The sequence below is a fragment of the Bacillus sp. PS196 genome (genome assembly GCF_037963555.1).
GTDB classification, from domain to species: Bacteria; Bacillota; Bacilli; order Bacillales; family Bacillaceae; genus Bacillus; species Bacillus subtilis.
The window spans coordinates 3,796,819-3,854,489 of sequence record NZ_CP150159.1 but is presented as its reverse complement, the minus strand read 5'-3'; the positions used below and the strand labels follow the sequence as shown (position 1 = coordinate 3,854,489).

General features: G+C 45.3%; 59 protein-coding genes (2 of these 59 only partly in view). 49 read left to right on the top strand and 10 right to left on the bottom strand.

The window, feature by feature from the left end:
• Together efeB and NST79_RS19965 are read left to right on the top strand one after the other, a co-directional pair.
• Positions 1 to 237, top strand: partial view of an iron uptake transporter deferrochelatase/peroxidase subunit gene (efeB, locus tag NST79_RS19970; RefSeq protein WP_063334857.1) — the 3' portion only. Its footprint begins 1,014 nt before the window's first position; only the last 237 of its 1,251 coding nucleotides appear in the window; the start codon falls outside the window, past its left edge; the stop codon is at positions 235 to 237.
• Positions 238 to 326: 89 nt separating this feature from the next.
• Positions 327 to 947, top strand: a complete 621-nt coding sequence (locus NST79_RS19965; RefSeq protein WP_212060235.1) for a DsbA family protein — start codon at positions 327 to 329, stop codon at positions 945 to 947.
• 12 nt (positions 948 to 959) lie between these two features.
• Here the strand turns inward: NST79_RS19965 and NST79_RS19960 are convergent, their stop codons facing one another.
• From NST79_RS19960 to slrA, 3 genes are all read right to left on the bottom strand, one after another.
• On the bottom strand, positions 960 to 2,501 hold the full coding sequence (locus tag NST79_RS19960) for a cation acetate symporter (RefSeq protein ID WP_212060237.1): 1,542 nt from the start codon (positions 2,499 to 2,501) through the stop codon (positions 960 to 962).
• Complete coding sequence (locus NST79_RS19955) at positions 2,498 to 2,806, bottom strand: DUF485 domain-containing protein (protein ID WP_212060239.1); 309 nt, start codon at positions 2,804 to 2,806, stop codon at positions 2,498 to 2,500. Before NST79_RS19955 ends, NST79_RS19960 begins: the two co-directional genes overlap by 4 nt.
• Positions 2,807 to 3,248: 442 nt before the next feature.
• Positions 3,249 to 3,407, bottom strand: coding sequence for a transcriptional regulator SlrA (gene slrA / locus NST79_RS19950; protein ID WP_003243648.1), 159 nt, complete (start codon positions 3,405 to 3,407; stop codon positions 3,249 to 3,251).
• Between the two features lie 354 nt (positions 3,408 to 3,761).
• Between slrA and slrC the strand changes: the two genes are divergently transcribed.
• From slrC to galT, 4 genes are all read left to right on the top strand, one after another.
• Positions 3,762 to 4,433, top strand: a complete 672-nt coding sequence (slrC, locus tag NST79_RS19945; RefSeq protein WP_014478350.1) for a transcriptional regulator SlrC — start codon at positions 3,762 to 3,764, stop codon at positions 4,431 to 4,433.
• A gap of 17 nt (positions 4,434 to 4,450) precedes the next feature.
• The gene (locus NST79_RS19940) at positions 4,451 to 4,834 is read left to right on the top strand and encodes a GtrA family protein (protein ID WP_046160979.1); all 384 of its coding nucleotides are present in this window, start codon (positions 4,451 to 4,453) and stop codon (positions 4,832 to 4,834) included.
• Positions 4,835 to 4,914: 80 nt separating this feature from the next.
• Positions 4,915 to 6,087, top strand: coding sequence for a galactokinase (locus NST79_RS19935; protein ID WP_015250940.1), 1,173 nt, complete (start codon positions 4,915 to 4,917; stop codon positions 6,085 to 6,087).
• 3 nt (positions 6,088 to 6,090) lie between these two features.
• Positions 6,091 to 7,632: a UDP-glucose--hexose-1-phosphate uridylyltransferase gene (galT, locus tag NST79_RS19930; protein WP_212060240.1), complete on the top strand. Its 1,542-nt coding sequence runs from the start codon at positions 6,091 to 6,093 to the stop codon at positions 7,630 to 7,632.
• A 70-nt stretch (positions 7,633 to 7,702) separates the two neighbouring features.
• Here the strand turns inward: galT and NST79_RS19925 are convergent, their stop codons facing one another.
• Positions 7,703 to 7,948, bottom strand: coding sequence for a GlsB/YeaQ/YmgE family stress response membrane protein (locus NST79_RS19925; protein ID WP_009968363.1), 246 nt, complete (start codon positions 7,946 to 7,948; stop codon positions 7,703 to 7,705).
• A gap of 515 nt (positions 7,949 to 8,463) precedes the next feature.
• On the opposite strand from NST79_RS19925, the gene qoxA reads away from it, so the two are divergent.
• Genes qoxA through qoxD form a run of 4 tightly spaced genes read left to right on the top strand, consistent with a single transcriptional unit; the run spans position 8,464 to position 12,410 of the window.
• Entirely contained in the window at positions 8,464 to 9,429 is a 966-nt protein-coding gene (gene qoxA, locus NST79_RS19920; protein ID WP_010886637.1) for a cytochrome aa3 quinol oxidase subunit II, read from the top strand.
• Between the two features lie 27 nt (positions 9,430 to 9,456).
• On the top strand, positions 9,457 to 11,406 hold the full coding sequence (gene qoxB / locus NST79_RS19915) for a cytochrome aa3 quinol oxidase subunit I (protein ID WP_003227407.1): 1,950 nt from the start codon (positions 9,457 to 9,459) through the stop codon (positions 11,404 to 11,406).
• A 13-nt stretch (positions 11,407 to 11,419) separates the two neighbouring features.
• Entirely contained in the window at positions 11,420 to 12,034 is a 615-nt protein-coding gene (gene qoxC, locus NST79_RS19910; protein ID WP_003227409.1) for a cytochrome aa3 quinol oxidase subunit III, read from the top strand.
• A gap of 1 nt (position 12,035) precedes the next feature.
• A complete protein-coding gene (qoxD, locus tag NST79_RS19905; RefSeq protein WP_003227410.1) occupies positions 12,036 to 12,410 on the top strand; it encodes a cytochrome aa3 quinol oxidase subunit IV in 375 nt (124 codons plus the stop codon).
• A 41-nt stretch (positions 12,411 to 12,451) separates the two neighbouring features.
• On the opposite strand, the gene ywcE is transcribed toward qoxD, so the two are convergent.
• Positions 12,452 to 12,715: a spore morphogenesis/germination protein YwcE gene (gene ywcE, locus NST79_RS19900; protein WP_003227411.1), complete on the bottom strand. Its 264-nt coding sequence runs from the start codon at positions 12,713 to 12,715 to the stop codon at positions 12,452 to 12,454.
• A gap of 495 nt (positions 12,716 to 13,210) precedes the next feature.
• Between ywcE and rodA the strand changes: the two genes are divergently transcribed.
• From rodA to NST79_RS19885, 3 genes are all read left to right on the top strand, one after another.
• On the top strand, positions 13,211 to 14,392 hold the full coding sequence (gene rodA, locus NST79_RS19895) for a cell shape-determining peptidoglycan glycosyltransferase RodA (protein ID WP_003227413.1): 1,182 nt from the start codon (positions 13,211 to 13,213) through the stop codon (positions 14,390 to 14,392).
• Between the two features lie 105 nt (positions 14,393 to 14,497).
• The gene (nfsA, locus tag NST79_RS19890; RefSeq protein ID WP_017696211.1) at positions 14,498 to 15,247 is read left to right on the top strand and encodes an oxygen-insensitive NADPH nitroreductase; all 750 of its coding nucleotides are present in this window, start codon (positions 14,498 to 14,500) and stop codon (positions 15,245 to 15,247) included.
• Positions 15,248 to 15,420: 173 nt separating this feature from the next.
• Entirely contained in the window at positions 15,421 to 16,422 is a 1,002-nt protein-coding gene (locus NST79_RS19885) for an LLM class flavin-dependent oxidoreductase (protein WP_032722719.1), read from the top strand.
• 37 nt (positions 16,423 to 16,459) lie between these two features.
• On the opposite strand, the gene vpr is transcribed toward NST79_RS19885, so the two are convergent.
• On the bottom strand, positions 16,460 to 18,880 hold the full coding sequence (gene vpr, locus NST79_RS19880; RefSeq protein ID WP_212060248.1) for a S8 family serine peptidase: 2,421 nt from the start codon (positions 18,878 to 18,880) through the stop codon (positions 16,460 to 16,462).
• Between the two features lie 528 nt (positions 18,881 to 19,408).
• On the opposite strand from vpr, the gene NST79_RS19875 reads away from it, so the two are divergent.
• Together NST79_RS19875 and sacT are read left to right on the top strand one after the other, a co-directional pair.
• Positions 19,409 to 19,711 carry a hypothetical protein gene (locus tag NST79_RS19875; protein WP_003222155.1) on the top strand — a complete coding sequence of 101 codons (303 nt, stop codon included), beginning with the start codon at positions 19,409 to 19,411 and terminating at the stop codon, positions 19,709 to 19,711.
• A 39-nt stretch (positions 19,712 to 19,750) separates the two neighbouring features.
• Complete coding sequence (sacT, locus tag NST79_RS19870) at positions 19,751 to 20,581, top strand: sac operon transcriptional antiterminator SacT (protein ID WP_003227423.1); 831 nt, start codon at positions 19,751 to 19,753, stop codon at positions 20,579 to 20,581.
• Between the two features lie 38 nt (positions 20,582 to 20,619).
• Here sacT and NST79_RS19865 read toward each other — a convergent pair whose 3' ends face one another.
• Positions 20,620 to 21,390 (bottom strand): formate/nitrite transporter family protein, encoded by a 771-nt coding sequence (locus NST79_RS19865; RefSeq protein ID WP_212060250.1) that lies wholly within the window; start codon positions 21,388 to 21,390, stop codon positions 20,620 to 20,622.
• Between the two features lie 301 nt (positions 21,391 to 21,691).
• Between NST79_RS19865 and scrA the strand changes: the two genes are divergently transcribed.
• The 3 genes from scrA to NST79_RS19850 all read left to right on the top strand — a co-directional run bounded on the left by scrA (position 21,692) and on the right by NST79_RS19850 (position 24,855).
• A complete protein-coding gene (gene scrA / locus NST79_RS19860) occupies positions 21,692 to 23,077 on the top strand; it encodes a sucrose-specific PTS transporter subunit IIBC (RefSeq protein ID WP_212060252.1) in 1,386 nt (461 codons plus the stop codon).
• Complete coding sequence (gene sacA / locus NST79_RS19855) at positions 23,074 to 24,513, top strand: sucrose-6-phosphate hydrolase (protein WP_015250950.1); 1,440 nt, start codon at positions 23,074 to 23,076, stop codon at positions 24,511 to 24,513. Before scrA ends, sacA begins: the two co-directional genes overlap by 4 nt.
• Before the next feature lie 93 nt (positions 24,514 to 24,606).
• A complete protein-coding gene (locus NST79_RS19850; RefSeq protein WP_003243437.1) occupies positions 24,607 to 24,855 on the top strand; it encodes a hypothetical protein in 249 nt (82 codons plus the stop codon).
• 90 nt (positions 24,856 to 24,945) lie between these two features.
• Here the strand turns inward: NST79_RS19850 and NST79_RS19845 are convergent, their stop codons facing one another.
• Complete coding sequence (locus tag NST79_RS19845) at positions 24,946 to 25,761, bottom strand: bifunctional hydroxymethylpyrimidine kinase/phosphomethylpyrimidine kinase (RefSeq protein WP_212060254.1); 816 nt, start codon at positions 25,759 to 25,761, stop codon at positions 24,946 to 24,948.
• A gap of 143 nt (positions 25,762 to 25,904) precedes the next feature.
• Between NST79_RS19845 and NST79_RS19840 the strand changes: the two genes are divergently transcribed.
• The 5 genes from NST79_RS19840 (at position 25,905) to NST79_RS19820 (ending at position 29,039) form a co-directional block, all read left to right on the top strand.
• Complete coding sequence (locus NST79_RS19840) at positions 25,905 to 26,243, top strand: PadR family transcriptional regulator (RefSeq protein ID WP_003227432.1); 339 nt, start codon at positions 25,905 to 25,907, stop codon at positions 26,241 to 26,243.
• On the top strand, positions 26,236 to 26,871 hold the full coding sequence (locus NST79_RS19835; protein ID WP_048654800.1) for a permease prefix domain 1-containing protein: 636 nt from the start codon (positions 26,236 to 26,238) through the stop codon (positions 26,869 to 26,871). The genes NST79_RS19840 and NST79_RS19835 overlap by 8 nt, the downstream gene beginning before the upstream one ends.
• Positions 26,872 to 26,918: 47 nt before the next feature.
• The gene (locus tag NST79_RS19830; protein WP_048654799.1) at positions 26,919 to 27,452 is read left to right on the top strand and encodes a hypothetical protein; all 534 of its coding nucleotides are present in this window, start codon (positions 26,919 to 26,921) and stop codon (positions 27,450 to 27,452) included.
• 89 nt (positions 27,453 to 27,541) lie between these two features.
• Positions 27,542 to 28,348, top strand: coding sequence for a glycosyltransferase family 2 protein (locus tag NST79_RS19825; protein WP_015250953.1), 807 nt, complete (start codon positions 27,542 to 27,544; stop codon positions 28,346 to 28,348).
• A gap of 13 nt (positions 28,349 to 28,361) precedes the next feature.
• Entirely contained in the window at positions 28,362 to 29,039 is a 678-nt protein-coding gene (locus tag NST79_RS19820; protein ID WP_014478341.1) for a uracil-DNA glycosylase, read from the top strand.
• 24 nt (positions 29,040 to 29,063) lie between these two features.
• On the opposite strand, the gene NST79_RS19815 is transcribed toward NST79_RS19820, so the two are convergent.
• Positions 29,064 to 30,434 (bottom strand): aldehyde dehydrogenase, encoded by a 1,371-nt coding sequence (locus tag NST79_RS19815; protein ID WP_212060256.1) that lies wholly within the window; start codon positions 30,432 to 30,434, stop codon positions 29,064 to 29,066.
• A 167-nt stretch (positions 30,435 to 30,601) separates the two neighbouring features.
• Between NST79_RS19815 and NST79_RS19810 the strand changes: the two genes are divergently transcribed.
• The 3 genes from NST79_RS19810 (at position 30,602) to NST79_RS19800 (ending at position 32,694) form a co-directional block, all read left to right on the top strand.
• Entirely contained in the window at positions 30,602 to 30,919 is a 318-nt protein-coding gene (locus NST79_RS19810; RefSeq protein WP_041351304.1) for a YwdI family protein, read from the top strand.
• 19 nt (positions 30,920 to 30,938) lie between these two features.
• Positions 30,939 to 32,261: a purine/pyrimidine permease gene (locus tag NST79_RS19805; protein WP_153952158.1), complete on the top strand. Its 1,323-nt coding sequence runs from the start codon at positions 30,939 to 30,941 to the stop codon at positions 32,259 to 32,261.
• A 61-nt stretch (positions 32,262 to 32,322) separates the two neighbouring features.
• Positions 32,323 to 32,694 (top strand): DUF423 domain-containing protein, encoded by a 372-nt coding sequence (locus tag NST79_RS19800; RefSeq protein WP_003227446.1) that lies wholly within the window; start codon positions 32,323 to 32,325, stop codon positions 32,692 to 32,694.
• A gap of 43 nt (positions 32,695 to 32,737) precedes the next feature.
• Here NST79_RS19800 and gerQ read toward each other — a convergent pair whose 3' ends face one another.
• Positions 32,738 to 33,283 (bottom strand): spore coat protein GerQ, encoded by a 546-nt coding sequence (gerQ, locus tag NST79_RS19795; RefSeq protein ID WP_014478336.1) that lies wholly within the window; start codon positions 33,281 to 33,283, stop codon positions 32,738 to 32,740.
• Between the two features lie 317 nt (positions 33,284 to 33,600).
• Here gerQ and spsA point away from each other — a divergent pair, with 317 nt between their 5' ends.
• The 23 genes from spsA to bacF form a co-directional block, all read left to right on the top strand.
• Positions 33,601 to 34,371, top strand: a complete 771-nt coding sequence (gene spsA, locus NST79_RS19790; RefSeq protein WP_101169660.1) for a spore coat dTDP-glycosyltransferase SpsA — start codon at positions 33,601 to 33,603, stop codon at positions 34,369 to 34,371.
• A 4-nt stretch (positions 34,372 to 34,375) separates the two neighbouring features.
• Positions 34,376 to 35,800: a CDP-glycerol glycerophosphotransferase family protein gene (locus tag NST79_RS19785; protein WP_033883411.1), complete on the top strand. Its 1,425-nt coding sequence runs from the start codon at positions 34,376 to 34,378 to the stop codon at positions 35,798 to 35,800.
• A 20-nt stretch (positions 35,801 to 35,820) separates the two neighbouring features.
• Positions 35,821 to 36,990, top strand: coding sequence for a DegT/DnrJ/EryC1/StrS family aminotransferase (locus tag NST79_RS19780; RefSeq protein ID WP_181217529.1), 1,170 nt, complete (start codon positions 35,821 to 35,823; stop codon positions 36,988 to 36,990).
• Entirely contained in the window at positions 36,991 to 37,860 is an 870-nt protein-coding gene (locus NST79_RS19775) for a GNAT family N-acetyltransferase (protein WP_181217528.1), read from the top strand.
• Positions 37,860 to 38,981, top strand: coding sequence for an N-acetylneuraminate synthase family protein (locus NST79_RS19770; RefSeq protein ID WP_212060258.1), 1,122 nt, complete (start codon positions 37,860 to 37,862; stop codon positions 38,979 to 38,981). Before NST79_RS19775 ends, NST79_RS19770 begins: the two co-directional genes overlap by 1 nt.
• Entirely contained in the window at positions 38,974 to 39,696 is a 723-nt protein-coding gene (locus NST79_RS19765; protein WP_212060260.1) for a spore coat protein, read from the top strand. The genes NST79_RS19770 and NST79_RS19765 overlap by 8 nt, the downstream gene beginning before the upstream one ends.
• Positions 39,697 to 39,698: 2 nt before the next feature.
• Entirely contained in the window at positions 39,699 to 40,718 is a 1,020-nt protein-coding gene (locus NST79_RS19760) for a PseG/SpsG family protein (protein WP_212060261.1), read from the top strand.
• Between the two features lie 24 nt (positions 40,719 to 40,742).
• A complete protein-coding gene (locus NST79_RS19755; protein ID WP_014478328.1) occupies positions 40,743 to 41,483 on the top strand; it encodes a sugar phosphate nucleotidyltransferase in 741 nt (246 codons plus the stop codon).
• Positions 41,483 to 42,430, top strand: coding sequence for a dTDP-glucose 4,6-dehydratase (gene rfbB, locus NST79_RS19750; RefSeq protein WP_015250964.1), 948 nt, complete (start codon positions 41,483 to 41,485; stop codon positions 42,428 to 42,430). The genes NST79_RS19755 and rfbB overlap by 1 nt, the downstream gene beginning before the upstream one ends.
• Before the next feature lie 13 nt (positions 42,431 to 42,443).
• A complete protein-coding gene (gene rfbD / locus NST79_RS19745; RefSeq protein WP_015250965.1) occupies positions 42,444 to 43,295 on the top strand; it encodes a dTDP-4-dehydrorhamnose reductase in 852 nt (283 codons plus the stop codon).
• Entirely contained in the window at positions 43,288 to 43,743 is a 456-nt protein-coding gene (locus NST79_RS19740) for a dTDP-4-dehydrorhamnose 3,5-epimerase family protein (protein WP_014481242.1), read from the top strand. The genes rfbD and NST79_RS19740 overlap by 8 nt, the downstream gene beginning before the upstream one ends.
• A gap of 323 nt (positions 43,744 to 44,066) precedes the next feature.
• Positions 44,067 to 44,531, top strand: a complete 465-nt coding sequence (bslB, locus tag NST79_RS19735) for a biofilm surface layer hydrophobin BslB (protein ID WP_003227472.1) — start codon at positions 44,067 to 44,069, stop codon at positions 44,529 to 44,531.
• Positions 44,532 to 44,708: 177 nt separating this feature from the next.
• A complete protein-coding gene (rocG, locus tag NST79_RS19730) occupies positions 44,709 to 45,983 on the top strand; it encodes a glutamate dehydrogenase (RefSeq protein WP_015250966.1) in 1,275 nt (424 codons plus the stop codon).
• Positions 45,984 to 46,209: 226 nt separating this feature from the next.
• Positions 46,210 to 47,757, top strand: coding sequence for an L-glutamate gamma-semialdehyde dehydrogenase (pruA, locus tag NST79_RS19725; protein ID WP_212060263.1), 1,548 nt, complete (start codon positions 46,210 to 46,212; stop codon positions 47,755 to 47,757).
• A 73-nt stretch (positions 47,758 to 47,830) separates the two neighbouring features.
• On the top strand, positions 47,831 to 49,531 hold the full coding sequence (locus tag NST79_RS19720; protein ID WP_212060265.1) for a M20/M25/M40 family metallo-hydrolase: 1,701 nt from the start codon (positions 47,831 to 47,833) through the stop codon (positions 49,529 to 49,531).
• Entirely contained in the window at positions 49,531 to 50,943 is a 1,413-nt protein-coding gene (locus NST79_RS19715; protein WP_015250969.1) for an amino acid permease, read from the top strand. Before NST79_RS19720 ends, NST79_RS19715 begins: the two co-directional genes overlap by 1 nt.
• A gap of 209 nt (positions 50,944 to 51,152) precedes the next feature.
• On the top strand, positions 51,153 to 52,391 hold the full coding sequence (locus NST79_RS19710; protein ID WP_212060267.1) for an MFS transporter: 1,239 nt from the start codon (positions 51,153 to 51,155) through the stop codon (positions 52,389 to 52,391).
• A 151-nt stretch (positions 52,392 to 52,542) separates the two neighbouring features.
• A complete protein-coding gene (gene bacA, locus NST79_RS19705; RefSeq protein ID WP_009968341.1) occupies positions 52,543 to 53,157 on the top strand; it encodes a prephenate decarboxylase in 615 nt (204 codons plus the stop codon).
• Positions 53,147 to 53,854, top strand: coding sequence for a 3-((4R)-4-hydroxycyclohexa-1,5-dien-1-yl)-2-oxopropanoate isomerase (bacB, locus tag NST79_RS19700; protein WP_003244300.1), 708 nt, complete (start codon positions 53,147 to 53,149; stop codon positions 53,852 to 53,854). Before bacA ends, bacB begins: the two co-directional genes overlap by 11 nt.
• A 2-nt stretch (positions 53,855 to 53,856) precedes the next feature.
• Entirely contained in the window at positions 53,857 to 54,618 is a 762-nt protein-coding gene (gene bacC, locus NST79_RS19695) for a dihydroanticapsin 7-dehydrogenase (RefSeq protein WP_033883424.1), read from the top strand.
• An 18-nt stretch (positions 54,619 to 54,636) separates the two neighbouring features.
• Positions 54,637 to 56,055: an alanine--anticapsin ligase gene (gene bacD / locus NST79_RS19690; protein ID WP_015250972.1), complete on the top strand. Its 1,419-nt coding sequence runs from the start codon at positions 54,637 to 54,639 to the stop codon at positions 56,053 to 56,055.
• Positions 56,052 to 57,236: an MFS transporter gene (gene bacE / locus NST79_RS19685; RefSeq protein WP_212060269.1), complete on the top strand. Its 1,185-nt coding sequence runs from the start codon at positions 56,052 to 56,054 to the stop codon at positions 57,234 to 57,236. Before bacD ends, bacE begins: the two co-directional genes overlap by 4 nt.
• Positions 57,237 to 57,671: the 5' portion of a transaminase BacF gene (gene bacF, locus NST79_RS19680; protein WP_095010538.1), read on the top strand. Its footprint extends 765 nt past the window's final position; 435 of the gene's 1,200 nt are visible here — the first part of the coding sequence; its start codon is at positions 57,237 to 57,239; its stop codon lies beyond the right edge, outside the window.

The window sequence follows — 57,671 nt, the reverse complement described above, 5'->3', positions numbered from 1 at the left end:
AGAAGAGCTTTCTCTTACACAGAAGGGCTTGATCCGAAAACCGGCTATATGGATGCAGGTCTTCTGTTTATCAGTTTTCAAAAAAATCCCGACAATCAGTTTATCCCGATGCTGAAGGCTCTTTCAGCAAAGGATGCGTTAAACGAATATACACAAACAATCGGTTCTGCTTTATACGCATGCCCAGGCGGCTGCAAAAAAGGAGAATATATTGCCCAGCGTTTGCTGGAATCATAAAAGAAGCCTAAATCGGCTTCTTTATTTAAAAAACAGTTGTAACTTTAATTGTTACAGTTTAAAATCAATTTATACGAAAGGAGATTATCATGACAGTACACATTAAAGTTTATTCAGATTACGTCTGCCCATTTTGTTTTGTTGGAAAAGCCGCTTTTGAAGAAGCGATAAAAGGAAAGGATGTTGAAGTCGAGTGGATGCCGTTTGAACTGCGCCCAAGTCCATCTCCTCAGCTTGATCCGGTCAATGATCCTTCCAAACAGTACATGTGGCAGACATCAATTCAGCCAATGGCGGAGAAATTAGGAGTTGAGATCAATTTTCCAAACGTCTCGCCCCATCCGTATACAGACCTCGCGTTTGAAGGCTTCCATTTTGCGAAGAAATACAATAAAGGACATGAATACAACACCCGTGTCTTTCAGGCGTTTTTCCAGGAGGGCCAAAATATCGGCGACATTGACATCTTGACGAAGCTCGCTGAGGAAGTGGGATTAGACGGTGCAGCATTCAAATCAGCACTGGAAACAAGAACATATCAGGACGTGCAGCGCCAAGCCTTGAAGCACGCTTATGAAGAGGCTGACATCACAGCCGTTCCAACCTTTATTATTGGCGACACTGTAATTCCAGGTGCTGCCGGCAAGGATGTATTTGAAAAAGCGATTTCTGAAGAACAGAAGAAAAGACAAGGAAAAAGCTCTCTATAAAGAGAGCTTTTTTTATTCCTGTTCCATATGGACGCCAGTATGCGCCTTCACCTGTATTTCTGCAAACGTATCTTCATCAATTGTTTTATCAGACGACAGCACCGTTCCGAGCCACGCGCCGAGAAAGCCGAGCGGGATGGAAATAATTCCTGGATTAGACAGCGGAATGAGCGGATCACCGGTAAAAATAGCACCTCCGGCCGGGTCCCACACACTAGGGCTCATCGATACCAGCACAAGCGCGCTGATCAGGCCTGTCAGGCTGCCCCATAAAGCGCCTGAGGCATTGAATCGTTTCCAGAAGACTGTAAACACAATCAGCGGAAGGTTTGCGCTGGCGGCTACCGCAAACGCGAGTGCAACAAGGAACGCCACATTTAAGGATTGTGCAAAAATCGCAAGGAGTATCGAGAGTACTGACACGGCGACAGAAGCCCATCTGGCCGCTTTCATTTGTTCTTTTTCAGTTGCTTCTCCCTTTCTGATGATCTGGCTGTAAATATCATGGGCAAATGCTGAGGCGGCAGACAGCACCAACCCTGTCACGACAGCCAAAATGGTGGCAAAGGCGATGGCTGATACAAACGCGAACAGAAAGTCTCCTCCGAGCGCTTTTGCTAAAAGCGGAGCCGCCATATTTCCCGCTTGATCAGCCGCTGTAATCGCGTCAAAACCGACAAATGCCGCGGCACCAAAGCCGAGAAACACCGTCATAATGTAAAACACACCGATAATCCATGTCGCTGACACAACGGATGTACGGGCCGTCTTGGCATCCTTAACGGTATAAAACCGGATCAATATATGCGGAAGCCCGGCGGTTCCCAGCACGAGTGCCAAGTTTAACGACAAGGTCTCAAGCGGCACCTTGTATTTATTTCCTGGATTCATAAAATCAGCGCCAAGCGGAGTAGCCGTTTTCATCTGTTCAAACATGGTATTAAGGCTAAAGCCGAATTTCGAAAACACGATAATCGAAATCACGAGTGTGCCGGCCATCAGCAAAACGGCTTTAATAATTTGAACCCAGCTTGTCGCGATCATGCCGCCAAACACGACATAAATGGTCATCAGCACTCCGACGATGAGGACAGCCATAGTATAATCCAGCCCTAGAAGCAGTTTGATCAGCGCACCCGCCCCCACGAGCTGGGCGATCATATAAAAAGTAGAGATGGCAATGGTATTGAGAGCCGCGACACCGCGGATTTTCTTTTCTTTAAAGCGAGCGGCAATCATGTCTGCCATCGTGTACTTTCCAAGATTCCGAAGCGGCTCCGCCACGATGTACAAGACAACGAGATAAGCCACCAGAAAACCGATGCTGTAAAAGAAGCCATCAAATCCATATAACGCAATCATTCCGGCAATCCCGAGAAACGAGGCGGCAGACATGTAGTCACCGGCAATTGCCAGTCCATTCTGAACGCCGGTGAGCCCGCCGCCCGCCGTATAAAACTCACTCGTCGTTTTCGTCCGCTTCGCGGCAAAATACGTGATAATAAGCGTCAGGCCAACAATCGCCAAAAACAATAAAAAAGCAGTCATATTCATGTCTGTTCACCCTTCAGATTCTCTTTTAAAGCGCTTACATACCGATCGAAATGAGCGGCTCTCCGGGAATACACAGTACTCAGTATCCAGGTCATAGCGAATTGGGCGATGGCGAACAGCCAAGCCCATGAAACAGCTCCAATGGCCGGTGCATTCAAAAAGGTGAAATAAGATGTCAAAACAGGGAGTGAAAAATAAAAAACAAAAAAGAAAATCGCAGAAGGAACAATAAAAGCGCGTTTCTGCTTTAAAAAAGCTTGAAAAGACGGCGTTGCAGCAATCTGTTTATAATCAGCTTTGTACATGGATTTCCTCCTTTTATTCGCTAAACGTAAGCAAAAAGGTACACCAATAGGTATGTACTGAAAGTCCGATTTATGCGTTGAACAATATCTGGAGGATGAAAAAAGAAGGAAGTCGTGAAGAGGTGAACACAGTGGTCTAAAGACAGGCGAAGGTTTTCAAGCTCGGCCGTGTATAAACGAGTTTGCTTTCAAAACCTCACCGAATGCAGCTTGTTCTCAGCAAAGCTGCTGTTTACCAGAGCACGGTTATCATGTTCGCATCACCTCTTTATGACAATGCATGTGCCAAGAGGTGATCGCATCACCGGCTGTCTGTCGTAGTTAGCTGACACACCGTTTGTCCTCAAGCTCAGCGCAGCGATTTGCTTTTGAATAGAGGATATGGTGAAAACTCAGATCAGGTGATAGAAAAGCCAGAGGTAAATAGATCCGCCTGTTCGGACTAGTCTTGCCGGACGGTTTTTTTGTGGTTTTTCTTTCTCGATGCTGTCTCAGATTCTAAAAACTGCCTCACATCATGAATGCCTAATCCAATGGATCTAGCTTCTTGAATTAACATATGCCAACCTTTGTCCAAATCTTTTTTAACATGAGTTTTCATAGTAACCTCCAATTGTATAAAATGTTTTCCTGCAACATGCGGGCAATAAAAGACAAGCCAGCGCGATGATGAGGCGAGTACAACAAATTTCACACATAGTTGCTCGGTGTTCACAAACTGAAGGAAAAACCACCTACCTATTCCCTAAAAAAATGACTAATATAACCAATGGACCTTATTTATAATAATAAACAATTAAATACTGACTGGATAGTATGTAAATGAAAATAAATCATTTAGCCTATTAAAAATGACCCCTGGGAAACCGAATAGCATAACCGTTCAAAGAAATAAATACCGCTAAAGATTGATCCGGTGTAAGATAAGGGTAATCATTACCGCCAGGAGAAAAATATGAAAAAAAACAAATTTCAAATTAAAAGAGAAGCAACATTTGAAAGTTTTATAGACGCTGGCGTGAATTTGTTGATTGACCGAGCGTATGATCCGGTTTCTGTAGAAGATATCAGCAGAGCCGCCGGGTACAGCAAAGGAGCATTTTATGTTCATTTTGTCAGCAAGGACGATTTTCTGCTGTACCTTCTCGAAAAACGTCAGATGAAAAAAAAGATCATTATAGGGTATCTTGATCAAATGGAGCGGGAGTCAGTGAAATCGCTGACATTGGACGAGGCTGCAAAACACGCTGCAGAACTGCTTTATTCCTATTACATAAATAAGCCGTCGTGGGACATCACCTCGTTTGCCATGAACATGCCGACATATAAAGTCTTAAAGAAATGCAAGGCCTATGTCCGGCTGTACGAATTGTGGGTGGAAGAAAATGTGTTATATATTAAGTGGCTGAAGGAGAGAAAGCTGATTGACGCCTGTATTGATCCTGAATATACGGCTAAAATAATATGTGCAGTCCTCGACGGAATCATCAAACAATCATATGTATTGGGCCAGCCAGCCACCTTCCGCAGCTTTTTAGACGCACTCTCGGTATTTTTTACTTTAGACAGAGAGCACGAGACGCCAAGAATTTTGAAAAGTTTTTCGGAAAGCGAGGAACATCAGTGAAGTATAGAGAAATAATTATGTATATCATTATGGGGGTTTTCACAACCATTGTGAATATCGCCAGCTTTTATATATTGGTAGAGATCATGAATGTGGATTACAAAGCCGCCACTGTTGCCGCTTGGATTTTGTCCGTGCTGTTTGCTTACATAACAAATAAATTATATGTGTTTCAGCAAAAAACACATGATCTGCAGAGCCTGCTGAAAGAGCTCACTGCTTTTTTCAGCGTTCGGGTCCTGTCTCTCGGCATAGATTTAGGCATGATGATCATTCTTGTCAGCCAGTTCAATACAAATGAAACCTTGGCCAAAATACTCGACAACGCGGTCATTGTTGTCGTCAACTATGTTGCGAGCAAATGGCTCGTCTTTAAAAAAACAAAAGAAGAAGGGGTATGAGAGGACTGCAGCATATGATCTGCCGTTTTCTATGAAGAAATAAGGGGAATAAAAAATAAAAACCAGAAAGGTGATTGCACATGCGGGAAGAGCTAAAGGGGATATTTGCAAGTGTATTCGGAGAAAAAGAGGGGTTACGGTTTTTTTTCGCACCTGGAAGAGTGAATCTGATTGGAGAACATACAGACTATAACGGCGGGCATGTCTTTCCGTGCGCGCTGACAATGGGTACATATGCTGCTGTTGCAGAAAGAAACGACGGGCTTGTCCGGATGTATTCAGATAACTTTAGAAACGCAGGCATCAAGGAATGCAGCCTTGACGACATTCGCTATCAAAAAGAAGACGACTGGGCGAACTACCCAAAAGGCGTGATTTATGAATTTCAACAGAGGGGATATGCAGTTCCCCATGGCTTTGACATTGTATTTTCAGGGAATATTCCAAACGGGGCGGGGCTGTCGTCTTCCGCTTCTATTGAACTGCTGATGGGGGTCGTGCTCCGAAGCTATTTTCATCCTGAAGTAGATGCGCTTGAGCTTGTGAAAATGGCGCAGCATGCGGAAAACCATTTTATCGGCGTCAATTGCGGAATTATGGACCAATTTGCAATTGGAATGGGGAAAAAACATCATGCGATGCTGCTGAACTGCGACACGCTTGACTATGAATATAGCAAACTCAATGTCTCAGGCCTCGCGCTGGTCATCGCGAACACGAACAAAAAAAGGACATTGGCTGACTCAAGCTATAATACGAGACGCCAAGAATGCAATGATGCATTGCTTGATTTGAAAAAAGGCCTCGATATTGCCGCACTGGGCGACATCAAGCCTTCTGATTTCGATGCGCATTCCAGCCTGATCCAAAATGAAACGAACAGACGCCGGGCAAAGCACGCTGTATACGAAAATCATCGTGCTATTAAGACGGCCCATATGTTCAAAGAGAACAATATAGATGAAATCGGGCAGTTAATGAAGGAATCCCACCTTTCATTGAAGGATGACTATGAAGTAACATGCCCTGAACTTGATGAGCTTGTGTTTGCGGCATGGGATCACGAAGGTGTAATTGGATCAAGAATGACGGGAGCAGGCTTTGGCGGATGCACCATCAGCATTGTAAAAGATGAGTTCGTTGATGATTTTATTCAGAAGGTTGGAGACAGATATCAAGAAAAAACAGGGCTCCGAGCGGACTTTTATGTCGCGGATATCGGAGAGGGAGCGAGAGAACTAAAGGGGGAGTGACATATGAGTATTATTGAACATCTGGAACAGCTGCTTGAGTATGGTCTGGAACGAAAATTGATTTCGATCTGGGATCGGGAATATACGAGAAACCGTCTTTATGAAGCGCTGGGCATCACACATCCCGAGCCGATCTCCAGCACCAGCATCAAGCAGTCACAAAGCCTGCCGGACTTGCTAGCTCCCATCTATAAATGGGCTGCCGAAACCGGCCGAATGGAAGCGGATACAGATACGTACCGTGACCTGCTCAGCGCAAAGCTGATGGGCTGTTTTGTGCCTGCCCCGTCCGAGGTCATTCGCAAATTTGAAGAGACAAAAGCATTATACGGCCCAAAACAGGCGACAAAGGAATTCTATCAATATTCAGAGGATGTCTATTATATACGGACTGACAGAATCGCCAAAAATGTTCATTGGACGGTGCCGACCGAATATGGCGAGCTGGAAATGACTATTAACCTATCAAAGCCTGAAAAGGACCCGAAAGCGATTGCGGCTGCAAAAGAGCAGGAACAGACAAATTATCCGATGTGTTTGCTGTGTAAAGAAAATGTCGGCTTCGAGGGAAGCGTGAATCATCCAGCCCGGCAAAATCACAGAATCATTCCGGTCATCCTTGAGGACGAACAATGGTTCCTGCAATTCTCGCCATATGTCTATTATCCGGAGCACTGCATTGTCTTAAAAGGTGAACATGAACCGATGGAGATCAGCAAAAAAACATTTGAAAGGCTGCTGTCATTTCTTGGCCAATATCCGCATTATTTTATCGGTTCAAACGCGGATCTGCCGATTGTCGGCGGCAGCATCCTAAGCCATGATCATTTCCAAGGCGGCGCGCATGATTTTCCAATGGCACGTGCAGAAGCGGAAGACGTTTATGAATTAAATGATTATCCCGGCGTGTCGCTGGGCTTAGTGAAGTGGCCGATGTCTGTGCTCAGGCTCCAAGGAGACGAACCGGGTCATGTCGCCGAAGCTGCTGATCATATCTTCCGCACGTGGCAGACGTATTCCGATGAAAAAGCCGGCATTGCCGCCTATACAGGCGATACGCCCCATAATACGGTCACACCGATTGCGCGGCGCAGGGGAGACTTGTACGAACTCGATATCGTACTGAGGAACAACCGGACGGATGAGGAGCATCCATTAGGAATATTTCATCCTCATCAAGAAGTCCACCATATTAAAAAAGAAAATATCGGCCTGATTGAGGTCATGGGATTGGCGATATTGCCGGGCCGCTTACAGGAGGAAATGAAAGAAACGGCAGCGGCGCTATGTTCTGCTGATCCGAAAACAGCTTTAGAACAAAATCCGCTCACGGCAAAGCATAGTGAATGGGCTCTTCGAATGATGGAAAAAAGAACCATAACAAAAGAGAACGTAGATCTAGTCATAAAAGAAGAGCTGGGACATGTATTCGCGCGCATCCTTGAACACGCCGGTGTATTTAAGCAGACAGCAGAGGGAAAACAGGCCTTCAGAAGGTTCATCGATCAGTTGGGCGCCAAACCAGTCAAAAGCCTCAACCGCTAGGGTTGAGGCTTTTTCGATTTTTATGGCAAAACAAACACCCAAAGCGCTGACGCTTCGGGTGCTGCTGCTTTTATCCTCTTTTTCTGGTTAACAGGCTTACTAGAAAGACAACAATGGCTGCGCCGATTACCGCTGGAATAATGGCAAATCCGGCTAGGTGCGGCCCCCATGTTCCAAGCAGCCCGTGTCCGATCCAGGCGCCTATAAGACCTGCGATCATAGACCCGATAATTCCTCCGGGCATATCTCCTTTTACAAACAGGCTTCCAAGCCATCCGATAATAATAGCGACGATAAGTGAAATAAGAAAACTCATCATGCAACACATCCTATTTTTTATTTATTTGCTTATATCATTCCTCTTTTTTGTATAAGATAAACAACTGGATGCTCTCATAAAAAAATGCGGACAATTCAGAGCATATTGGCTCTTCATTGCGCCTTTTCTTTCAATATTTGATGCGTTAAAATGGTAACCGTGTGAAAAGATGCTAGGCAAGGAAAAAATAATTCCTATCTAGAAAGTTTAACAAAATGAAATTTTTGATTGACCTAAGTTTTTTATTGTGGTAAACCTTAATTTGTCAGAATTAGTTCTTCATCATCTTTCTTTACTTTATATGCGGAAATAACTAGAAACTTTTCATCTTAAGCGATAGATGTGAATAAAGTTGGAGCAATTTTTGTCGATTTTATGACATTTAAGCGAAAATGGGATGAAGTTTATAAAAAAATAAAGCTAATAAGTGAAGTTTTTGATAGCATAACAAAGTAGAGAAAAGATTTTGAGGAAGTATGCACTTCAGATTTATTACATCAATAGGAAGGATGGTGATCTTCTTGTTCAGAGCATTAAAACCGTTGCTTGTATTAGCGCTGTTAACTGTGGTTTTCGTCCTTGGGGGATGCAGCAATGCTTCAGTACTAGATCCGAAAGGACCTGTAGCTGAACAGCAAAGTGATTTAATCCTGTTATCTATCGGATTTATGCTGTTTATCGTCGGGGTCGTCTTTGTTCTATTTACCATTATTTTAGTAAAATACCGCGACCGTAAAGGCAAAGATAATGGATCTTATAACCCAGAAATTCACGGTAACACGTTTTTAGAAGTAGTCTGGACAGTGATCCCAATTTTAATCGTCATTGCACTTTCTGTGCCAACAGTACAGACGATATATTCGTTAGAAAAAGCTCCTGAAGCAACAAAAGACAAAGAGCCTCTTGTTGTTTATGCTACTTCGGTAGACTGGAAATGGGTATTTAGCTACCCTGAACAGGATATTGAAACGGTCAACTACTTAAACATTCCTGTCGACCGCCCGATCTTGTTCAAAATCTCATCTGCAGATTCAATGGCTTCGCTATGGATTCCTCAGCTTGGAGGGCAAAAATATGCGATGGCAGGAATGCTGATGGATCAATACTTACAGGCTGACAAAGTGGGTACTTACGAAGGCCGCAACGCGAACTTCACAGGTGAACATTTTGCAGACCAAGAGTTTGATGTGAATGCAGTCACAGAAAAAGACTTTAACAGTTGGGTGAAAAAGACTCAGAACGAGGCTCCTAAGCTGACAAAAGAGAAGTATGATGAATTGATGCTTCCTGAAAATGTGGACGAATTAACGTTCTCTTCTACTCACTTGAAATACGTTGATCACGGACAAGACGCTGAGTACGCGATGGAGGCGCGCAAACGCCTTGGCTATCAAGCCGTTTCACCGCACTCTAAAACAGATCCGTTTGAAAACGTAAAGAAAAACGAATTTAAGAAGTCTGATGATACAGAAGAATGATATTGATCAGGAAAGGAGGAAGCCTGCATGAAATTCAAATGGGACGAATTTTTCGTAACTGGTGACCCATTAATTCTGGGCGCACAAGTTTCCATTGCGCTTTCAACCATTGCCATTATTTTTGTACTGACTTACTTCAAAAAGTGGAAATGGCTGTGGTCTGAATGGATAACTACTGTTGACCATAAAAAACTCGGAATCATGTACATTATATCTGCTGTAATAATGTTATTCCGCGGCGGTGTCGACGGTCTGATGATGCGTGCCCAGCTAGCGCTTCCGAATAACAGTTTTTTAGACTCAAACCACTATAATGAAATTTTTACAACTCACGGTACAATCATGATCATCTTCATGGCGATGCCGTTCTTAATCGGTCTTATTAACGTTGTTGTGCCTCTTCAAATCGGTGCCCGCGACGTTGCGTTCCCTTACTTGAACAACCTGAGCTTCTGGACGTTCTTTGTAGGGGCGATGCTTTTCAATATTTCTTTCGTTATCGGAGGTTCTCCGAACGCAGGCTGGACGAGTTATATGCCGCTTGCAAGTAACGACATGAGCCCTGGGCCGGGTGAGAACTACTACCTCCTCGGACTTCAGATTGCCGGTATCGGTACCCTGATGACAGGGATCAACTTTATGGTAACAATCTTAAAAATGAGAACAAAAGGCATGACATTAATGCGTATGCCAATGTTCACATGGACAACACTGATCACAATGGTTATTATCGTGTTTGCTTTCCCTGTACTTACAGTAGCATTAGCACTTTTATCATTTGATCGTTTGTTCGGCGCTCACTTTTTCACATTGGAAGCAGGCGGTATGCCGATGCTTTGGGCTAACTTGTTCTGGATTTGGGGACATCCTGAAGTATATATCGTTATTCTTCCGGCGTTTGGTATTTTCTCAGAAATCATCTCAAGCTTTGCAAGAAAACAATTGTTTGGTTACAAAGCGATGGTTGGTTCTATTATCGCCATCTCTGTATTGAGTTTCTTAGTTTGGACTCACCACTTCTTCACAATGGGGAACAGTGCGTCCGTTAACTCATTCTTCTCAATTACGACAATGGCAATCTCAATCCCAACCGGGGTTAAAATCTTTAACTGGCTCTTTACAATGTATAAAGGCCGAATCAGCTTTACAACACCTATGCTGTGGGCGCTTGCGTTCATTCCTAACTTCGTTATCGGCGGGGTTACAGGGGTTATGCTTGCGATGGCAGCAGCGGATTATCAATACCATAATACGTACTTCCTTGTATCTCACTTCCACTATGTGCTGATCGCGGGTACTGTATTTGCTTGTTTCGCCGGATTTATTTTCTGGTATCCAAAAATGTTCGGCCACAAGCTGAACGAAAGAATCGGAAAATGGTTCTTCTGGATCTTTATGATCGGGTTCAATATTTGTTTCTTCCCGCAATATTTCTTGGGGCTTCAAGGCATGCCTCGCCGTATTTACACATACGGACCGAATGACGGCTGGACAACATTGAACTTTATCTCAACAGTCGGAGCTTTCATGATGGGTGTAGGATTCTTAATCCTTTGCTATAACATCTACTACAGCTTCCGTTACTCTACTCGTGAAATCAGCGGAGATTCATGGGGTGTGGGACGTACGCTTGATTGGGCGACTTCTTCTGCGATTCCGCCGCATTACAACTTTGCGGTGCTTCCTGAAGTCAAATCTCAAGATGCATTCCTGCATATGAAAGAAGAAAAAACTGAATTATACCCTGAAAGTAAATTCAAGAAAATCCATATGCCAAGCAACTCAGGCAGACCGTTCTTTATGTCTGTTGCCTTCGGTCTTGCAGGCTTTGGACTTGTCTTTGAATGGTACTGGATGGGCGTAGTCGGATTGATCGGAGTCCTGCTCTGCATGGTTCTGCGTTCATTCGAATACGACAACGGCTACTACATTAGTGTTGATGAAATAAAAGAGACGGAAAGAAAGATTTCCGAATAAGGAGGCGTGAGTTATGGAACATGCAGAACACGGCAATTCTAACGCGCCTATGGAATATCAATCTGAAACCGGCAGACTTAATATTCTCGGGTTTTGGATCTTTTTAGGGGCAGAAATTGTGTTGTTCTCAACACTATTTGCAACCTTCTTCGTTCTTAAAAACAGAACAGCTGGAGGTGTCTTGCCAGACGAACTATTTGAAGTCAATCTGGTAATGATTATGACGTTCTTGCTGCTGATCAGCAGCTTTACCTGCGGGATCGCTGTTCATGAAATGCGCCGCGGAAGTTTAAAAGGCGTAGTCATTTGGACAATTATCACTCTTCTTCTCGGGGCCGGCTTCGTCGGATGCGAGATCAACGAGTTTGTTCACTATGTACATGAAGGAGCGGCTCTCAGTACAAGTGCGTTCTGGTCTGGATTCTTTGTTTTACTTGGAACTCACGGAACTCACGTAACAATCGGGATTTTCTGGATCACAGGAATTCTGATTCAGTTGAAGAAACGCGGCTTAACCCCGCAAACTTCATCTAAAATCTTTATCTCAAGCTTGTACTGGCACTTCTTAGATGTTGTATGGATTTTCATCTTTACAGGTGTCTATCTCATGGGATTGGGGGGTCTGTAAAATGGCAAACAAATCTGCTGAACACAGTCACTTTCCATGGAAACACATTGTAGGTTTTATCCTGTCTATCGTTTTGACCCTGCTGGCTCTATGGGTTGCAGTGTATACTGACCTGAGCTCATCAGCAAAACTTTGGATAATCTTCGGCTTCGCCTTCATTCAGGCGGCGCTGCAGCTTCTCATGTTCATGCATATGACAGAGAGCGAAAACGGCACGATCCAAGTCGGAAACACGCTGTTCGGATTCTTTGGCGCGATCGTTATCGTACTTGGATCCATCTGGATTTTCGCGGCTCACTATCACCATGGTGACCATATGGACGGAAATCCTCCTGGAGGCGCTGAACACTCAGAGCATTCAGGCCATAACGAATAATACAAAAACCCTCTTCATTGGAAGAGGGTTTTTTGCTGTCTTCAGCTGCTTCGCTTTCTGCGAAGATACGGAAGGCCGTAAATGATAAATGCGGCGATATGAGCGACAATGACGTTAACGGCAAACAAGATAATCATGAGAGTGTGTCCAAGTGGAGAAAGGCTTTCTGTTGCGTAAAAGAAGAAGAATACCCACATTAAAATGATTGGCGGAATAGCTGAGAGTGCGACTTTTTTGTTATCAAGCCAAATAAAGAGAGGCGTTGCGCTGGCAACCAATAAGTAAGCAAAAAACATGTCCATCATACCCGTCTCCTTTCATTTTGTGATAACGTTTACAAAAATGAAATAGAGGAACTGAGTTGTGTCTGTTTTGTGATTGTTTTTTGAACATTCTGTTACAATTATTATACCATGTTTTCCAGAAATTGATACGTGTTTTTGCAGAAATGGACTGGATCTATCGTCTTATTTTTTTCGTTTAATGTGCTAGGAGAATGTATGGGCATGGGGCTCTGAATTTTTAGCTGTTTCTTATGAGGTATCACATTATTTGGGAACATAACACATTATCGCATTCGTTTTTTAACAAATTCTTTTGGTATGGCGTTTTTTTCATTTGAAAAGTTTTGTGTCAATCGAAACATTTCGGTTTATGATACGTCATATTTCGTGTAGCTGAAAAAGTGCCGCAAATGCTGAAAAAACATAAAAGGAAGCGAGCTTCACGTGTCATCTTGAACGTGGTTCATGTATAATAAACATTAGTGATTTTCCGATGAAAATGTAAGGCGGGATAGAATGAGTCGATATAAGAAACAGCAAAGCCCCTTTTATCAGGGGGATTTGATTTTTATATTTGGTGTGTTTTTTATTATAAGCGTAGTATCAATTTATGCTGCCGGTCAGTTTGGGCAGTATGGGAACACGGATTGGATTCAGCAAATTGTGTTTTATCTTTTGGGGGCTGTTGCCATTACAGTTCTTTTGTACTTTGATTTAGAACAGCTTGAAAAGTTAAGTTTATATATTTTTATCATTGGTATTTTATCTTTGATTATTCTTAAAATCAGTCCCGAGTCTATTGCACCTGTTATTAAAGGGGCAAAAAGTTGGTTTAGGATCGGTAGAATAACAATACAGCCGTCAGAGTTTATGAAGGTTGGTTTGATTATGATGCTTGCTTCAGTTATTGGAAAAGCTAATCCTAAAGGAGTTCGGACGCTTAGGGATGATATCCACTTGTTATTAAAGATTGCGGGTGTCGCAGTTATTCCTGTAGGTCTTATCTTGATGCAGGATGCTGGGACTGCGGGAATATGTATGTTTATCGTTCTTGTAATGGTTTTTATGTCAGGTATAAATTGGAAATTAATTGCGATCATAGCTGGTTCAGGTATCTTACTCATTTCATTAATTTTATTAGTAATGATAAACTTTCCTGACGTTGCTAAATCAGTTGGAATACAGGATTATCAAATTAAGCGGGTCACTTCTTGGGTGTCTGCTTCAAATGAGACACAGGAAGATTCAAATGACAGCTGGCAAGTTGACCAGGCCATCATGGCAATAGGATCTGGTGGTATTTTAGGTAATGGTATTTCTAATTTGAAGGTTTATGTTCCAGAGAGTACGACTGACTTTATCTTTTCTATAATAGGTGAGTCATTTGGCTTTATAGGCTGTGCAATTGTTGTCATCATGTTCTTCTTTTTAATCTACAGGCTTGTCGTTCTGATAGACAAAATACATCCGTTTAACCGTTTCGCTTCTTTCTTTTGCGTTGGCTATACGGCGTTAATTGTGATCCACACATTCCAGAATATCGGAATGAACATCGGCATTATGCCTGTTACCGGGATTCCGCTGCTGTTTGTCAGCTATGGGGGAAGCTCGACACTTTCCACGTTAATCGGATTTGGAATTGTATATAATGCAAGTGTGCAGCTGACGAAATACAGAAGTTATCTTTTTAATTCTTAATATGCAGACAGCCTTTACAGAGGCTGTCTTTTTTTGTGCAGAGCATTTCGCTTTTGAGATCACTTTTTTTCGGATATGATAAAAAGTGATAAGGAGGTTTTTGTGATGAATAACACAATCGAAACCATTTTGAATCATCGGTCAATCCGGTCTTTTACTGATCAGCTTTTGACAGCTGAAGAAATTGATACATTAGTGAAAAGTGCGCAGGCTGCGTCTACATCCAGCTATGTGCAGGCATATTCGATTATCGGGGTTTCTGATCCTGAGAAAAAACGTGAGCTGTCCGTGCTTGCTGGGAATCAGCCTTACGTTGAGAAGAACGGACACTTTTTTGTATTTTGTGCGGATTTGTACCGCCATCAAAAACTGGCTGAGGAAAAAGGTGAACATATTTCTGAGCTGCTCGAGAATACAGAAATGTTTATGGTTAGCTTAATTGATGCGGCGCTGGCAGCGCAAAATATGAGCATTGCCGCTGAATCCATGGGGCTTGGCATTTGCTATATCGGCGGCATTCGGAATGAACTGGACAAGGTGACAGAGGTGCTGCAAACGCCTGACCATGTGCTCCCGCTTTTCGGACTGGCAGTAGGCCATCCTGCGAACCTTTCCGGCAAAAAACCGAGATTGCCAAAGCAGGCCGTTTATCATGAGAATACGTATAATGTGAACACAGACGATTTCCGTCATACTATGAATACGTATGACAAAACCATTTCTGATTACTATAGAGAAAGAACAAACGGGCAGCGGGAAGAAACGTGGTCCGATCAAATACTGAACTTTATGAAGCAAAAGCCGCGTACGTATTTAAATGACTACGTGAAAGAAAAGGGCTTTAATAAAAACTAAAGCAAACCTCTCCGTCTGGAGGGGTTTTTATGTTTCACGTGTAACATATTCCGACAAATAGGGACAGGCTTTCACAAATAAATGGCGAATGATAGGGGACACTGATAAGCAGTGTGAGCGGCTTTGGAGAAAAAATAGAAGATCAGTGATACGATGAGGATGAGGTGGTAGGGATGGTTTCATTAAGTATATTAGATCAATCTCCAGTATCAGAGGGCAGCAATGCTGAAACGGCCTTACAGCAAACCGTTGCGCTTGCCCAAGCTGCTGAGGACCTTGGATATAAGAGATTTTGGGTTTCTGAGCATCACTTTTCAAAACGGCTGGCAGGGTCCAGTCCTGAGGTGCTAATCAGTCATATAGCGGCGAAAACAAAGCGAATCCGTGTTGGATCAGGAGGAGTTATGCTGCCGCATTACAGTGCTTATAAAGTAGCTGAAAACTTTCGTGTTCTGGAGGGGCTGACACCAGGAAGAATTGACCTGGGGCTTGGCAGAGCACCGGGGGGAATGCCAATTGCATCATGGGCGCTGAATGACGGCGGTAAGCGCAATGCTGATCAGTATCCGCAGCAAATCAAGGAGCTGACCATGTATTTGCATGATTTGGCGGATGATAAACACCGTTTTCCGAATCTGACCGCTGCGCCGCATATTTCAACGGCTCCGGATGTGTGGCTGCTCGGCTCATCTGGAGAAAGCGCGCTGCTCGCAGCTGAATCTGGCGCTGGCTATATGTTTGCCCATTTTATCAATGGAGAGGGCGGAGAGGGTACTGTCAGACAGTATAAGAGGAGATTCAAACCATCTGTGTTAGGAGATACGCCTCGAGCGGCAGTTGCTGTTTTTGTTCTTTGTGCTGACACGGAGGAGAAGGCAGAGGAGCTTGGGGCTGTGCTTGATTTTACACTTTTGGCGGGAGAGCAGGGTATTCCTTTAGAGGGAGTTCCTTCGTATGAAGCTGTTCGGAAAAATACGTATTCTCCTTATGAACAGAGACGAATTGCTGATAATCGAAATCGAATGATTGTCGGTACGAAAGAACAGGTTAAGGAGCGGCTGCTAGCTTTGAGTAAAGCGTATGAAACAGAGGAAATCATGGTGGTGACCATCACACATCATTTTGAAGATAAGCTCCGATCGTATCGATTATTGCAGGAGGCGTTTGCTGACTGATCTTTAAAAAGCCCTGCCGATTCGGCAGGGCTTTTTCTTATTCAACAGTGAAAGGTTCTTCGGTCAAAACCTGGCTTGACTTGCCTTTGTTCGCGGCATATGCGAGCAAGTAATACTCTCCGGCCGGAAGTTTGGTTACGCCATTAATCGTGCCGTCCCAGTCAAAGTACTGGTAACCTTTATCTTGGTTTTTATAAATGCCGGCTTGGCCTGCGAAATCAAGGTTGCTGTCATAGACGAGGAACGCCAACTCTTCCGCTCCCGCAGGAAGGTAGGTTTCAATTTGATAGGTACCTTGTACAGACCCTTCGCTGACAGAGACAGATGTGACTCTCGGATAATCGGGCTCTTTCACAATCAGCAATGTAGGTACCTTAGCGACCGTTTTTCCGCCTTCTCTGACGATAACCGTTCCTTCATAGGTGCCAGCTTTTGTTTTCTTCGTATTGACCTTTACTTTTGCAGTGGCTTTCCCGGTTTGATGTGCCGGAATCACAACACGGCTTGTGCCGGATGTGGAGATGCCGCTGCCATTAAATGAGTATTCCAGTGTGTATGATTTTCTAATGGAAGATTGATTTTCAATCGTAAACGTTTCTTTTTTCGTTTCGTTTCCGTTTTCCTTCAAGAACGTGCCGTATGAATAGCTTCCAGGTGAGACGAGCGAATCGGCTTTGATTGCGTTCATGATTCTTGCGCTGCCTGCGCCTTGAGCGTTATGCGGATATACTTCCCCATCGCTATCCTTTAAAGTGACAGCGGTATTCATGATGGCGGCTTTAATCTGTTCAACGCTCCACTTTGGTTTGGCTTGTTTAATAACGGCAACCGCTCCGGCAATATGAGGCGATGCCATGCTTGTTCCTTGTTTTGATCCGTAGCCGTATGGATGGTCAGGATCGTGTGTTGGGATCGTGCTCACGATATTGACCCCTGGCGCCGAAATATCAGGCTTAATCATCCACGTATCCATAACAGGGCCGCGTGATGAGAAATCAGCCACTTGTTCACCGAGCGCTTTTGAGACCGTCAACTTGAATGTTGTTTTTGTCTCACCAGCTTTCAGGGCGCTGACGAGTTTTTCGCCGTCTTCTAATGAAAGCTTAATCGTTGGGACAGACATGCCTGGCACATTGGCTTCAATTTCTCCAGAGAGGTTGTTATACACAACCATGCCGATTGCACCGGCTTTTTTAGCGTTATCCGCTTTATCCACAAATGCAATGCTGCCTCGTTTGACAACGGCGACTTTGCCTGTCAGGTCTTTCCCTTCAAAATCCTTTGCTTCGCCGATTCCCGCTTCGACAAGCTCAACTTCTTTGTTATTGAGCGCTTTGACTTCGTCCTCCTTGTTATAGCCCATCACTTTTGCTGAAGAGTAGGAGCCGAATGTGACGGCGTATTCATTGAGCGGCAGCTGAGTCGCACCGACAGAAATCGCTTCTCTTGATGTGCCCGGCGATCCGACTGTCCAGCCGTTCGGTCCGCTGTTGCCGTTTGAGGTAACAGCGACAACGCCTTCTGACATGGCCCAGTCAAGCGCTGTGCTTGTCGCCCAGTCCGGGTTGTTTAAAGAGTTTCCGAGAGACAGGTTCATCACATCTGCTCCGTCCTGCACTGCACGTTCCACGCCCGCGATGACGTTTTCCGTTGTGCCGCTTCCGCCAGGCCCTAACACACGATAAGCAAGAAGTGTTGCATCAGGCGCTACGCCTTTAATTGTTCCGTTTGCAGCCACAGTTCCGGCTACGTGTGTGCCGTGGTCAGTCGCTCCGCCCCTCGGATCGCCTGTTGGTGTTTCTTTTGGATCGTAATCATTGTCCACAAAATCGTATCCTTTATATTGTCCAAAGTTTTTCTTCAGATCTGGGTGATTGTATTCAACCCCAGTGTCAATAATCGCCACCTTGATGCCTTTTCCTGTGTAGCCTATATCCCATGCATCGTTTGCTCCGATATAAGGCGCACTGTCATCCATTTGCGGAGATACGGCGTCTTCGGAGATTGTGACGTCTTTATCCTTCATATTGTCTGTTTTATATGTGACGTTCGGGTACACTGCCTTAACGTCTTTTACCGCGAGAAGTTTTGGAATCTCATTAGCTGGAAGCTTCATAGAGAAGCCTGAGAATACCTGCTCATATTCCCGGTTTACTTTTCCGTTTTTCACCGCTTTGATTGCTTTGTTTTTTGCTTTTGTGCGAGCGGTTTTCAGCTTGCTTTTCGATTGGCTTTCTCCCGCTTCCTTCGCTTCTGCCAAGGATTTTTCTTTTAATTCCACTATAACGGTTGTTTTTTTGCTTGTCGTCATGTCGATATCACCGAATACCTCGGCTTTTTCCAGATCAGCCGACGTTTTTGAAGAAGCCGGAGCTGCCTTGATTCCCGTAATACCTGTGGATAACGCAAAAAGTAAGACGAAACTTACAAGCAGAAAGCGAATGATCCCCTTTTTCAATGTGTTTCCCCCTTTGTATTTAGAAAAAATGTGAAAGATCTAGTATATATTTCTTGAAAATTCAAAAAAATCCTTGTGTCATTTGGACCATTTATTGGATTTTGTTTGTGTATAACGAAGGAGTTATACACAGAACCCTGTGTATAAGTGAATAAACCTGTGTATATATATAGTTAGGAATATACGTTCGTATACAAAATATAGATAGAGTTTGTGGACATGTGGACATCTCTTGTGATTAAGTTGTTCTTATCTTTGGGATAACTTGTGTATAAAGTTTTCAAACCGTTCTCCAATTTTCATTTCAATTCTTTCAGCTTTCAACAAAACTTCTAAAAACTAGTTGGTTTTTTCACTCATATTGTGACAAAGAATTCTCTTTCCACGGTCTATCATAGAGTCATGAGTTTTGCTAGAGCCGCTAGTTTGCGAGAAAAGAAATCGGCCGTCTTTTCTTGCGGGCTGCGGCTGAGAAAACGGGCTGCTAAAAAGGCTGCCTGCCAAAAAGAAGCGGAGGGATGTTTTTCTATGAAACGTTTGCTTGTATCTTTACGGGTGTGGATGGTCTTTTTGATGAACTGGGTGACGCCGGACAGAAAAACTGCGGCTGCCGCGGTCTATTCGGCTCAGCGTACATACCAAAGAAAGGCGGCTGTGCAGGCCGCAGGACTCGTTTCGTTTTATGAGTGGCGGATGGCTGTGAATGAGGAAGAAAAGCAGAAAGCGAAAGCCGCCGCGCTTTATAAAAGAAGATGTTTGCAAGCCTTCAAGGAATCGCCAAAGCAGGAGAGAGCGGGCCCGCATCTTTACATGGCGGTCAAAAGGAGGTAAAATCCCAGTCAAAAGCAAATTGGCGGGAGAGATAACCTCTTGAAAATCTATAAAGTATTAAACAACAATGCGGCTTTAATAAAAGAGGATGATCAGGAAAAAATCGTGATGGGACCGGGAATCGCTTTTCAAAAAAAGAAAAATGATCTCATCCCTATGAATAAAGTGGAAAAGATCTTTGTCGTGCGCGACGAGAATGAAAAGTTCAAACAAATCCTGCAAACACTGCCGGAGGAGCATATAGAAATAGCTGAGGATATCATCAGCTATGCGGAAGGAGAGCTCGCGGCGCCGCTGAGCGATCACATTCATATCGCGCTTTCTGACCATTTGTCCTTTGCGATCGAAAGGATTCAAAATGGGCTGCTTGTGCAGAATAAATTGCTGCATGAGATAAAGGCGCTCTATAAAAAAGAATATGAGATCGGCCTGTGGGCGATCGGACATGTAAAAGAGACATTGGGCGTGTCTCTGCCTGAAGATGAAGCGGGTTATATTGCCCTTCACATCCATACGGCCAAGATGGATGCGGAGAGCATGTATTCGGCGCTGAAGCATACGACCATGATCAAAGAAATGATAGAGAAAATAGAACAATACTTTAATCGAAAGGTGGATGAAAACAGCATTTCCTATCAACGCCTTGTCACGCATTTGCGATACGCGGTCAGCCGGTTGGAATCAAATGAAGCGCTCCATCGTATGGACGAGGAGATGCTTTATTTCATCCAAAAAAAGTATTCATTCGCCTATCAATGTGCGCTGGAGCTGGCGGAGTTTTTGAAAAATGAATATCAATTACATTTGCCGGAATCCGAGGCCGGCTATATCACGCTGCATGTCCAGCGTCTTCAAGATCTCTCGGAATAACCGCTTTGACTTGCAGGGAGTGATCTCTGGAAGTTTTTTTATTGATCAGGATTCAGTGTGTAGTACATCCAGCCCATCATAACTATTCCCGCGGTCAGATTGCCGAGCGTAACGGGGATTAAGTTTCTGACTGCTCCCATCAGTGTCACTGTATCAGGGTGCTCGATCAAAAGCGAGATGGCGAATGTGCACATATTGGCAATGCTGTGTTCAAAGCCGGAAATAAAGAAGCAGAAAACGAAAAGCATCATGGTAAAAAGCTTTGCTCCTTCCCCTTTGAGAGACATTGGAATGAAAAAGGCGAGGCACACAAGCCAATTGCACAGCATTCCTCTGAAAAACAATTCGGAAGCCGGCGGCTCCATTTTGTGCTCTGCCAAATGAATCAAAAAGGAATGAACAGAAGGCTCCTCAAAAAGTCCCGTCGCGCTGATCAGGATGGCAAACAGAATGGCGCCGATTAAATTGCCGGCATAGCTTGACATCCACAAGTGCAGGGTGTCGCGCCAGCTGATTTTTTTCCGGAGCGCGGTATAGGTGAAATAAAAGGTGTTGCCGGTAAATAAATCTCCGCCTCCGTAAGCAATCATCAGAATAGCGGCCCCGAAAGTGACAGCGGCAGCCGGAAAGGCAAACGGAGAATCAGCCATAAAGAAATAGCTGCCTGTTTTGCTTGCGGCTGTAATGCCAAAACCAATAAACATACTGGCCAAAATGGACCGAAGCACATAACGGATTTTGCTTGAAGTGAATATGTTTTGTTTTTTCAAAGCATACTGTTCAACCTTTTGTAATGCTTGAGTTTCCATTGTCTTTTCCTGCTTTCTTTCATGATTGAGCATAGTATAGCACGATATTGTGAAGTATTTCACAATTAATTTTTACGAATTTTTGTCTACATGTTTTATCAAACTATTTAACTAAAAAAATAGTTGACGAAAACGCTGTCATGATTTATGATGAAAGCGTATTCTTGATCTGAATAAGCGGGATTGTGACTGGTAAAGCAGGCAAGACCTAAAATTTGCGTAAATGAAAAAGGATCGCTGTGTCCTTTATTCGTTGGCGAATTTTAGGTCTTTTTTGTTTAAATAAAAGGGGGAGAAATAGATGGATTACAAAGAGACTGCAAAACGCCTCATTGAGCTTCTCGGAGGGAAAGAAAATATTATCAGCGCGGCTCATTGTGCAACAAGACTGCGTTTAGTGATGAAAGATGAATCAAAGATAGATCAAGCACAAGTAGAAGAGCTTGATGGCGTCAAAGGGGCTTTCAGCAGCTCTGGCCAGTACCAGATCATTTTCGGAACAGGCCTTGTGAATAAAGTATTCGATGCCTTTGCTAAAGAAGCTGATATCGAGCGTGAAGAACACGTAAATCATCAGGATGCGGCAAAAGAAAAGCTGAATCCCGCTGCGAGATTTGCGAAAACGCTTTCTAATATTTTTGTTCCAATCATCCCGGCTATTGTAGCCAGCGGCCTATTAATGGGATTGCTGGGTATGATCAATGCGTTTCATTGGATGAGCAAGGATTCTGCAGTTTTTCAGCTGCTTGATATGTTTTCAAGTGCAGCATTCATTTTCTTGCCGATTCTAATCGGAGTAAGCGCTTCAAAAGAATTTGGCAGCAACCCGTACTTGGGAGCGGTCATTGGGGGAATCATGATTCATCCAAACCTTTTGAATCCATGGGGTTTGGCTGAAGCGACACCTGATTATATGCATCTTTTCGGATTTGATATCGCGCTTCTAGGCTATCAGGGAACTGTCATCCCTGTTCTGCTGGCGGTTTATGTAATGAGCAAGGTAGAGAAATGGACAAGAAAAGTGGTTCCGCATGCGGTAGACTTGCTTGTTACACCTTTTGTTACTGTAATTGTCACCGGGTTTGTTGCTTTTATCGCGATTGGCCCTCTGGGCAGAGCGCTTGGCTCCGGCATTACGGTTGCTTTAACTTATGTATATGACCATGCCGGTTTTGTGGCAGGTTTGATTTTCGGGGGCACGTATTCACTCATCGTGCTGACAGGTGTTCATCACAGCTTCCATGCGATTGAGGCGGGGCTTATTGCAGATATAGGCAAAAACTACTTGCTGCCGATCTGGTCAATGGCGAATGTCGCACAGGGCGGGGCAGGTCTTGCCGTCTTCTTTATGGCGAAAAAGGCAAAGACAAAAGAAATCGCGCTTCCGGCAGCATTTTCCGCTTTTCTCGGCATTACTGAGCCCGTCATATTCGGAGTCAATCTTCGCTACCGAAAACCGTTTATCGCCGCGATGATCGGAGGCGCATTGGGTGGAGCATATGTCGTCTTTACACATGTAGCTGCAAACGCTTACGGGTTAACGGGAATTCCGATGATCGCCATTGCTGCGCCGTTTGGCATGGGCAACTTGATCAACTATCTGATTGGCATGGCGATTGCGGCAGTGTCAGCGTTCATTGCAGCATTTGTCATGAAGATTAATGAGGATGAGGAGAGGAAAAAATGACAGCACATGACCAGGAGCTTCGTCGCCGGGCTTATGAAGAAGTGGAGAAAAAAGAGCCCATCGCTAACAGCGATCCGCACCGCCAGCATTTTCACATCATGCCGCCGGTTGGGCTGCTGAATGACCCGAATGGCGTGATTTATTGGAAGGGCAGCTATCATGTATTCTTTCAGTGGCAGCCGTTTCAGACGGGGCACGGCGCAAAATTTTGGGGGCATTATACGACACAGGATGTTGTGAATTGGAAGCGGGAAGAGATTGCGCTGGCTCCGAGTGATTGGTTTGATAAAAACGGCTGCTACTCGGGCAGCGCTGTCACGAAAGACGATCGGCTCTATCTGTTTTACACAGGAAATGTCAGGGATCAGGATGGAAATCGGGAAACGTATCAATGCCTTGCTGTTTCTGACGACGGGCTGTCCTTTGAGAAAAAGGGTGTCGTCGCCCGCCTTCCGGAAGGATATACGGCGCATTTTCGCGATCCGAAGGTATGGGAGCATGAAGGCACATGGTATATGGTGATTGGTGCGCAAACAGAGAATTTGAAAGGGCAGGCTGTATTGTTTGCTTCTGATAACCTGATAGAGTGGAGATTTCTTGGCCCGATAACCGGCGCAGGCTTCAACGGGCTGGACGATTTTGGATACATGTGGGAATGCCCTGATTTGTTTTCCCTTCAAGGATCGGACGTGCTGATTGTTTCGCCTCAAGGGCTTGAGGCTGACGGTTTCCTTTATCAGAACGTATACCAGTCAGGTTATTTTGTCGGGCGTCTCGATTATAACAAGCCTGAACTGAAGCATGGTGATTTTAGGGAACTTGATCAAGGTTTTGATTTTTACGCGCCGCAAACACTTGAAGATGATCAGGGCAGACGGATTTTGTTTGCATGGATGGCTGTGCCTGACCAGGATGAAGGATCTCATCCGACGATTGACTATCACTGGATTCACTGCATGACGCTGCCGAGACAGCTGACGCTTTCAGGCCAGAAGCTGATTCAGCAGCCGCTGCCTGAGCTAAAAGCCATGCGCAGAAATGAGAAAAAAATACACATCAACATGCATGGATCATCTGGTACACTTCCAGTGGAAAAACCTGAAAGAGCTGAGATTCTGCTGGAAGACATTCATACGGAGTCTGGCTTTTCAATCAGTATCCGCGGAACGGCTACGTTTTCCTTCCATAAAGACGAGGGGATTGTTACGCTGGAACGAACGAGCTTTGACGGAAAAAGAACAGAAGCGAGACATTGCCGCATCAAGGACTTGCATACCGTACACATGTTTTTCGACGCGTCATCTGTGGAAATCTTTATCAATAACGGAGAAGAGGTCTTTAGTGCGAGATATTTTCCTTTCCCGGGAAATCATGAAGTAACAGCCAGTTCGACCGGGAAATCTGAAATGAATGTCGGAATTTGGACACTTATGTAGAAAATCCTTCTATTTTCTTATGTGAAATCTGAGCCATCTGTGCTATTCTTCAACGATAACCTACTATTTTTTTCTGTAAAAGGAGTTGTTTTCTTGAATATACATGAACAGAAGATAACACCGGAATGTTTGGAAAAGGCTGCTAACCAAGTTGAAGATAAGCGGGAAGAATATAAGGATGTGCTGCTTCAGCTGAAAAAAATGCTTGGCGGAACAACGCCGCACAGTGAAACGGCGGAAATTCTCACGCGGGCATATGAACAAATGAAGGAATATGCACTTTTTGTTCAGTCGATAGAAACATTTTTGAGGAAATCTGCAAACAATTTAAAAATCAAATAAACAGGCTGCCGATGGGATCGGCAGTTTTTTCTGTGAAAAGTCTTCGGTGATTTAAAAAGGGCTGCCTCTTTGTAAGGCAGCCCCTTTTGTTTATGATTGTTGATTCAGGCGCAGTGCAGAATGCTTCGTAGGACCAACATACTGGTTTAGCGGGAAGGATTCTTTAATGGCCGCTGTGATGAATTCTTTCGCTGCGTAAATGGCTTCTTTGACTTCCGCACCTTTGGCGAGCTCCGCTGTCACGGCTGCTGAGAACGTACAGCCTGCGCCATGTGTATAAGGCGTATCGATCATTTCGCTTTCAAGGACTTCCGCTGTTTCTCCGTCATAGAGAACATCAACGGCTTTCACATGTTTGAGTTTGCCTCCGCCTGTAATGACGACATATTGAGCGCCGAGTGCGTGAATTTTTTTCGCGGCTTCGATCATATCGTCAACTGTTTTTAGTTCATCCATGCCGCTGAGCTGGCTGGCTTCAAACAAGTTTGGCGTAATGACAGTGGCTAGCGGAGCCAATTGCTCACGCAGGGCTTGGGCGTGCTCCGGATAAAGGACTTCATTAGCACCTTTGCAAACCATAACCGGGTCAATTACCACATTTTTTAATTGTTTTTCTTTGATCGTTTTTGCTGCAAGCTCGATAATATCAACGGTTGGCAGCATTCCTGTTTTCATGGCGTCCACACCGATGCCGTCCGTAATTGTTGCAAGCTGGGCGCGGATTGTATCAGTATCGATCGGGAATACCTGATGGTCCCAGCTGTTGTTTGGGTCCATCGCAACGATCACCGTTAAGGCGGTCATCCCGTATACGTTTTTTTCTTGAAATGTTTTTAAATCAGCTTGAATCCCAGCACCGCCGCTGGAATCTGAGCCGGCAATGGTGAGTGCTTTGTGCATAGACATGTCTTGAACCTCCATCATGTTTTGTCTTTCATTATAGTTAGATTTTCTCTGTATCACAATATAGAAGATCTATAGGAATCATTTGACAATCTCAACGGGCTTTCGTAAAATGCTACATAAGAAAACTAGGTAGGGGTTTTGAGATGTTAAATCGTGAGCTGGTTAAGGGAAGCACGGTTATATTGGTATTGACGCTTCTGAACGAGCGGCCGATGTACGGCTATGAGCTTGTAAAAGAAATGGGAAGCCGCAGCGGAAACGAGCTGCAGATGAAAGAAGGGACCTTGTATCCTTCTCTTCACAAGCTTGAACGCCAAGGATATATTTCTTCCTACTGGGAGAAGCAGGAGAAAGGACCGGACCGCAAATATTACCGGATTACAGACGAAGGCAAAGAAGTGCTGGCGGAACGCACGAAGGAATGGAGCGTATTTTCAGCCATGATGGACCGAATACTGAAGTGGAGCGGACAAAATGGATAAAGAAACATATGTATCCGAAATCAAAAGCGGGCTTAAAGGGCTTCCTGAAGGCGAGGCAATGATAGAAGAGATTGAGAGCCATATTGAACATCATCTGTTTTGCTCTTTTCAGGAAGGAAAGAGTGAGGAGGAAGCTATGCAGACTTTATTGCAGGCGTTTGGAACACCAACTGACATTGTTTCTTCGTTTAAGAAAATACAGCCAGTAACGTTCCGTGCGTTTTTGATGTTCCATCTTTTCTGTAACAGTGCCCTATTCGCTGTCGGCATTGCGATTACAATAATGCATGTATGGCTTGAATCACCGTTTGTTCAAGCAGTATGGAAAGGCATTTCTGTTTCTGTTTGGCTGATCTTAGCTGCATATATGATCTACTGGGTGCTGATTGGGTATCAAGGCGTGAAGGAGTTTGGAAAACGCGGAGAAAAGCTTGTTCTACATACGATTCTGATCTCAATGGTGCCAAACGTCATTTTTATGCTTGTTTTTCTATTCAATGTAATTCCTGCTGCGCTGTTTCAATCCTTGTTGACACCTTGGTTTGTTGGAACTTGTGCTATTGCAACGCTGTTATTTCCGTTATTTGGCCGAATGGGCTGTTATATTGGCAGGCGTCAGCTTGCCTGATTTTTTAGGTATATACATAGAATTTCTATGTAAAGGATGTGTATGTCGTGAGGATTAGCTCTTGTTTATATGGTTTTGTAGCTCATGGGGCAGTATTTTTGTTTACTGGTGGCTGCATGCTCTTGGCTATGGCAGCCAGCTTGCCTTTTGTTTTTCTGCTTGATTGGCTGCCTGATGTCGTCTTTACAGCAGGTGCCATTCTTACGCTGTTATGTTCATATGCTTATGTCTGGTTTTGGGCGGTCCGATTTGCATATAACCAGAAAATGCGCCTGTTTGAGGTTCAATTGGGGTCCTTTGTGGTGCTGGCCCTCATGATATCTTTGATTTTATTGGATGGATCTAGTATGAAAGACATCATGATGAATTGGGACGATACAGGCTGTGCTTTTGTTCCGCCGGCTTTTACATTTTTGTGTCTTTCTTATGCACTGGTGCTGCTGCCGGTCTATCAATCTAAGCTGTGGCGTCTTATCCTTCCGAATGGCGTCCGCCTGAAAGATCTCTTTCATGTCTTTGGAAATCTGATGCTGATCATGGTGCTTCTGATCGGAGCCACTTTGCTGTTTCTATCATTGTAGTATGCCGTTTCAGTAGGATATTCCCACTGATCTCCCGTCCAATATATGTTTTAATAGTACATGACTATGAAAATGAGAAGGAGAGCATCATGAAGATTTCTATCGTAATTGTGACCTATAATCGGATTCCGGCTTTGTGTGAGCTTCTGGAGTCGATTTCCCGCCAGACCTTGAAGCCGTATGAAATTATTATTGTGAATGATGCCGGGGAATCGGTCGTGCCAGTCAAAGCACTGTATCCGGAGCTGCCGATTGCTGTCATCAATTTAGAAAAGAACTCGGGGCATGTGGCTGCGAGAAATGCCGGTGTAAAAGAGGCGTCTGGCGATTGCATTATGCTGTGTGATGACGATGATTTCTTTACGCCAGGGCATATCGAGAAAATGGCAAAGGAAATAGAAACGGCAGACTTCGTTCATTCTGATGCGGAAATAGTTTCGTTTGAAGAGAAAAACGGAACAAGGTATCCAGTGTCACGGAAATTGTTTGCTTATACCGCTGACTATGAGGATATGAGAGTGTTCTCTACATACGTGCCGTCGGGCAGCATGTACAGACGTTTTCTGCATGATGAAATCGGGTATTTCGATGCTGATGTGCACAATTACTGGGATTGGGATTTTTATCTGCGCGCAGCCAAGGATTACCGGGTGAAGCGTGTCCCTTGCGCCAGTGTGATTTATGCCTTCAGTGACGCGGGAGACAATCAGTCTGCGGACCTTGGCGCCAAGCGGAAGCAATATTTGGATCGTTTAAGTGAAAAGCACGGACTCGGGGAGCTGCCGACGAAAAACTTTGCCGTCCTGCTTGAAGAGCCTGAGATGAAGAGGCGGGAAGCAAAAAGTGAAATGGTTTGGGATGGCGAGCCTGTCTATTCCAGACTTCATCGTTCGTAAGGGGGCCTGAATCTTGAAACAGCTTTTACAAGACAGCTGGTGGAATCAGCTAAAGGAAGAGTTTGAGAAACCGTATTATCAAGAGCTCAGAGAAATGCTGAAGCGGGAATACGCGGAGCAAACGATTTATCCGGACAGCCGGGATATTTTCAATGCGCTGCATTATACATCATATGATGATGTCAAGGTCGTCATTCTGGGACAAGATCCGTATCACGGGCCGGGACAGGCTCAAGGTTTAAGCTTCTCTGTAAAGCCCGGTGTAAAGCAGCCGCCTTCGTTAAAAAATATTTTTCTTGAACTGCAGCAGGACATCGGGTGCAGCATCCCGAATCACGGGTCGCTTGTCAGCTGGGCAAAGCAAGGCGTTCTTTTGCTGAATACTGTGCTGACAGTAAGGCGCGGACAGGCGAATTCCCATAAGGGGAAAGGCTGGGAGCGACTGACAGACCGGATTATCGACGTGCTGAATGAAAGGGAGCGGCCGGTTATTTTTATTTTGTGGGGACGGCATGCCCAAATGAAAAAAGAACGGATCGACACGTCCAAGCATTTTATCATTGAATCGACGCATCCCAGCCCGTTTTCTGCGAGAAACGGATTTTTCGGGAGCAGACCGTTTTCCCGGGCGAATGCCTATTTGGAGAAAATGGGAGAGGCGCCGATTGATTGGTGTATTAAGGATTTGTAAAAAGCGCAGGTGATCTGCGCTTTTTTATTTGAGTATTTTTCGAATCATTCGCAGCCCGTTTTTGGAGGAAGGATAACGAAATGCGAAGTCGAAGCGGTTCGTTTGTTTGACGACGCTTTTTTTGTGCGTGAATGTGTTAAAACTGTCAAACCCGTGATAGCTGCCGATGCCGCTTTCCCCGACGCCGCCGAATGGCAAATACGGCGTCGCAACATGCATTAACGTATCATTGACACAGCCCCCGCCAAACGACAGATTTCCTAAAACAGCGCGCTCAATTTCTTTGTTTGTGGTGAAGAGATATAGGGCGAGCGGCTTAGGGCGCGATTGGACTTTCTCAATGACTTCCCCAATATTGCGGTATGTAAAGAGCGGAAGAATCGGCCCGAAAATCTCCTCCTGCATCACTGGAGAGTCATCCCTCACTTGTTCGAGAATGGTCGGCGCAATTTTGTGATGATCAGGATCAGATTGTCCGCCTGTGAGTGGGATGCCGTCATTCAGAAAGCTGAGCAGCCGCTGATAGTGCCGTTCACTGACGATTTTGCCGTACTGCGGATTCCGTTCCGGCTGAGGGCCGTAAAATTCTCTGATCGCACGCTTCATTTCTTCTGTCAGCTTCGTTTTGATGTCCTCGTGGACAAATAAATAATCCGGTGCGATGCAGGTTTGTCCCGCATTTGTAAATTTCCCGAAGACGATGCGTTTGGCGGCAAGCTGAATGTCAGCATCTTTATGGACGATGCAGGGGCTTTTGCCGCCGAGCTCCAAGGTTACGGGAATTAATTGTTTGGCGGCGGCCTCCATGACGATTTTTCCTACAGCTACACTGCCTGTAAAGAAAATGTAGTCAAAGGGCTGCTGTAATAATGCTGTGCTGACATCGGGCCCGCCTTCTGCCATAGCGACATAATCAGTTGGAAAAACGCTGCTGATGAGTTTGGAAAGAATAGCAGAAACAGCCGGCGTATATTCTGATGGCTTGAGAACGACCGTGTTCCCCGCCGCAATGGCTCCAATCAACGGAGAAAGCGCCAGCTGCAAGGGATAGTTCCAAGGCGCAATCACCAAAACGGTTCCATACGGCTCAGGAATGATGATGCTTTTGGAGCCTAGATGAGTCAACGGCGTTTTGACTCGTTTCGGCTTGGACCATTTTCTCAGCCGTTTCATGACAAAGCTGATTTCCTCCAAGACGATTCCGATTTCTGTTGAGTATGCTTCTTGCTCGGATTTGTGGAGATCCTGGTAGAGAGCGGCTATGAGATCGGCTTCATGAGTTCTGACGGCTTGTTTCAGCTTTCGCAAAATGTTCAGTCTCGATTCAAGCGGTCTCGTATGTCCCGCCGCAAAATAGGCTTTATGCTTGCTGATGATAGAGGGGATGCTGTTCATTCCGTTTCTCCTTTTTGTAAGGTATGGTGATTTATTATGTGAAAAATCTCTTCTGCTTGTCAATCGCGCAAGGTTTGTCAGAAAAAATAACAAACTCATATCTGCGTTTTCAGCAGGAATTTGATAAAATGCAGGAAGACAACATTTATTTTTTTGGAGGGTGCTTCATGAACATTCATATATCTGCTTTGATCCAAAAGATGGAAGAAGAGCTAAAAAAAGCAAAAACGGCTGAACGGGATGAGGAGCTGAAGCGTTATGTAGCGGTTGTCCGTTCTCTGTGTGATGTCGTGCTTGATCAGCCGGAGAACGTGAGCGCGCCCCGCATACAGCCGAGCGTTACGCCAAGTCCTGCCGCGCCGCCATCGACAGACCAGCTGATGATGGAAAAAATGATGGGGAGCGCGGGATTAAACAAATATCGAAAGCAAGAAAAAGAAAAGCAGGAAGAGGATGGAAATGGAGAGTCTTTATTTGATTTTTAAAGAGAGAGGTTGAGCTTACGTGAAATTGGTTCTTGGCGCGCTGCAATGGACAGCGTTTATCATTGCTGCGGCGATAGTTGTTCCGGTGGCGGTTGCCCAGTCGTTTCATCTGGATCACTCAGATTCTGCAAGATTGATTCAAAGCACTTTTTTTGTACTGGGAATTGCCGCCGTCATTCAGTGTTTGAAAGGCCACAGACTGCCGATTAATGAAAGCCCAGCCGGCTTGTGGTGGGGAGTGTATACGATCTACGCAGGGCTGACGGGAACTGTGTTTGCGACATATGGAGACACACTGCGGGGTTTGCAGGGAGCTCTTCTTGTAAGCGCTGTATGTTTCTTTTTGTTAAGTGTTTTCAAGGTCATTGACAGACTTGCAAAATTGTTTACTCCGGTTGTAACGGGCGTCTATTTATTGCTTCTTGTCATGCAGCTGAGTCAGCCCATTATAAAAGGAATTCTCGGAATCGGTTATCGACAGGACGGGGTGGACGGTCTTGTATTTGGCCTGGCGCTTGTTGTGATCGCTGCCGCTTTTATAATGACAAATTCGAACATCATGTTTTTTAAGCAATATTCTATTTTATTAGCCTTGTTCGGCGGGTGGGTGCTGTTTGCGGCTGCCGGAGCCGCAAAGCCGATTGAAATGCCGGACCGGCTGTTTCAGCTGCCTTCCCTGTTTCCTTTTGGGACCCCGTTATTTAACAGCGGCCTGATCACCACTTCTATTTTTATTACCATCTTGCTGATCGTGAATATGCTGGCGAGCATGAAGGTCGTGGACATCGCCGTGAAAAAATTCAGCAAACAGCCTGATGGAAAGCATCATGAACGCCATGCCGGTTTTGCCGCTTCATTCAGCCATCTGCTTAGCGGTTTGACGGGAGCTATTGCGCCTGTTCCGATTTCGGGAGCCGCGGGTTTTATTGAAACGACCAAAATGCCTTCTAAAAAACCGTTTATGCTCGGCAGTATTCTGGTTATCGTGATCAGCGTAATCCCGTTTTTTATGAATACGTTTGCGAGCCTGCCGTCACCCGTTGGATTTGCGGTGAATTTTGTTGTGTTCTCCGCAATGGGCGGTCTGGCCTTTGCCGAATTTGATTCGTATGAGAAAGAAGAATCAAAAAGGGTGAGGTCTATCATCGGTATCTCACTGCTGACAGGGGTCGGTATCATGTTTGTTCCTGAAACTGCGTTAAAGGGATTGCATCCGGTATTTATTTCTCTATTAAGCAACGGGCTCGTATTAGGGACGCTTGCTGCAATAGCAGCTGACCAGTTCCAGCTTTGGCGCAGGAGAAAATCCGACAATCTCGTGTCAACGGAGAACAAACATTGAATTTTGGTGCAGGTGCGATAAGATAAATGATATGAGTTTAACGAAAAGGCGGGAGAGATAGATGAAAGTTTTTATCATATTAGGGGCCATTAACGCCCTGCTTGCCGTGGGACTCGGAGCATTCGGCGCTCACGGATTAGAAGGGAAAATACCTGATAAATATCTTCAGGTTTGGCACACAGGCGTGCAGTATCATATGTATCACGCCCTTGGGCTTTTCGTTGTCGCGTTTCTGGCTGATAAATTATCCGGCATAGGCAGTGTCACGACAGCCGGCTGGCTGATGTTTGCGGGAATTGTGCTGTTTTCCGGAAGCTTATATATTCTAAGTGTGACGCAAATCTCCATTCTTGGAGCGATCACCCCGCTCGGCGGTGTGGCGTTTATTATTTCTTGGATTATGATCGTTGTCGCAGCCGTCAAATATCTATAAACAAAAAAGCCAATCCTCATCATATGAGTGATTGGCTTTTTTCTTATCTTGGCGAATAGGACGCCATGGAATATGGATACGTATAAGCAATTTCTTCATCAAATGTAATGTAATCGAGGTAGATTGTCAGGAGCAGGTAGCGTGTTCCTGATTTTGGGTCGCTGATAATAATATGATCCCGGCCCGCAGCTTCGATGACGCCGCGAAAAATCTTCGAGCCCCATTCCTTGCTGTTTTCAAATGTCATATAAATGGTGGCCGTTTTCCCCCGATTCAGGCGCAAAATATTCTCGATGTAAGATTCCTCAACAGGCAGCATGCCGGGAACGCTTTGGCCCGGTCCTGACGGTGTAGGCCCCGATGGGATTTGAAAACCGCCGCCCTGCTGCTGGCCCGGGAATCCAAATCCCTGCTGTCCTTGTTGTCCTTGCTGCCCCTGCTGCATTGGCATCATTGGCTGCATCCCCATTGTCTGCATTTGTGAGCCTTGGCCTTGCTGCGGGTACGGGTTGGCGCCAAACTGAGGCTGATACCCCTGCATATTATCAAATCCCTGCATTTGCTGATATTGATTTTTTTTCGGTTTCATATCGTTCCTCCTTTTTATGAAAACCATTCAACATGTTCTGGATGTATAGGTGAACGCTCCGCGATGACTCACCTCCGATGGAAAACGATCATAGTCGCTAGTGCGATTTTTATCTCTTTCACCTTATGAGGCTGATGCTTGGATTATGCTGAAAAAGAACAGCGGACGAATCAGATTTCGCTATGGGCAGCCGCTGTTTTTCATAGACATACACAAACTTTTCGCATATTGGTTTGTATCCCTAGCGCAACTTGAGCATAAGCAACATAAGATAACGATAGTTTCAGGTGTGAAGTTCCAAGAAGGAGGTGTAGGATTTGCCGAAAGTATCAGTCATTATGACGAGCTATAACAAAAGCGATTATGTGGCAAAGTCCATTTCTAGCATACTCTCACAAACGTTTTCAGATTTTGAATTGTTTATTATGGATGACAACTCCAATGAAGAGACGCTGAATGTAATCCGTCCTTTTTTGAATGATAACCGAGTGCGTTTTTATCAAAGCGATGTATCTGGAGTGAAGGAAAGAACAGAAAAAACGAGATACGCGGCACTGATCAATCAGGCGATTGAGATGGCGGAGGGTGAATATATCACCTATGCGACGGATGACAACATCTATATGCCGGACCGCCTCCTGAAAATGGTGCGGGAGCTCGATACCCATTCTGAAAAGGCTGTGATTTACTCAGCCTCCAAAACCTATCATTTAAACGAGAATCGCGACATTGTAAAAGAAACTGTCAGGCCTGCCGCTCAAGTGACATGGAACGCGCCGTGCGCAATTGATCATTGCTCGGTGATGCACAGGTATTCGGTGCTTGAGAAGGTAAAGGAGAAGTTTGGCTCCTATTGGGATGAAAGCCCGGCGTTTTACCGTATAGGAGATGCCCGGTTCTTTTGGAGAGTCAATCATTTTTATCCGTTTTACCCACTGGATGAGGAGCTGGACCTGAATTATATTACCGACCAATCGATTCACTTTCAGCTGTTTGAATCAGAAAAAAATGAATTTGTCAGGAACCTTCCTCCGCAGCGAAATTGCCGAGAGCTGCGTGAATCATTAAAAAAGCTTGGAATGGGGTGAGAGCTTGTCGGCCTATTTAAGCAATTATTGGGTGCTGTACCGGAAGTACGTGGAGCTTTTTGACAAACTTCGCTACAAAGGGATTCCGCTTGGGCTTATCAGTAATTTTTATCAATACATCAGCCCTGAGCTGAGGGTGATGATGGAAGAAGAACCGGAATTATTCGGATCGGTGGATCAGCATATCGATGAGGGACAGATTCAGCCGTTTTTTGAAGAAAGAATCCAAAAAATCGTTAAAACAAATGACAAACCTGTTAAAGGGAAAGTCATTTTGCACTTTGATTACCTGCGTTTTTCAAACGGAAATTACTATCAATTTGATCCTGAAAAAACGGCTGTTTTGGCCAGATGGAGTTTGCCGCATTATTGTGATCTGCCTGTAATTAGCAAGCGGGAGATAGCGGATTCATGCCAAAAAGGCGATTCGAAGCAGTATCTCGAAACAGCCTGTTCGCTTCTCGCCCCTTATGATGATCACCCGGCATTTGGTGATCAAGCGTTTCGCGACCGGCTTTTCAAAGATATTCCTTTATTTATAGAGGCCATTGATACAGTTGATGCGCTGTTTGAACAGGAAAAGATTTCAGCTGTTATTGTCGGAACGGCAGAAGACATTTACAGCAGGGTGCTCGCTCTCATGTGTCAAAGAAAAGGGGCCGTCAGCATTTGTCTTCAGCATGGCGCATTGATGGGAGATGAAGCCTTCATTCCTGTTTTTACAACCTATCAAGCTGTTTTTGGTGCGTATGAAGCAGAGTGGTTCATACGAAAAGGCTGTAAACCCGAGCAGATTCTCGTAACGGGACATCCCCGGTTCGATCAGATTTTTAACAGAACGCCTATGGATATGTCCATATTCTATCGAAAACTTGCTTTTCAGCCGACTAAAAAAATTGTGCTCATTGCCACTCAGCCCTTTTCAGAAGACTTTTATTCCGGTGTGCTGCAGGGGCTTTCTGATCAGAAGCAGCTGCAAATCATTATCAAACCCCACCCGTGGGAAATCGGAAAAAACAAGCTTGATCTGTATCACGAGGCGGCGAAAAAACATCAAGCATGCAGAGTCATCAAAAAGGAGCTGGAGCTTTATGATTTGCTGCCGTATGTTGATGCCGCAGTGACGCAAACCTCGACAGTCGGTCTTGAAGCCATGCTGTTTCAAAAGCCTGTGCTGATCGGAAAATCGTCCGGAAATCGCTCGTATCCGTATTATGAGTCTCTTGGCGATTTTATGTTTGACCAGCCGGATGAACTGGCGCACACCTTGGTTGAAGTTCTTCGAAGTCCCGACGTGCATCAAAAAGCAGAAGAGGCGCGCCTGGCATTCATAGCGGCTAATTATCCGGTGGCAGAATCAACAAATGCTTTATTTGCGGAACTGAAAGCCAAAACAGGGGTTGATTACAGGCGGGAAGATACTGAATAAAATGATAGGAGCGCAAAGAAATGGTGCAAAAGAGAAATCATTTTCTCCCTTACTCATTGCCGTTAATCGGTAAGGAAGAAATTCAGGAGGTTACAGAAACGCTTGAATCGGGATGGCTCTCTAAAGGCCCGAAGGTTCAGCAGTTTGAAAAAGAGTTTGCCGCGTTTGTCGGGGCGAAGCACGCCGTGGCGGTGAATTCATGTACCGCAGCTTTATTTTTGGCTTTGAAAGCAAAAGGGATCGGGCCCGGGGACGAGGTCATTACCTCTCCGCTTACGTTCAGCTCGACCGCCAATACGATTATTCATACGGGAGCGACGCCTGTGTTTGCGGATATTGACCAAAACACGCTCAATATTGACCTGGTAAAGCTTGAGGCGGCCGTCACACCGCGAACGAAAGCAGTTGTGCCCGTCCACTTTGGCGGGCAGTCCTGCGATATGGATGCAATATTGGCTATTGCCCAAAATCATGGTTTATTCGTGCTGGAGGATGCGGCACATGCGGTATATACGACTTATAAGCAAAGAATGATCGGTTCTATCGGGGATGCAACGGCATTCAGCTTTTACGCCACCAAAAACCTCGCGACAGGGGAAGGCGGCATGCTGACGACTGATGATGAGGAGCTTGCCGATAAGATCCGGGTGCTAAGCCTTCACGGCATGAGTAAAGCCGCATGGAACCGTTATTCTTCAAATGGCAGCTGGTACTATGAAGTCGAATCGCCCGGCTATAAGATGAATATGTTTGATTTGCAGGCGGCCCTCGGACTTCATCAGCTGAAACGGCTGGATGATATGCAGAAACGGAGAGAAGAGATTGCCGGCCGCTATCAAACCGCTTTTCAGCAGATTCCTGGGCTGATCACGCCGTTTGTCCATGATGACGGCAGGCACGCCTGGCATCTATATGTTCTGCAAGTTGATGAAAAAAAGGCCGGAGTTACGCGCAGCGAAATGATTACGGCTTTAAAGGATGAATACAATATCGGCACTAGCGTTCATTTTATTCCAGTACACATTCATCCGTATTATCAAAAGCAATTTGGATATAAGGAAGCGGACTTTCCGAATGCCATGAATTACTATAAACGAACCCTTTCTCTCCCGCTCTATCCATCAATGTCTGACGACGATGTAGATGATGTCATTGAAGCTGTGCGGGATATCGTAAAAGGGGCTGATTAAGTGTATACGGTAAAAGAAAATGTTTCCAAAGAGGCGATTGAGGAATTTCTCCAAAGCAGAAAGCTTACACTGGATGTTCCGTATCAATTTTCCCTCGGCCTTTTTGAAAACAGCAGGCTCCAAGGCGTATTGCTTTACGAAGATTCTTTGTGGGAAAGCAAGGTGCTTCAGAAGAAAGTCATGAACGTCAAACTTCTTGCCGCAAATAGTACCGGGCAGCTAATGAGGCTGTTTGAAGCTTTTTATACTGTACGCCAAATGGATGAAACGGATTTTATCTTTGTCCGCGTTCCGGCTGAAGACATCGGAGCCGCGCATGTGATACAGCAGCAGCCATCCTCTTACTTTGTCGGGAGTTTGCTGAAGCTGGCGATGCCTCCGTCTTTTTATGACAAAACACCGCCATTTTTTGAACTGGGCCCACCTGAGCCCGGAGACACAGAAGCGATATGTGAGCTGGCCCGAGACTCGTTTACAAAAAGCAGATATTTTCAGGATCCTCATCTCAGCCGCGATGCAGCAAACAAAATATTTCAGGAGTGGACACGAAACAATCTGAATGGAAGGGCGGCGGTCAATATTGTCGCTAAACACAATGGCGAGGTCATCGGCTATCTTCAGGGCTTATCAAGAGATGATGAGTGCATTCTCGATTTGATGGCTGTAAAGCCGGGATTTGAAGGGAAACGTATTGCGTTTCATTTATTGGCGAATCTCATAGAACAACCGGAGACCCAGAAGCATAGAACGGTAACAGCGGGGACGCAGCTTCACAATGTAAGGGCGATCCGCCTTTATGAACGAATGGGCTTTACCGCTGAACAATCGTATTACTATTATCATATTTGGCCGGGCAAGGAGGCGAAATAATGGCAGCGTTTCAGATCGCGAATAAAACTGTAGGCAAAGACTCTCCTGTTTTTATTATTGCTGAGGCGGGGATTAATCATGACGGGAAGCTTGATCAGGCTTTTGCGCTGATAGACGCCGCGGCGGAAGCGGGAGCGGATGCCGTGAAATTTCAAATGTTCCAAGCTGATAGGATGTACCAGAAAGATCCTGGTTTGTACAAGACGGCAGCGGGCAAGGACGTCTCTATTTTTTCTTTGGTTCAATCTATGGAAATGCCTGCTGAGTGGATTTTACCGCTATTGGATTACTGCCGCGAAAAGCAGGTGATCTTTTTAAGTACGGTATGTGACGAGGGGTCAGCTGATCTGCTTCAGTCTACCTCGCCGAGCGCTTTTAAAATCGCATCCTATGAAATTAACCATCTCCCGCTGCTCAAATATGTCGCCCGGCTGAACAGGCCGATGATTTTCTCGACAGCCGGAGCTGAAATCTCTGATGTTCACGAAGCTTGGCGCACCATCAGGGCAGAGGGAAACAATCAAATTGCCATAATGCATTGTGTGGCGAAATACCCAGCACCGCCGGAGTACAGCAACCTCAGCGTCATTCCGATGCTTGCCGCCGCTTTTCCTGAGGCAGTAATCGGCTTCTCCGATCATAGCGAGCATCCGACAGAAGCGCCATGTGCCGCGGTTCGGCTCGGAGCAAAACTGATAGAAAAGCATTTTACGATCGATAAAGATCTGCCGGGTGCCGACCACTCGTTTGCATTAAATCCGGATGAATTGAAAGAAATGGTCGATGGCATCAGGAAAACGGAAGCTGAGCTGAAACAGGGGATCACAAAGCCGGTCTCTGAAAAACTGCTTGGCAGTTCATACAAAACAACAACCTCCATCGAAGGAGAAATCAGAAACTTTGCATACAGAGGCATTTTTACAACAGCTCCGATTCAAAAAGGTGAAGCCTTTAGTGAAGACAATATCGCAGTGCTTCGGCCCGGACAAAAGCCGCAGGGGCTGCACCCGAGATTTTTTGAACTGCTGACCAGCGGTGTTCGGGCTGTAAGAGACATTCCGGCCGACACAGGCATTGTCTGGGATGACATTTTACTGAAGGACAGCCCGTTTCATGAATGATATTCTCTTTATCATTCAGGCAAGAATGGGTTCAACAAGGCTTCCGGGAAAAGTGCTTCGGCCGCTCGGATCGAATCGTTTACTTGACATTCTCGTTCACCGTGTCCGGCAAAGCGCGTTTTACCAAAAGGATCAGGATAATCTTGTCATCGCCACGTCTGACAAAGAAACTGACGACATATTAGAGGCGCACTGTATCAAACAAGGCTTTCGTGTTTTCCGCGGGAGCGAAGAACGTGTCCTCGATAGGTTTGTGAAGGTCATAGAAGCTGTTAAACCGTCAGTCATTATCCGGTTAACGGGTGATAATCCGTTTGTCGATCCGGAGCTGCTCGATGTAATGATTAAGGCGCATTTTGATCAAGGATCGGATTATACGTATATCCTGAATGCCCCATTAGGGATTTGCGGCGAAGTGGTCAACGCCAACCTGTTAATTGACATCAGCCGTATTCAGAATATGGAGGATCAATATCAGGAGCATGTCACGTTATATATAAGGAATCATCCAGCTCTTTATCGTGTGCAGTTTTTAGAGGCGCCGGAACGATTTCGCGCCCCTCGATATCGGCTGACCATTGATACAAAGGAAGACTATGAATCAATAAAGGCCCTCTATCAAAAAGCAGGCGAGCGCCCCGATGTATCCGCCTCAGAGCTTATCACCCTTCTGAACCGGAATCCCGATGCGGCAATCGAACGAGAGGCTGAATAGCCATGCGTGTTGGGATCTTCGCAGACGGCGGCTATGAAAAGGGAATGGGCCATGTTGTCCGGATGAAGAGACTTGCGGAGGGGCTCAAACAGCGATGCTTGATTACGTTTTATACGAATCAGGAGTCTGAAGCGTTTCTTCATGAAGAGCATTGGCGTGTCATCGTAAAGCCGGAGCTGCAGCAGCACGAATTTATTCTCCGGGAAATAAAAAGCAAGAAGCTTGATTTGCTTTTGTTTGATATTCTAGGCGCGCCTGCAGAGCTGTTAAAGAAAATAAAGACGGAGACAGATGCGAAAATTGTTCTTTTTGAAGAGAAAAACGGTAAATCGATTCAATATAGTGACGCAGTCATTAACGGAATTTACGGTCACATCAGAAGCAGGGTGTACGTTCAGGGAAACACACGCATCTATGAAGGTCCGGACTATCTTATTCTTCACCCCGCCTTTCAGGCCGCAAGAGAGGATTACACACTTAAGAAAGACTGCCGCAATATCCTTGTTGCATTAGGAGGAAGTGATCCGAAGCAGCTTATTTTTAAAGTGCTGGCTGCCGCTGATCAAGTCCCCGACATAAAAGACAAAAACATGATGTTTGTAATGGGGAGCGCTTCACCGCATCAAGAGGCAGTCCGAAGGCGGATCGAAAAGAAGCCGCAGTACAAGATGATCGAACAGACAAATGATATGGCAGGTTTGATGAAACAAGCGGACGCAGCCATTGTCGCCGGCGGCATCTCTCTATATGAAGCCATTTGCATCGGCGTGCCGTGCCTTGTTCTTTCTCAGGTTGAGCATCAAACGGCTACAGCCAAAACATTTGCTGACCAAGGCGCCGCTCTTGATCTTGGATTGGGTGAGCTTGTACCGGATGAAACACTCATCTATCAGATGTCACGCATTATGAGCAGCTATCCTCTTCGCCTTTCTTTGCACAAGGGAGGAAGGCCGCTCGTGGATGGCAAAGGCATTATGCGGGTAACAGCTATTCTTCAAGATTTATATGAACAAGAGATATAAAAATGCATGTAAGGAAGTGTTAATGTGAAAGGTGTTATTTTAGCCGGAGGAAACGGCTCACGCCTTATGCCCTTAACGAAAGCCGTCAACAAGCATTTGCTTCCTGTAGGCCCGTATCCGATGATATACTGGTCGATTATGAAGCTGGAGGAAGCCGGAATAAAAGACATTTTACTCATCAGCCAAAAGGAGCATATGCCGCAATTTTACAAACTGCTTGGGAACGGGGAAGAGCTTGGCGTTACTATCACTTATCAAGTACAGCCGGCAGCATCGGGCATTTCGGATGGGCTGTCTTATGCAAAGCGCTTTACGAAAAAAGAGTCTTTCATTTTATTATTAGGTGATAATATATTTGAAGATTCATTAAAGCCTTATACAGAACGCTTTGAACAGCAGGGGAAAGGAGCAAAAGTGCTTCTGAAAGAAGTTGATGACCCGGAACGTTTCGGGATTGCTGAGATTGATGAGAAAAACAAGCGGATTCGTTCCATCATCGAAAAGCCCGAACAGCCACCGACCAACCTTTGTGTTACCGGCATTTATATGTATGATGCAGAGGTGTTTTCATATATTGAACAAATATCACCATCAAAGCGCGGCGAGCTGGAAATCACCGATGTGAATAATCTATACATCGAAAACAGCCAGCTTACGTATGATGTGTTATCAGGCTGGTGGGTAGATGCCGGAACTCACGAATCGCTTTATCTCGCTTCCCAGCTTGTACACCAGGCTCTACGGAAAGGACAGGACGAAAAGTGATGGCAAAATCATATTTAATTACAGGCGGGGCCGGCTTCATCGGGCTCACGTTTACAAAGCTCATGCTGAGGGAAACGGATGCGCGCATTACCGTTTTAGATAAACTGACGTACGCCAGCCACCCGGAGGAAATGGAAAAATTACAGCAAAACAGCCGTTTTCGCTTTGTAAAAGGGGACATCAGCGTTCAGGAGGATATCGACCGGGCGTTTGACGAGACCTACGACGGCGTCATTCACTTCGCAGCAGAATCGCATGTGGACAGAAGCATTTCCCAAGCGGAGCCGTTTATCACCACAAATGTCATGGGGACATACCGATTGGCGGAAGCGGTCTTGAAAGGAAAAGCCAAGAAGCTGATTCATATTTCAACAGATGAGGTGTACGGGGATTTAAAAGCGGATGATCCCGCGTTTACAGAAACGACGCCGCTTTCTCCTAATAACCCATACTCAGCCAGCAAAGCAAGCTCAGATTTGCTCGTGTTGTCTTATGTGAAAACCCACAAGCTTCCGGCCATCATTACACGATGCAGCAACAATTACGGACCTTATCAGCACAGCGAAAAAATGATTCCGACGATTATCCGTCATGCGAAGCAGGGCCTACCTGTTCCGCTGTATGGCGATGGACTCCAGATCCGAGACTGGCTGTTTGCGGAGGATCATTGCCGCGCAATCAAACTGATTTTAGAAAAAGGAAACGACGGCGAGGTGTATAACATCGGCGGCGGAAATGAACGCACGAATAAAGAGCTGGCGAGTGTCATTTTGAAACATCTGGGCTGTGAGGAATTGTTCGCCCACGTGGAAGACCGAAAAGGGCATGACCGGCGCTATGCGATCAATGCATCAAAGCTGAAAAATGAACTGGGCTGGCGGCAGGAAGTGACGTTTGAAGAAGGCATTGCGCGTACGATTCAGTGGTATACAGACAATGACCGATGAGAAGGTGATCTGATTGACAAAGGTATTGGTAACTGGGGCGGGAGGACAGCTTGGCTTGGAACTATGCCGCCAGCTGAAGCAAGCCGGATATGAGGTCATTGCGTTAACAAAGAAGATGATGAACATTGCTGACCAGCGCTCAGTACGGCATTCGTTTGGCCATTATCAGCCGGATATCGTGGTCAATAGCGCCGCGTTTACGTCGGTTGATCAATGCGAGAAAGAGCTTGATAAAGCGTACTTGATTAACGGAATCGGCGCTTATTATACAGCGCTTGAGTCAACCCGCATCGGAGCTCAATATGTTCATATCAGCACGGACTATGTATTCAATGGGAAAGGAACCCAGCCATATAGGGAAGACGATCCCCTCGATCCAAAAACCATTTATGGCAAAAGCAAAAGGCTCGGAGAAGAACTGATACGATTAACGACAAAAGACAGCACGATCATCAGAACATCGTGGGTGTACGGACATGGCGGCAGTAATTTCGTTGAAACCATGCTGAAGCTTGCTGAAACGAAACAAGAGCTTCGGGTTGTCAGCGATCAAATTGGTTCGCCGACTTATACGAAGGATTTAGCAGAAGCGGTCATCAAGCTGTTCAGCCATCCGCCGGGCATCTATCATGTCAGCAATTCAGGCATATGCAGCTGGTATGAGTTTGCGACGGCAATTATGGAAGAAAGCGGGCTGGAAACAGCCATTTTGCCTGTAACGACAGAGGAATACGGGAACAAAACGCCCCGCCCGGCATACTCTGTGCTGAGCCATCGGGCTATTGAAGAAGCCGGCATCCGCCCCCGCCACTGGCGGGAAGCGTTACGAGAGTATTTGCAGGAAAGGAGCAGTGCGTGTGATTGATGGAGTCAAGGTGAAAAAATTGATGAAGCATAGCGATGACAGAGGCTTTTTTGCTGAGCTGGTCCGGGACGATGAGAATCTCCTTGAGCATTTTGGGCAGGCCTCTTGGTCGAAAAGCTATCCGGGTGTGATTAAGGCATTTCATTATCATGAGAAGCAGGATGATCTCTGGTTCTTCCCAACCGGCCACGCTCAGGTTGTCCTATACGATCTTCGAGAGGATTCAAAGACAAAAGGAGAAACGGACGTCTATTATATGGGCGAAGACAACCCGATGCTGTTATTAATCCCAAAAGGGGTGGCTCACGGATATAGAGTGCTGGGAGAGACGCCGCTGACAATTATCTATTTTACCACCATGTCGTATAACCCGGATCAGCCTGATGAAAAAAGAATTCCGTGGAATGATGAGACGATCGGTTTTAACTGGAACACTGAATTCAGATAAAAATAGGAAGGTGATCAATCGAAGAGCAGAGGCATCTTCGACTTTTTTTGCCCTTTTTTAAAATAGGATAAAAGGTAGAAAATGTCGGGCAGATGTTACTAGAAAAAGAGAGAGAAATCGTCCATTTGAACCTTGTATAAACAGGAAGGAATTCTCATTGAATTCCAAGTGTTAATATTCCTTAAAAAACATTTACTTCCATGGAAAATGATGATAGATTAATTTTTAAGAAAAAGAACTGGTAATTCGCGAATTATGAAAAAGCGCTTTTTCTGCAGAGGACGCTCTGGCCAAATTTCAACAATCAATTAGGGGGAAATGTCATGCTAAAAAGAACTTCATTCGTATCTTCATTATTCATCAGTTCAGCTGTTTTACTATCAATCTTACTTCCTTCGGGCCAAGCTCATGCACAGTCTGCATCAATCGAGGCAAAAACAATTAACAGCACGAAAGAGTGGACCACTTCTGATATTGAAGTGACATATAAACCAAATGCGGTGCTTTCTCTCGGAGCGGTAGAATTTCAATTTCCTGACGGGTTTCATGCTACGACAAGAGATTCAGTGAATGGAAGAACACTGAAAGAAACACAGATTTTAAACGATGGAAAAACAGTCAGACTCCCGCTTACGCTTGATTTGTTAGGCGCATCCGAATTTGACCTCGTCATGGTGCGCAAAACGCTTCCTCGCGCAGGCACTTACACGATTAAAGGCGATGTAGTAAACGGTTTGGGAATCGGCAGTTTTTATGCTGAAACGCAGCTGGTGATTGATCCCCGTTAATCGATAGATTTGTAGTCAGAGACTGAGATGTTTTCAGTCTCTTTTTTTTGTGGATTCAAAAGCTGGTACGGATCTTGCATGATGATAAGGGTGAATCCGATGCAGAAAGGAATTGGCGGGCTGATTTTTTAAAGCGCTTACATTAAAGCCGGCCAAAAAAACAATGAGGTGAAAAAGATGTCAGCAAAGCAAGTCTCGAAAGATGAAGAAAAAGAAGCTCTTAACTTATTTCTGTCTACCCAAACAATCATTAAGGAAGCCCTTCGGAAGCTGGGTTATCCGGGAGATATGTATGAACTCATGAAAGAGCCGCAGAGAATGCTCACTGTCCGCATTCCGGTCAAAATGGACAATGGGAGCGTCAAAGTGTTCACAGGCTACCGGTCACAGCACAATGATGCTGTCGGTCCGACAAAGGGGGGCGTTCGCTTCCATCCAGAAGTTAATGAAGAGGAAGTAAAGGCATTATCCATTTGGATGACGCTCAAATGCGGGATTGCCAATCTTCCTTACGGCGGCGGGAAGGGCGGTATTATTTGTGATCCGCGGACAATGTCATTTGGAGAACTGGAAAGGCTGAGCAGGGGGTATGTCCGTGCCATCAGCCAGATCGTCGGTCCGACAAAGGATATTCCAGCTCCCGATGTGTACACCAATTCGCAGATTATGGCGTGGATGATGGATGAGTACAGCCGGCTGCGGGAATTCGATTCTCCGGGCTTTATTACAGGTAAACCGCTTGTTTTGGGAGGATCGCAAGGACGGGAAACGGCGACTGCACAGGGCGTCACGATTTGTATTGAAGAGGCGGTGAAGAAAAAAGGGATCAAGCTGCAAAACGCGCGCATCATCATACAGGGCTTTGGAAACGCGGGTAGCTTCCTGGCCAAATTCATGCACGATGCGGGCGCGAAGGTGATTGGGATTTCTGATGCCAATGGCGGGCTCTACAATCCGGACGGCCTTGATATCCCTTATTTGCTCGATAAACGGGACAGCTTCGGTATGGTCACCAATTTATTTACTGACGTCATCACAAATGAGGAGCTGCTTGAAAAGGATTGCGATATTTTAGTGCCTGCCGCGATCTCCAATCAAATCACAGCCAAAAACGCACATAACATTCAGGCGTCAATCGTCGTTGAAGCGGCGAACGGACCGACAACCATTGATGCCACTAAGATCCTGAATGAAAGAGGCGTGCTGCTTGTGCCGGATATCCTGGCGAGTGCCGGCGGCGTCACGGTTTCTTATTTTGAATGGGTGCAAAACAACCAAGGATATTATTGGTCAGAAGAAGAGGTTGCTGAAAAACTGAGAAACGTCATGGTCAGCTCGTTCGAAACAATTTATCAGACAGCGGCAACACATAAAGTGGATATGCGTTTGGCGGCTTACATGACGGGCATCAGAAAATCGGCAGAAGCATCGCGATTCCGCGGATGGGTCTAATTTGAGAAGCCTCCGCAAAATAATTTTGCATTTGTTTTTTGCGTAAAGAGCAAAAATCGCAAAATAAATTTGCGTTCAAGATCGGAAAAAGAGAAAGGTGATCACCTGTTAGACAAATTTCTGTTCGATTCAACAAGTTTTTTCAGCAAAAGACAAGAAAATGGCATGATTCTTGCATTTTTATTCATATGCGAAGATATATTTCATAACACGAGGGGGACTACATATGACAGTCACATACGCGCACGAACCATTTACCGATTTTACGGAAGCAAAGAATAAAACTGCATTTGGGGAGTCATTGGCCTTTGTAAACACTCAGCTCGGCAAGCATTATCCGCTTGTCATAAATGGAGAAAAAATTGAAACGGACCGCAAAATCATTTCCATTAACCCGGCAAATAAAGAAGAGATCATTGGGTACGCGTCTACAGCGGATCAAGAGCTTGCTGAAAAAGCGATGCAAGCCGCATTGCAGGCATTTGATTCCTGGAAAAAGCAAAGACCGGAGCACCGCGCGAATATTCTCTTTAAGGCAGCGGCTATTTTGCGCAGAAGAAAGCATGAATTTTCAAGCTATCTTGTGAAGGAAGCGGGAAAACCGTGGAAGGAAGCGGATGCGGACACGGCTGAAGCGATAGACTTTTTAGAGTTCTACGCGCGCCAAATGTTAAAGCTCAAGGAAGGGGCTCCGGTGAAGAGCCGTGCTGGCGAGTTCAATCAATATCATTACGAAGCGCTTGGTGTCGGCATCGTCATTTCTCCATTTAACTTCCCGCTCGCGATTATGGCGGGAACAGCGGCGGCAGCGATTGTGACAGGAAATACGATTCTCTTAAAACCGGCTGACGCAGCCCCGGTAGTGGCAGCAAAATTTGTCGAGGTCATGGAGGAAGCGGGTCTGCCAAACGGCGTTCTGAATTACATTCCGGGAGATGGAGCGGAGATCGGTGACTTCTTAGTTGAGCATCCGAAAACACGGTTTGTCTCATTTACAGGTTCCCGTGCAGTCGGCTGCCGGATTTATGAGCGAGCCGCCAAAGTGCAGCCGGGCCAAAAATGGCTCAAACGGGTAATTGCTGAGATGGGCGGAAAAGACACAGTGCTTGTCGACAAGGACGCTGATCTTGACCTTGCTGCATCCTCTATCGTGTACTCAGCATTTGGATATTCAGGACAGAAGTGTTCTGCGGGCTCCCGCGCGGTCATCCATCAGGATGTGTATGATGATGTGGTGGAAAAAGCTGTGGCGCTGACCAAAACGCTGACTGTCGGCAATCCAGAAGATCCTGATACGTATATGGGTCCCGTGATTCATGAAGCATCCTACAACAAAGTGATGAAATACATTGAAATCGGCAAATCTGAAGGCAAGCTATTGGCCGGCGGAGAAGGCGATGATTCAAAAGGCTACTTTATTCAGCCGACGATCTTTGCAGATGTTGATGAAAACGCCCGCTTGATGCAGGAAGAAATTTTCGGCCCAATTGTTGCGATTTGCAAAGCGCGTGATTTCGATCATATGCTGGAGATTGCCAATAACACGGAATACGGATTAACAGGTGCGCTTCTGACGAAAAACCGTGCGCACATTGAACGGGCGCGCGAGGATTTCCATGTCGGAAACCTATATTTTAACAGAGGATGTACCGGAGCAATTGTCGGCTATCAGCCGTTCGGCGGTTTTAATATGTCAGGAACAGACTCAAAAGCAGGCGGTCCCGATTACTTAATTCTTCATATGCAAGCCAAAACAACGTCCGAAGCTTTTTGATTTGAGAGAAATAAAATCGTGCGATTCTTTAGCGGATCGCACGATTTCAACTTTTTGATCAGGAGGACAATTTATGCAGTATACAAAAATCAGTCACATGAATCCGGCTGAAAGAGTGGAGGCGCTGACAGCATCTCTGGTCAGCCTCAGCAGTGTGAACGGCACCGTTGGAGAAGGGACAAAAGCAGATTTCATCAAAGAAGTGATCACGAGCTATCCTTATTTTCAGGAAAACCCCAGTCATGTGTGGGAACAGGCCATTCCCAATGACCCATACAATCGCAAAAATATTTTTGCGTTTATTAAAGGACATGGAGAAAGCCGAAATACAGTCATTTACCATGCCCATCTGGATACAGTTGGAATTGAAGATTTCGGCCCTTTAAAGGATATCGCTTTTGATTGTGAGAAATTGGCCGAGTATTTCAGCCGCTATGAGTTCGATCAGGATGTTCAGCGGGATGCCAAATCAGGCGATTGGATGTTCGGAAGAGGATCTGTTGATATGCAAAGCGGCATCGCCGTGCATTTAGCCAATCTCCTGCATTTTTCGGAGAACCTTGAGACGTTGCCGGGAAATGTATTGTTTATGGCCAATCCCGATGAGGAGAGCCAGCATTCGGGCATTCTCGCCAGCATTTCAGAGCTGAACCGGTTAAAAAAAGAAAAACAGCTTCACTATTTGGCTGCTATTAATACGGATTTTATTACCCCGCTTTACGATGGTGATCAGACAAGATATATCTATACCGGAGCCGCGGGAAAACTGCTGCCTTGCTTTTACATTTACGGGCGGGAAGTCCATGTTGGCGATACACTGGCAGGGATTGACCCGAATTTCATTTCATCTGAAATCACAAGCCGTCTCCACAATAACATCCATCTGGCAGAAAAGGTTGAAGGGGAGTTGGTTCTGCCCCCATCCTGTTTGTATCAGCGTGATAACAAGGAATCCTATAATGTGCAAACGGCTGTCAGCACCAGCTTGTATTTCAATTGTTTTATTTATGAAAGAACAGCAAAAGAAATGATGGATTTGCTTATTGAAGTCACTGAGGAAGCATGCCAGGAGACAGAACAAAAATTATCAGATTATTATGAAGAATATGTAAAAAGAGCCAACCTGCCAAAGAAACATTTATCATGGGGCATTCAAGTGTATAGCCTGGAGCAATACTTAGAAAAGCTGAGAAACCGGGGGATAGATCCCGAGCAGTGTATCGAGCAGACATTCAAAGCCAACGAGCACCTTGAACTTCGCATGAGATGCTTTCAGGCAATCGAAGAGCTTCAAAAGCTTGACCCCGATCAAGGCGCAAAAGTCATTCTATTTTACGCACCTCCTTACCTGCCGCATAACTATTTGAAAGAAGATAGCGCAAGAGATCAGCTTTTGCAGCATGTGATTAAAGAAGCGGCTGACAAAACCGCTGAATCGACAGGCGAAACATTTGTCTTCAAAAAGTTTTTCCCCTACTTGGCAGACGGCAGTTTTTTATCACTGCACGAAACCGATGGCGAAATTGATTCTTTTATCAGGAACTTTCCTGGGTGGAATATGATTGGGACCATTCCGTTCAAAGCTATACGCAAGCTGAATATTCCATCCATTAATATGGGTGTGTACGGAAAAGACGGCCATAAATGGACAGAACGAGTCTATAAACCGTACACATTTCATGTATTGCCTCTCCTCATACAGCAAACCACCGTTCACCTTTTGCAAAGCTACCGGATGACCATCACGGCAAAAGAACCAAAGGGGGAAGGATGATGCAGAATCATAAAAATGAATTGCAGCGCAGCATGAAAAGCAGGCATTTGTTTATGATTGCTTTGGGAGGGGTGATTGGCACTGGGCTGTTTCTAGGCTCTGGCTTTACCATTAGCCAGGCGGGACCGCTCGGCGCCATTGCCGCGTATATCATCGGCGGATTTTTAATGTATCTCGTCATGCTTTGTTTAGGAGAATTGGCTGTTGCCATGCCGGTGGCAGGATCGTTTCAGGCCTACGCCACTAAATTTCTGGGACCGTCGACAGGCTTTATGATTGGCTGGCTGTATTGGTTCAGCTGGGCGAATACAGTGGGGTTAGAGCTGACGTCAGCAGGCATTTTGATGCAAAGGTGGCTGCCCTCCGTTCCGATCTGGATATGGTGCCTCGTGTTCGGCATCGTCATCTTTTTGATTAATGCGCTCTCTGTCAGAAGCTTTGCAGAAATGGAATTTTGGTTTTCAAGCATCAAAGTGGCGGCGATCATATTATTTATTGTGATTGGCGGAGCCGCTGTGTTTGGCTTGATTGACTTTAAAGGCGGACAGGAGACACCCTTTTTGTCTAACTTTATGACTGATAGAGGACTTTTCCCTAATGGGGTGCTGGCCGTTATGTTTACGCTGGTCATGGTGAACTTCTCGTTCCAGGGAACGGAGCTTGTCGGCATTGCGGCAGGGGAAAGTGAAAGCCCGGAAAAAACACTGCCAAAGTCCATTCGAAATGTCATTTGGCGCACGCTGTTTTTCTTTGTGCTCGCTATGTTCGTCTTGGTTGCCATCCTTCCGTACAAAACGGCGGGGGTGATTGAAAGCCCATTTGTAGCGGTACTCGATCAAATCGGCATCCCATTTTCGGCAGATATCATGAACTTTGTCATCTTAACAGCCATTTTATCTGTTGCTAATTCGGGGTTGTATGCGGCGTCGCGTATGATGTGGTCACTTTCATCAAATCAAATGGGTCCATCCTTTCTCACCAGACTGACAAAAAAAGGCGTGCCGATGAATGCCCTGCTGATTACGCTAGGCATTTCAGGCTGTTCGCTGCTGACAAGTGTCATGGCCGCAGAAACAGTGTATTTATGGTGTATCTCAATCTCGGGCATGGTCACAGTTGTCGCATGGATGTCCATTTGTGCGTCGCAATTTTTCTTTCGCAGACGTTTCCTGGCAGAAGGCGGAAATGTGAATGATCTGGAGTTCAGAACGCCGCTTTATCCGCTAGTCCCGATTCTCGGATTTTGTTTATATGGCTGCGTGTTGATCAGCCTTATTTTCATTCCGGATCAAAGAATTGGCTTATACTGCGGTGTGCCGATCATTATTTTCTGTTATGCATACTATCATCTAAGCATCAAAAAGCGTATAAATCATGAACCGATTGAAAAAAAGCAGACAGAGGCGCAATAGAAAAAGCTCTCCGGGAGGCCGGAGAGCTTTTTTTACGTGTTACATCCTCATGTATTTTTAGAATGAAATATAGAAATATATAATGTGATTTAAATGAAAATAATAAAAGTTATAAAGATTTCGTTCGAATTGTAAATAGTGAAAAAACAATGCTAAACTATAATACAACTTTATGATAAGAAGATTATGGAAGAGGTGTTTGAGAAAGAATGAACAGCAATCAAAACAATGACATCAAAACAAAACATCATTTTCCGTTATTGTTGGCACTGGCTTTAACGATGGGGGTATTTGCAGCCGGATCTGAAGAGCTTGTGATCTCACCGCTGCTGCCGGATTTAGCAAAAGCCTTCAGCTCAGATGTCAGTGTCCTTGCATTATCTATCAGTATTTACGGCATTATGATTTTTATCGGTGCGCCGCTTTTGGTTCCATTAGGCGATAAATACTCCAGAGAACGGAGTTTATTGGCCGGGCTTATGATCTTTATCATAGGAACGGTGATATGCGCTTTGGCTCAAAATATTTTTTTCTTCTTTTTAGGCCGGGCGCTTTCGGGATTGGCTGCGGGAGCGTTTGTTCCGACCGCTTACGCAGTTGTCGGTGATCGTGTTCCTTATACATACAGGGGCAAGGTGATGGGACTGATCGTTTCAAGCTGGTCGCTGGCGCTGATTTTCGGAGTGCCGCTCGGATCATTTATCGGCGGCGTCCTGCATTGGAGATGGACGTTTTGGATTTTCGCCTTGATGGGCGTTTTAGTTGTCCTGCTGATTCTCCTTGAAATGCGCCGCCATGCCCAACATAAAAACAGCGGCAAGGAAGAAATAGAAGAGCCCGCAGGAACATTCCGGGATGCGCTGAAAGTCCCTCGTGTACCTGTTTATATCACGATAACCTTCTGTAATATGATTGGTTTTTACGGTATGTATTCCTTTTTAGGCACCTATCTTCAGGACGTTTTTACCGGAGGAAACACGGCTGCGGGCTTATTTATCATGATTTATGGAATCGGGTTTTCCATGAGTGTGATTACAGGAAAGATAGCCGACCGCATCGGAAAAATGCGCTCCCTTTTGATTGCGCTGGGGGTCATCAGCGTTCTGCTGGCGTGTTTACCATATGCGCCGGCGTCTATGTTTCTGTTAATCACCAGCCTATTTATTTGGGGATTAATGCAAAGTTTGACGGTGACGCTGCTCAGCACCATTTTGAGTGACTGCTCAGAGCGTCATCGCGGAAAAGTCATGGTGTTTTACAGCCTCGCCTCGAATCTGGCCGTGACATTAGGTTCTGCTTTAATGGGACCCGTATATGTGTCATACGGCTATGCAGCTGTCGGATTGATTTGCGCCGCCATCACAGTCCTCGGATTTGTGCTCAGTGTATTCGCATATAAAAAGTACGGCAAACTTGAGCAGAAGGCCGATCAGTCCTTATCTCAATAAACAAAGTTTCTAAATTCCTATAATTAAAAACCCTTTTTAAAGGGTTTTTTTGTTTGTATGGGAATAATTATCAATATTTTCAAAAAACATTGACAGTTCAATTGCCGCTGGATAAAATTTACTTAAAATTTTAAAAGATTGGTTGGTGCTCATGATTATATTGGATAATAGCATTCAGACAAAAAAAAGAACTGATTCACTATCCAAACTCATTACAGTCAACACGCTCGGCCCTGAGGGGACAAGCAGTGAGTACGCAGCAAAGCATTTCATTTCCAATTTTACTCTTCTACAAGGGCTGAACAGTAAATTGTCCTTGCATGATACTTTTGAATCTTGCATCGAAAGGACGCTCCAAAGCCCGCTGGAATATACCATCGTCCCACATGCTTACGATGGCATTAAGCATTTCTACATGAGGCCGGATTTGCAGCTATTGCAGATCTTCAGGTGCGATACACCGATGTACGGCCTGGCTGTTCGTCCTGATTTTGAATTCAGAGACGATATGCTTGATACATCTGTTATTGTTTCACATCCTTCACCTATTAATTTAATAAAATATTTTACCCGCAAAGATGTTCGTTTCAAACTAGTCAATTCAACCAGTCAAGCCGCAAGAAAAGTAAAAGAAGGTTTGTATGACATTGCCTTAACCAATGAGCTTGCACGGCAAAAGTACGGGCTAACCTTTGTAAAAACATTCAAAAGCATTCCAATGAGCTGGTCATTATTTGGAAAAGGAGACGTTGATGATGAAAACTAAAGAAGATATGCAGGAGCTTTATTTCCCGACACCGAAATTAATTGAATGGGAAAACGGAGTGAGGCAGTATTCAACCGTACGAGGGGATACTGAGGTATTAATGTCTTACGTCCCGCCGCATACCAATGTTGAACCCCATCAGCATAAGGAGGTCCAAATCGGCATGGTCGTTTCTGGCGAGCTGATGATGACTGTCGGAGATGTGACAAGAAAAATGACAGCCTTGGAATCTGCCTATATCGCGCCGCCGCATGTGCCTCACGGGGCAAGAAACGACACAGACCAAGAAGTGATTGCTATTGATATCAAGCGGCTGAAAGCTGATGAAACATATACAAGTCCTGAGGACTACTTTTTGGATATTTTCAAAACAAGAGACCTGCTGCCGGGCATGGAAGTCACGTTCTTTGTTGAGGATTGGGTAGAAATTATGCTTGCCAAAATCCCTGGAAATGGCGGAGAAATGCCTTTCCATAAACATCGGAATGAACAAATAGGCATCTGCATCGGCGGCGGCTATGACATGACGGTCGAAGGCTGCACAGTCGAGATGAAATTCGGCACAGCCTATTTCTGTGAGCCTCGCGAAGATCATGGTGCCATCAACCGTTCAGAAAAAGAATCAAAATCGATTAATATCTTCTTCCCGCCGCGCTATAACAGGGCAAAAGCAAAAAAAATGAAGGCGGATGAATGATCATGAACCTCACCGATAAAACCGTCCTCATAACAGGAGGCGCATCAGGCATTGGTTATGCTGCGGTTCAGGCTTTTTTGGGCCAGCAGGCCAATGTGGTTGTGGCGGATATTGATGAAGCGCAGGGAGAAGCAATGGTACGAAAAGAAAATAATGACAGGCTGCACTTTGTGCAAACGGACATCACAGACGAAGCTGCCTGCCAGCACGCTGTTGCATCGGCGGTTCATACATTTGGCGGGCTCGATGTCTTGATTAATAATGCAGGCATCGAAATCGTGGCGCCTATTCACGAGATGGAGCTCAGCGATTGGAACAAGGTGCTGCAAGTCAATTTGACCGGCATGTTTTTAATGAGCAAACATGCACTCAAGCATATGCTGGCCGCCGGCAAGGGCAACATCATTAATACGTGCTCTGTCGGCGGACTCGTGGCATGGCCTGATATTCCTGCTTATAACGCCAGCAAAGGCGGGGTTTTGCAGCTGACTAAATCAATGGCCGTTGATTATGCGAAGCATCACATTCGCGTGAACTGCGTATGCCCGGGGATCATCGACACACCGCTGAATGAAAAATCATTCCTTGAAAATAATGAAGGCACACTTGAAGAGATCAAAAAAGAAAAGGCGAAGGTAAATCCGCTGCTGAGGCTTGGGAAACCTGAAGAAATCGCAAACGTGATGCTGTTTTTAGCCTCGGATTTATCAAGCTATATGACCGGAAGCGCCATCACCGCAGACGGAGGATACACCGCACAATAGAGAAGGAGTGTTTTACATATGGAGAGAAAAACAGTATTGGTCATCGCTGATCTTGGAGGCTGCCCGCCGCACATGTTTTATAAAAGCGCTGCTGAAAAATATAACCTGGTCAGCTTTATTCCAAGACCTTTTGCAATTACAGCCTCCCATGCAGCATTGATTGAAAAATACTCGGTCGCGGTCGTAAAAGATAAAGACTATTTTAAGAGTTTAGCTGATTTTGAGCATCCTGACTCCATTTATTGGGCGCATGAGGATCATAACAAGCCTGAGGAAGAGGTCGTCGAGCAAATCGTCAAGGTTGCCGAAATGTTTGGGGCGGATGCCATCACAACAAACAATGAATTATTCATTGCTCCGATGGCGAAAGCCTGTGAACGTCTGGGCTTGAGAGGTGCCGGCGTGCAGGCAGCCGAAAATGCCAGAGATAAAAATAAAATGAGGGACGCTTTTAATAAGGCCGGAGTCAAATCGATCAAAAACAAACGAGTCACAACTCTTGAAGATTTCCGTGCTGCTCTTGAAGAGATCGGCACACCTCTTATCTTAAAGCCTACATACTTAGCGAGTTCTATCGGTGTAACGCTGATTACGGACACTGAGACGGCAGAAGATGAATTTAACAGAGTCAATGACTATCTGAAATCAATTAACGTGCCAAAGGCGGTTACGTTTGAAGCGCCGTTTATCGCTGAAGAATTTTTACAGGGTGAGTACGGAGACTGGTATCAAACAGAAGGGTACTCCGACTATATCAGTATAGAAGGCATCATGGCTGACGGTGAGTATTTCCCGATCGCCATTCATGATAAAACGCCGCAAATCGGGTTTACAGAGACATCCCACATTACGCCGTCCATTCTGGATGAAGAGGCAAAAAAGAAAATTGTCGAAGCTGCCAAAAAGGCAAATGAAGGGCTTGGCCTGCAAAATTGCGCAACACATACAGAGGTCAAGCTAATGAAAAACAGAGAACCGGGTTTAATTGAATCGGCAGCCAGATTTGCCGGCTGGAATATGATCCCTAACATTAAAAAGGTTTTCGGCCTTGATATGGCGCAATTATTATTAGATGTCCTCTGTTTCGGAAAAGATGCCGATCTGCCGGACGGATTATTGGATCAAGAGCCTTACTATGTCGCCGACTGCCATTTGTACCCGCAGCATTTCAAACAAAATGGCCAGATTCCAGAAACCGCTGAGGATTTGGTCATTGAAGCGATCGATATTCCGGACGGGCTTTTAAAAGGGGATACTGAAATCGTTTCTTTTTCGGCCGCAGCACCAGGCACTTCAGTTGATTTGACATTGTTTGAAGCTTTCAATTCCATTGCTGCATTTGAACTGAAAGGCAGTAATTCACAGGATGTGGCTGAATCAATCAGACAAATTCAGCAGCATGCGAAGCTGACGGCAAAGTATGTGCTGCCAGTATGAAACAGCTGAAACCCAACTCTAAATACTTGCTTTACGGGCAGGCGCTATCGTTCATGGGAGACTATTGTGTTCTCCCTGCCCTGCTCATTTTGTCTACATATTATCACGATTATTGGGTGACGTCCGGGGTCATCGTGGTCAGAAGCATTCCGATGGTGTTTCAGCCGTTTTTGGGTGTTCTGGTCGACCGGTTAGACAGAATTAAGATCATGCTGTGGACGGATATCATCAGAGGCATCATCTTTTTGGGGCTCACATTTCTTCCAAAAGGCGAGTATCCGCTGATTTTTCTGGCCCTGCTGTTTATTACTTATGGAAGCGGCGTGTTTTTTAATCCCGCCCGTCTCGCTGTCATGTCGTCCTTGGAATCAGATATTAAAAGCATCAACACGTTATTTGCAAAAGCGACAACCATCTCCATTATCGTCGGGGCGGCTGCCGGAGGGCTCTTTCTGTTAGGCGGATCTGTAGAGCTGGCTGTTGCCTTTAACGGTGTGACATACCTGGTTTCGGCATTTTTCATCAGCCGTATCAAACTGCAATTTGTGCCGATTCACTCTGAAAACATTAAAGAGGCCTTTCAGTCTTTTAAGGAAGGACTCAAGGAAATCAAAACCAATGCATTCGTATTAAACGCCATGTTTACGATGATTACAATGGCTTTGCTGTGGGGAGTTGTGTACAGCTATTTTCCGATTGTCAGCCGCTTTCTGGGTGACGGGGAAATCGGCAACTTTATCCTCACATTCTGCATCGGCTTCGGCGGGTTCATCGGAGCGGCGCTTGTCAGCAAATGGGGCTTTAACAACAATAGAGGCCTGACGTACTTTACCGTTTTATCCATTGTCTCGCTGGCGCTGTTTTTATTCACGCCGATTTTCGCTGTTTCTGTCATCGCGGCGATCCTCTTTTTCATCGCGATGGAATACGGGGAAGTGCTTGCAAAAGTGAAGGTTCAGGAAAATGCGGCAAACCAGATTCAAGGGCGCATTTTTTCAGTGGCCGAAGCGTCTATCGGATTATGCATTTCTATTGGTTCAATGTTCATTAACATCCTAAGCGCTCCGGTCATTATGGGGCTGATTGTCGTGATCGTATGCGGTTTGTTTTTGCATACGAAGCTCGTCAACAAATCGTTTTTGGAACGGGATAACAAAACGGAGCAAAAAGGAGTCTTTTAGATGGAAATAACACCGTCCGATGTCATCAAGACACTTCCAAGGCAAGAGTTTTCTCTCGTTTTTCAAAAGGTAAAGGAAATGGAAAAAACGGGGGCCCATATCATTAATCTCGGACAGGGGAACCCTGACCTTCCCACTCCGCCGCATATTGTGGAGGCTTTGCGGGAGGCTTCTCTGAATCCTTCGTTTCATGGATACGGCCCTTTCAGGGGCTATCCTTTTTTAAAGGAAGCGATCGCTGCTTTCTATAAAAGGGAATACGGAGTGACAATCAATCCTGAAACGGAAGTCGCGCTTTTCGGAGGCGGGAAAGCCGGATTGTATGTGCTGACACAATGCCTGCTCAATCCGGGAGACATCGCTTTAGTCCCGAATCCAGGCTATCCTGAATATTTATCAGGGATTACGATGGCGCGAGCTGAGCTTTACGAAATG

Coding starts and splice junctions, on each gene's coding strand:
- NST79_RS19965 (WP_212060235.1), top strand. CDS start 327: ATGACAGTACACATTAAAGTTTATTCAGATTACGTCTGCCCATTTTGT.
- NST79_RS19960 (WP_212060237.1), bottom strand. CDS start 2,501: ATGAATATGACTGCTTTTTTATTGTTTTTGGCGATTGTTGGCCTGACG.
- NST79_RS19955 (WP_212060239.1), bottom strand. CDS start 2,806: ATGTACAAAGCTGATTATAAACAGATTGCTGCAACGCCGTCTTTTCAA.
- slrA (WP_003243648.1), bottom strand. CDS start 3,407: ATGAAAACTCATGTTAAAAAAGATTTGGACAAAGGTTGGCATATGTTA.
- slrC (WP_014478350.1), top strand. CDS start 3,762: ATGAAAAAAAACAAATTTCAAATTAAAAGAGAAGCAACATTTGAAAGT.
- NST79_RS19940 (WP_046160979.1), top strand. CDS start 4,451: ATGTATATCATTATGGGGGTTTTCACAACCATTGTGAATATCGCCAGC.
- NST79_RS19935 (WP_015250940.1), top strand. CDS start 4,915: ATGCGGGAAGAGCTAAAGGGGATATTTGCAAGTGTATTCGGAGAAAAA.
- galT (WP_212060240.1), top strand. CDS start 6,091: ATGAGTATTATTGAACATCTGGAACAGCTGCTTGAGTATGGTCTGGAA.
- NST79_RS19925 (WP_009968363.1), bottom strand. CDS start 7,948: ATGAGTTTTCTTATTTCACTTATCGTCGCTATTATTATCGGATGGCTT.
- qoxB (WP_003227407.1), top strand. CDS start 9,457: ATGAAATTCAAATGGGACGAATTTTTCGTAACTGGTGACCCATTAATT.
- qoxC (WP_003227409.1), top strand. CDS start 11,420: ATGGAACATGCAGAACACGGCAATTCTAACGCGCCTATGGAATATCAA.
- qoxD (WP_003227410.1), top strand. CDS start 12,036: ATGGCAAACAAATCTGCTGAACACAGTCACTTTCCATGGAAACACATT.
- ywcE (WP_003227411.1), bottom strand. CDS start 12,715: ATGATGGACATGTTTTTTGCTTACTTATTGGTTGCCAGCGCAACGCCT.
- rodA (WP_003227413.1), top strand. CDS start 13,211: ATGAGTCGATATAAGAAACAGCAAAGCCCCTTTTATCAGGGGGATTTG.
- nfsA (WP_017696211.1), top strand. CDS start 14,498: ATGAATAACACAATCGAAACCATTTTGAATCATCGGTCAATCCGGTCT.
- NST79_RS19885 (WP_032722719.1), top strand. CDS start 15,421: ATGGTTTCATTAAGTATATTAGATCAATCTCCAGTATCAGAGGGCAGC.
- NST79_RS19875 (WP_003222155.1), top strand. CDS start 19,409: ATGAAACGTTTGCTTGTATCTTTACGGGTGTGGATGGTCTTTTTGATG.
- NST79_RS19865 (WP_212060250.1), bottom strand. CDS start 21,390: ATGGAAACTCAAGCATTACAAAAGGTTGAACAGTATGCTTTGAAAAAA.
- scrA (WP_212060252.1), top strand. CDS start 21,692: ATGGATTACAAAGAGACTGCAAAACGCCTCATTGAGCTTCTCGGAGGG.
- sacA (WP_015250950.1), top strand. CDS start 23,074: ATGACAGCACATGACCAGGAGCTTCGTCGCCGGGCTTATGAAGAAGTG.
- NST79_RS19845 (WP_212060254.1), bottom strand. CDS start 25,761: ATGTCTATGCACAAAGCACTCACCATTGCCGGCTCAGATTCCAGCGGC.
- NST79_RS19840 (WP_003227432.1), top strand. CDS start 25,905: ATGTTAAATCGTGAGCTGGTTAAGGGAAGCACGGTTATATTGGTATTG.
- NST79_RS19835 (WP_048654800.1), top strand. CDS start 26,236: ATGGATAAAGAAACATATGTATCCGAAATCAAAAGCGGGCTTAAAGGG.
- NST79_RS19825 (WP_015250953.1), top strand. CDS start 27,542: ATGAAGATTTCTATCGTAATTGTGACCTATAATCGGATTCCGGCTTTG.
- NST79_RS19815 (WP_212060256.1), bottom strand. CDS start 30,434: ATGAACAGCATCCCCTCTATCATCAGCAAGCATAAAGCCTATTTTGCG.
- NST79_RS19810 (WP_041351304.1), top strand. CDS start 30,602: ATGAACATTCATATATCTGCTTTGATCCAAAAGATGGAAGAAGAGCTA.
- NST79_RS19800 (WP_003227446.1), top strand. CDS start 32,323: ATGAAAGTTTTTATCATATTAGGGGCCATTAACGCCCTGCTTGCCGTG.
- gerQ (WP_014478336.1), bottom strand. CDS start 33,283: ATGAAACCGAAAAAAAATCAATATCAGCAAATGCAGGGATTTGATAAT.
- NST79_RS19780 (WP_181217529.1), top strand. CDS start 35,821: ATGGTGCAAAAGAGAAATCATTTTCTCCCTTACTCATTGCCGTTAATC.
- NST79_RS19770 (WP_212060258.1), top strand. CDS start 37,860: ATGGCAGCGTTTCAGATCGCGAATAAAACTGTAGGCAAAGACTCTCCT.
- NST79_RS19765 (WP_212060260.1), top strand. CDS start 38,974: ATGAATGATATTCTCTTTATCATTCAGGCAAGAATGGGTTCAACAAGG.
- NST79_RS19760 (WP_212060261.1), top strand. CDS start 39,699: ATGCGTGTTGGGATCTTCGCAGACGGCGGCTATGAAAAGGGAATGGGC.
- rfbB (WP_015250964.1), top strand. CDS start 41,483: ATGGCAAAATCATATTTAATTACAGGCGGGGCCGGCTTCATCGGGCTC.
- bslB (WP_003227472.1), top strand. CDS start 44,067: ATGCTAAAAAGAACTTCATTCGTATCTTCATTATTCATCAGTTCAGCT.
- rocG (WP_015250966.1), top strand. CDS start 44,709: ATGTCAGCAAAGCAAGTCTCGAAAGATGAAGAAAAAGAAGCTCTTAAC.
- pruA (WP_212060263.1), top strand. CDS start 46,210: ATGACAGTCACATACGCGCACGAACCATTTACCGATTTTACGGAAGCA.
- NST79_RS19720 (WP_212060265.1), top strand. CDS start 47,831: ATGCAGTATACAAAAATCAGTCACATGAATCCGGCTGAAAGAGTGGAG.
- NST79_RS19715 (WP_015250969.1), top strand. CDS start 49,531: ATGCAGAATCATAAAAATGAATTGCAGCGCAGCATGAAAAGCAGGCAT.
- NST79_RS19710 (WP_212060267.1), top strand. CDS start 51,153: ATGAACAGCAATCAAAACAATGACATCAAAACAAAACATCATTTTCCG.
- bacA (WP_009968341.1), top strand. CDS start 52,543: ATGATTATATTGGATAATAGCATTCAGACAAAAAAAAGAACTGATTCA.
- bacB (WP_003244300.1), top strand. CDS start 53,147: ATGAAAACTAAAGAAGATATGCAGGAGCTTTATTTCCCGACACCGAAA.
- bacC (WP_033883424.1), top strand. CDS start 53,857: ATGAACCTCACCGATAAAACCGTCCTCATAACAGGAGGCGCATCAGGC.
- bacD (WP_015250972.1), top strand. CDS start 54,637: ATGGAGAGAAAAACAGTATTGGTCATCGCTGATCTTGGAGGCTGCCCG.
- bacE (WP_212060269.1), top strand. CDS start 56,052: ATGAAACAGCTGAAACCCAACTCTAAATACTTGCTTTACGGGCAGGCG.